General features: G+C 70.0%; 54 protein-coding genes and 3 tRNA genes (2 of these 57 running past the window's edge). 33 read left to right on the top strand and 24 right to left on the bottom strand.

Annotation, left to right across the window (positions count from 1 at the left end; all coding sequences use genetic code 11):
* The 6 genes from EV279_RS01555 to EV279_RS01530 form a co-directional block, all read right to left on the bottom strand.
* On the bottom strand, positions 1-777 hold the 5' portion of the coding sequence (locus EV279_RS01555; RefSeq protein WP_133541188.1) for a Gfo/Idh/MocA family oxidoreductase. 336 nt of this gene lie to the left of the window's left edge; 777 of the gene's 1,113 nt are visible here — the first part of the coding sequence; its start codon is at positions 775-777; the stop codon falls past the left edge of the window.
* On the bottom strand, positions 774-1,922 hold the full coding sequence (locus EV279_RS01550) for a DUF1972 domain-containing protein (protein WP_243728395.1): 1,149 nt from the start codon (positions 1,920-1,922) through the stop codon (positions 774-776). The genes EV279_RS01555 and EV279_RS01550 overlap by 4 nt, the downstream gene beginning before the upstream one ends.
* A gap of 195 nt (positions 1,923-2,117) precedes the next feature.
* Positions 2,118-3,563, bottom strand: a complete 1,446-nt coding sequence (locus EV279_RS01545) for a sugar transferase (protein ID WP_166644413.1) — start codon at positions 3,561-3,563, stop codon at positions 2,118-2,120.
* 376 nt (positions 3,564-3,939) lie between these two features.
* Positions 3,940-5,118, bottom strand: coding sequence for a polysaccharide deacetylase family protein (locus tag EV279_RS01540; protein ID WP_133541186.1), 1,179 nt, complete (start codon positions 5,116-5,118; stop codon positions 3,940-3,942).
* A 257-nt stretch (positions 5,119-5,375) separates the two neighbouring features.
* On the bottom strand, positions 5,376-5,900 hold the full coding sequence (locus tag EV279_RS01535; RefSeq protein ID WP_133541185.1) for a hypothetical protein: 525 nt from the start codon (positions 5,898-5,900) through the stop codon (positions 5,376-5,378).
* Positions 5,901-5,975: 75 nt separating this feature from the next.
* On the bottom strand, positions 5,976-6,344 hold the full coding sequence (locus EV279_RS01530; protein ID WP_133541184.1) for a hypothetical protein: 369 nt from the start codon (positions 6,342-6,344) through the stop codon (positions 5,976-5,978).
* A 110-nt stretch (positions 6,345-6,454) separates the two neighbouring features.
* Here EV279_RS01530 and EV279_RS01525 point away from each other — a divergent pair, with 110 nt between their 5' ends.
* The 3 genes from EV279_RS01525 (at position 6,455) to EV279_RS01515 (ending at position 7,920) form a co-directional block, all read left to right on the top strand.
* Positions 6,455-6,652: a hypothetical protein gene (locus EV279_RS01525; RefSeq protein WP_133541183.1), complete on the top strand. Its 198-nt coding sequence runs from the start codon at positions 6,455-6,457 to the stop codon at positions 6,650-6,652.
* Positions 6,653-6,802: 150 nt separating this feature from the next.
* On the top strand, positions 6,803-7,066 hold the full coding sequence (locus EV279_RS01520) for a hypothetical protein (protein WP_133541182.1): 264 nt from the start codon (positions 6,803-6,805) through the stop codon (positions 7,064-7,066).
* 50 nt (positions 7,067-7,116) lie between these two features.
* Positions 7,117-7,920, top strand: coding sequence for a LuxR family transcriptional regulator (locus EV279_RS01515; RefSeq protein ID WP_133541181.1), 804 nt, complete (start codon positions 7,117-7,119; stop codon positions 7,918-7,920).
* A gap of 4 nt (positions 7,921-7,924) precedes the next feature.
* Here EV279_RS01515 and EV279_RS01510 read toward each other — a convergent pair whose 3' ends face one another.
* From EV279_RS01510 to EV279_RS01500, 3 genes are read right to left on the bottom strand one after another with little or no spacing between them, the layout of a single operon-like run.
* Positions 7,925-8,818 (bottom strand): carbohydrate ABC transporter permease, encoded by an 894-nt coding sequence (locus EV279_RS01510; RefSeq protein WP_133541180.1) that lies wholly within the window; start codon positions 8,816-8,818, stop codon positions 7,925-7,927.
* A complete protein-coding gene (locus EV279_RS01505) occupies positions 8,815-9,798 on the bottom strand; it encodes a sugar ABC transporter permease (protein WP_133541179.1) in 984 nt (327 codons plus the stop codon). Before EV279_RS01505 ends, EV279_RS01510 begins: the two co-directional genes overlap by 4 nt.
* Entirely contained in the window at positions 9,791-11,095 is a 1,305-nt protein-coding gene (locus EV279_RS01500; RefSeq protein WP_133541178.1) for an ABC transporter substrate-binding protein, read from the bottom strand. The genes EV279_RS01505 and EV279_RS01500 overlap by 8 nt, the downstream gene beginning before the upstream one ends.
* 161 nt (positions 11,096-11,256) lie before the next feature.
* On the opposite strand from EV279_RS01500, the gene EV279_RS01495 reads away from it, so the two are divergent.
* The 4 genes from EV279_RS01495 (at position 11,257) to EV279_RS01480 (ending at position 15,579) form a co-directional block, all read left to right on the top strand.
* Positions 11,257-12,267 (top strand): LacI family DNA-binding transcriptional regulator, encoded by a 1,011-nt coding sequence (locus tag EV279_RS01495; protein ID WP_133541177.1) that lies wholly within the window; start codon positions 11,257-11,259, stop codon positions 12,265-12,267.
* Positions 12,268-12,304: 37 nt separating this feature from the next.
* Entirely contained in the window at positions 12,305-14,101 is a 1,797-nt protein-coding gene (locus tag EV279_RS01490) for a glycoside hydrolase family 2 TIM barrel-domain containing protein (RefSeq protein ID WP_133541176.1), read from the top strand.
* Between the two features lie 119 nt (positions 14,102-14,220).
* Positions 14,221-15,081, top strand: coding sequence for a phytanoyl-CoA dioxygenase family protein (locus EV279_RS01485; protein ID WP_133541175.1), 861 nt, complete (start codon positions 14,221-14,223; stop codon positions 15,079-15,081).
* 36 nt (positions 15,082-15,117) lie between these two features.
* Entirely contained in the window at positions 15,118-15,579 is a 462-nt protein-coding gene (locus EV279_RS01480; protein ID WP_133541174.1) for a GrpB family protein, read from the top strand.
* Positions 15,580-15,605: 26 nt separating this feature from the next.
* On the opposite strand, the gene EV279_RS01475 is transcribed toward EV279_RS01480, so the two are convergent.
* Complete coding sequence (locus tag EV279_RS01475) at positions 15,606-16,571, bottom strand: SDR family oxidoreductase (protein WP_133541173.1); 966 nt, start codon at positions 16,569-16,571, stop codon at positions 15,606-15,608.
* A gap of 148 nt (positions 16,572-16,719) precedes the next feature.
* On the opposite strand from EV279_RS01475, the gene EV279_RS01470 reads away from it, so the two are divergent.
* Complete coding sequence (locus EV279_RS01470; protein ID WP_133541172.1) at positions 16,720-17,373, top strand: histidine phosphatase family protein; 654 nt, start codon at positions 16,720-16,722, stop codon at positions 17,371-17,373.
* Positions 17,374-17,581: 208 nt separating this feature from the next.
* The gene (locus EV279_RS01465; protein WP_133541171.1) at positions 17,582-18,721 is read left to right on the top strand and encodes an endo-1,4-beta-xylanase; all 1,140 of its coding nucleotides are present in this window, start codon (positions 17,582-17,584) and stop codon (positions 18,719-18,721) included.
* A gap of 103 nt (positions 18,722-18,824) precedes the next feature.
* Here the strand turns inward: EV279_RS01465 and EV279_RS01460 are convergent, their stop codons facing one another.
* Positions 18,825-19,076: a hypothetical protein gene (locus EV279_RS01460; RefSeq protein ID WP_133541170.1), complete on the bottom strand. Its 252-nt coding sequence runs from the start codon at positions 19,074-19,076 to the stop codon at positions 18,825-18,827.
* A 184-nt stretch (positions 19,077-19,260) separates the two neighbouring features.
* Here EV279_RS01460 and EV279_RS16760 point away from each other — a divergent pair, with 184 nt between their 5' ends.
* The 3 genes from EV279_RS16760 (at position 19,261) to EV279_RS01450 (ending at position 21,947) form a co-directional block, all read left to right on the top strand.
* Positions 19,261-19,437: a hypothetical protein gene (locus EV279_RS16760; RefSeq protein ID WP_166644412.1), complete on the top strand. Its 177-nt coding sequence runs from the start codon at positions 19,261-19,263 to the stop codon at positions 19,435-19,437.
* Between the two features lie 22 nt (positions 19,438-19,459).
* Positions 19,460-20,875 (top strand): FAD-dependent oxidoreductase, encoded by a 1,416-nt coding sequence (locus tag EV279_RS01455; protein WP_133541169.1) that lies wholly within the window; start codon positions 19,460-19,462, stop codon positions 20,873-20,875.
* Between the two features lie 163 nt (positions 20,876-21,038).
* Positions 21,039-21,947 (top strand): DUF808 family protein, encoded by a 909-nt coding sequence (locus EV279_RS01450; RefSeq protein ID WP_133541168.1) that lies wholly within the window; start codon positions 21,039-21,041, stop codon positions 21,945-21,947.
* A 72-nt stretch (positions 21,948-22,019) separates the two neighbouring features.
* Here the strand turns inward: EV279_RS01450 and EV279_RS01445 are convergent, their stop codons facing one another.
* Genes EV279_RS01445 through EV279_RS01415 form a run of 7 tightly spaced genes read right to left on the bottom strand, consistent with a single transcriptional unit; the run spans position 22,020 to position 30,535 of the window.
* Complete coding sequence (locus EV279_RS01445) at positions 22,020-23,717, bottom strand: alpha-amylase family glycosyl hydrolase (RefSeq protein WP_133541167.1); 1,698 nt, start codon at positions 23,715-23,717, stop codon at positions 22,020-22,022.
* Positions 23,714-24,997 carry a glycoside hydrolase family 36 protein gene (locus tag EV279_RS01440; protein ID WP_133541166.1) on the bottom strand — a complete coding sequence of 428 codons (1,284 nt, stop codon included), beginning with the start codon at positions 24,995-24,997 and terminating at the stop codon, positions 23,714-23,716. Before EV279_RS01440 ends, EV279_RS01445 begins: the two co-directional genes overlap by 4 nt.
* Positions 24,994-26,040: a Gfo/Idh/MocA family oxidoreductase gene (locus EV279_RS01435; RefSeq protein WP_166644411.1), complete on the bottom strand. Its 1,047-nt coding sequence runs from the start codon at positions 26,038-26,040 to the stop codon at positions 24,994-24,996. Before EV279_RS01435 ends, EV279_RS01440 begins: the two co-directional genes overlap by 4 nt.
* Before the next feature lie 44 nt (positions 26,041-26,084).
* Positions 26,085-27,143 carry a zinc-binding alcohol dehydrogenase gene (locus EV279_RS01430; protein ID WP_133541164.1) on the bottom strand — a complete coding sequence of 353 codons (1,059 nt, stop codon included), beginning with the start codon at positions 27,141-27,143 and terminating at the stop codon, positions 26,085-26,087.
* Between the two features lie 55 nt (positions 27,144-27,198).
* Positions 27,199-28,110 carry a carbohydrate ABC transporter permease gene (locus EV279_RS01425; protein WP_133541163.1) on the bottom strand — a complete coding sequence of 304 codons (912 nt, stop codon included), beginning with the start codon at positions 28,108-28,110 and terminating at the stop codon, positions 27,199-27,201.
* Positions 28,107-29,144 carry a sugar ABC transporter permease gene (locus EV279_RS01420; RefSeq protein ID WP_243728394.1) on the bottom strand — a complete coding sequence of 346 codons (1,038 nt, stop codon included), beginning with the start codon at positions 29,142-29,144 and terminating at the stop codon, positions 28,107-28,109. The genes EV279_RS01425 and EV279_RS01420 overlap by 4 nt, the downstream gene beginning before the upstream one ends.
* The gene (locus tag EV279_RS01415; protein WP_133541162.1) at positions 29,141-30,535 is read right to left on the bottom strand and encodes an extracellular solute-binding protein; all 1,395 of its coding nucleotides are present in this window, start codon (positions 30,533-30,535) and stop codon (positions 29,141-29,143) included. The genes EV279_RS01420 and EV279_RS01415 overlap by 4 nt, the downstream gene beginning before the upstream one ends.
* A gap of 131 nt (positions 30,536-30,666) precedes the next feature.
* Here EV279_RS01415 and EV279_RS01410 point away from each other — a divergent pair, with 131 nt between their 5' ends.
* The 4 genes from EV279_RS01410 (at position 30,667) to EV279_RS01395 (ending at position 34,955) form a co-directional block, all read left to right on the top strand.
* Positions 30,667-31,812 carry an ROK family transcriptional regulator gene (locus EV279_RS01410; protein WP_133541161.1) on the top strand — a complete coding sequence of 382 codons (1,146 nt, stop codon included), beginning with the start codon at positions 30,667-30,669 and terminating at the stop codon, positions 31,810-31,812.
* Positions 31,813-31,815: 3 nt separating this feature from the next.
* The gene (locus EV279_RS01405) at positions 31,816-32,943 is read left to right on the top strand and encodes a glycerate kinase (RefSeq protein WP_133541160.1); all 1,128 of its coding nucleotides are present in this window, start codon (positions 31,816-31,818) and stop codon (positions 32,941-32,943) included.
* 160 nt (positions 32,944-33,103) lie between these two features.
* Positions 33,104-33,895, top strand: a complete 792-nt coding sequence (locus EV279_RS01400) for a zinc permease (protein ID WP_133541159.1) — start codon at positions 33,104-33,106, stop codon at positions 33,893-33,895.
* A 166-nt stretch (positions 33,896-34,061) separates the two neighbouring features.
* Positions 34,062-34,955, top strand: a complete 894-nt coding sequence (locus tag EV279_RS01395; RefSeq protein WP_133541158.1) for a DUF808 domain-containing protein — start codon at positions 34,062-34,064, stop codon at positions 34,953-34,955.
* 64 nt (positions 34,956-35,019) lie between these two features.
* On the opposite strand, the gene EV279_RS01390 is transcribed toward EV279_RS01395, so the two are convergent.
* From EV279_RS01390 to EV279_RS01375, 4 genes are all read right to left on the bottom strand, one after another.
* Positions 35,020-36,900: a hypothetical protein gene (locus tag EV279_RS01390; RefSeq protein WP_133541157.1), complete on the bottom strand. Its 1,881-nt coding sequence runs from the start codon at positions 36,898-36,900 to the stop codon at positions 35,020-35,022.
* 122 nt (positions 36,901-37,022) lie between these two features.
* A tRNA-Phe gene (locus tag EV279_RS01385) sits at positions 37,023-37,095 on the bottom strand.
* Positions 37,096-37,170: 75 nt separating this feature from the next.
* Positions 37,171-37,244: transfer RNA gene (locus EV279_RS01380), tRNA-Asp, on the bottom strand.
* A 27-nt stretch (positions 37,245-37,271) separates the two neighbouring features.
* Positions 37,272-37,344: transfer RNA gene (locus tag EV279_RS01375), tRNA-Glu, on the bottom strand.
* Positions 37,345-37,651: 307 nt separating this feature from the next.
* On the opposite strand from EV279_RS01375, the gene EV279_RS01370 reads away from it, so the two are divergent.
* Complete coding sequence (locus EV279_RS01370; RefSeq protein WP_133541156.1) at positions 37,652-38,950, top strand: M23 family metallopeptidase; 1,299 nt, start codon at positions 37,652-37,654, stop codon at positions 38,948-38,950.
* Between the two features lie 83 nt (positions 38,951-39,033).
* On the opposite strand, the gene ppa is transcribed toward EV279_RS01370, so the two are convergent.
* Complete coding sequence (ppa, locus tag EV279_RS01365) at positions 39,034-39,567, bottom strand: inorganic diphosphatase (protein WP_133541155.1); 534 nt, start codon at positions 39,565-39,567, stop codon at positions 39,034-39,036.
* A 172-nt stretch (positions 39,568-39,739) separates the two neighbouring features.
* Between ppa and tilS the strand changes: the two genes are divergently transcribed.
* The 12 genes from tilS (at position 39,740) to lysS (ending at position 51,039) form a co-directional block, all read left to right on the top strand.
* Positions 39,740-40,735, top strand: a complete 996-nt coding sequence (gene tilS, locus EV279_RS01360; RefSeq protein ID WP_133541154.1) for a tRNA lysidine(34) synthetase TilS — start codon at positions 39,740-39,742, stop codon at positions 40,733-40,735.
* A gap of 151 nt (positions 40,736-40,886) precedes the next feature.
* Entirely contained in the window at positions 40,887-41,438 is a 552-nt protein-coding gene (hpt, locus tag EV279_RS01355) for a hypoxanthine phosphoribosyltransferase (protein ID WP_133541153.1), read from the top strand.
* Between the two features lie 195 nt (positions 41,439-41,633).
* Positions 41,634-43,637, top strand: coding sequence for an ATP-dependent zinc metalloprotease FtsH (ftsH, locus tag EV279_RS01350; protein WP_133541152.1), 2,004 nt, complete (start codon positions 41,634-41,636; stop codon positions 43,635-43,637).
* 9 nt (positions 43,638-43,646) lie between these two features.
* Entirely contained in the window at positions 43,647-44,237 is a 591-nt protein-coding gene (folE, locus tag EV279_RS01345) for a GTP cyclohydrolase I (protein WP_133541151.1), read from the top strand.
* 13 nt (positions 44,238-44,250) lie between these two features.
* Entirely contained in the window at positions 44,251-45,072 is an 822-nt protein-coding gene (gene folP / locus EV279_RS01340; RefSeq protein WP_133541150.1) for a dihydropteroate synthase, read from the top strand.
* Positions 45,060-45,434 (top strand): dihydroneopterin aldolase, encoded by a 375-nt coding sequence (folB, locus tag EV279_RS01335; protein ID WP_133541149.1) that lies wholly within the window; start codon positions 45,060-45,062, stop codon positions 45,432-45,434. The genes folP and folB overlap by 13 nt, the downstream gene beginning before the upstream one ends.
* Complete coding sequence (gene folK, locus EV279_RS01330; protein ID WP_133541148.1) at positions 45,431-45,964, top strand: 2-amino-4-hydroxy-6-hydroxymethyldihydropteridine diphosphokinase; 534 nt, start codon at positions 45,431-45,433, stop codon at positions 45,962-45,964. The genes folB and folK overlap by 4 nt, the downstream gene beginning before the upstream one ends.
* Complete coding sequence (locus tag EV279_RS01325; protein WP_133541147.1) at positions 45,961-46,452, top strand: DUF3180 domain-containing protein; 492 nt, start codon at positions 45,961-45,963, stop codon at positions 46,450-46,452. Before folK ends, EV279_RS01325 begins: the two co-directional genes overlap by 4 nt.
* Entirely contained in the window at positions 46,400-47,038 is a 639-nt protein-coding gene (locus tag EV279_RS01320) for a PH domain-containing protein (protein WP_133541146.1), read from the top strand. Before EV279_RS01325 ends, EV279_RS01320 begins: the two co-directional genes overlap by 53 nt.
* Complete coding sequence (locus tag EV279_RS01315; protein ID WP_243728393.1) at positions 47,035-48,681, top strand: PH domain-containing protein; 1,647 nt, start codon at positions 47,035-47,037, stop codon at positions 48,679-48,681. The genes EV279_RS01320 and EV279_RS01315 overlap by 4 nt, the downstream gene beginning before the upstream one ends.
* Positions 48,678-49,391: a DUF2520 domain-containing protein gene (locus EV279_RS01310; RefSeq protein WP_133541145.1), complete on the top strand. Its 714-nt coding sequence runs from the start codon at positions 48,678-48,680 to the stop codon at positions 49,389-49,391. Before EV279_RS01315 ends, EV279_RS01310 begins: the two co-directional genes overlap by 4 nt.
* A gap of 118 nt (positions 49,392-49,509) precedes the next feature.
* Entirely contained in the window at positions 49,510-51,039 is a 1,530-nt protein-coding gene (lysS, locus tag EV279_RS01305; protein ID WP_133541144.1) for a lysine--tRNA ligase, read from the top strand.
* 19 nt (positions 51,040-51,058) lie between these two features.
* On the opposite strand, the gene EV279_RS01300 is transcribed toward lysS, so the two are convergent.
* The gene (locus tag EV279_RS01300) at positions 51,059-52,183 is read right to left on the bottom strand and encodes a DUF4192 family protein (RefSeq protein ID WP_133541143.1); all 1,125 of its coding nucleotides are present in this window, start codon (positions 52,181-52,183) and stop codon (positions 51,059-51,061) included.
* A gap of 151 nt (positions 52,184-52,334) precedes the next feature.
* Between EV279_RS01300 and EV279_RS01295 the strand changes: the two genes are divergently transcribed.
* From EV279_RS01295 to EV279_RS01280, 4 genes are all read left to right on the top strand, one after another.
* Positions 52,335-52,529, top strand: a complete 195-nt coding sequence (locus EV279_RS01295; protein ID WP_133541142.1) for a hypothetical protein — start codon at positions 52,335-52,337, stop codon at positions 52,527-52,529.
* Between the two features lie 65 nt (positions 52,530-52,594).
* A complete protein-coding gene (gene cls / locus EV279_RS01290; RefSeq protein ID WP_133541141.1) occupies positions 52,595-54,061 on the top strand; it encodes a cardiolipin synthase in 1,467 nt (488 codons plus the stop codon).
* Positions 54,062-54,191: 130 nt separating this feature from the next.
* Positions 54,192-54,926 (top strand): hypothetical protein, encoded by a 735-nt coding sequence (locus EV279_RS01285; RefSeq protein ID WP_243728392.1) that lies wholly within the window; start codon positions 54,192-54,194, stop codon positions 54,924-54,926.
* Between the two features lie 289 nt (positions 54,927-55,215).
* Positions 55,216-55,928, top strand: the 5' end (the start) of a protein-coding gene (locus EV279_RS01280) for an ATP-dependent Clp protease ATP-binding subunit (RefSeq protein WP_133541139.1). It continues 1,813 nt past the right edge of the window; only the first 713 of its 2,526 coding nucleotides appear in the window; the start codon lies at positions 55,216-55,218; its stop codon lies off the right edge, out of view.

The raw sequence follows: 55,928 nt of genomic DNA, 5'->3' as shown, positions 1-55,928 counted from the left end.
GACCTGGATCTCCTGGCGATCGGCGTGGATCCGACCCTGTGTCCCCCACAGGGTCACCTTGGTCGTCATCTTGCGCTGCGATTCGTCCGACCAGTTCGCCACGATCTGCGCCGTGCCTCCCGGATAGTGCAGCGTGCTCGCGACGGCGTCGTCGATGTGCGCCGAGAAGATGCTGGTCAGCTGACTGCCGCTCACCGATTCCGGCGCCCCGAGATACCACGTGAGCAGGTTCAGCGGATGCGCCGCGTAGTCGTAGAGGCAGCCGCCGCCCGTCGCGCGCTGGCTGCGCCAGGTGTGGCCCGCGGCCTTCAGGACGACGGGTCCGTACGCCTCGGCGAGGGCCGTGCTGACCGTGCCGATCGCGCCGACGTCGAGCAGTCGCTGCACCTCGCGGAAGGCCCCGACGAAGCGGTTGTGGTATCCGACCTGCGTCACCAGACCGCGCGCCGCCGTCGCGTCGGTCAATACCGCGCTCTGCGCCGGGTCGATCACGAGCGGCTTCTCGCAGAAGATGTGGATGCCGCGCTCCAGCGCCGCCTGGATCATGCCGGCGTGCAGGTGGGTGGGTGTGGCGACGATGAGGGCCTGCGGCCTCGCCTCGTCCAGCATCCGGTCGAGATCCTTGAAGGTGCGGACCCCGGTGTACTTCGCCAGCACGTCCAGGAGATATCCGGTCGCATCGCACACGCCGACGACGCGTACCTCGGGATGCGCCCTGATCATCGCCAGATGCGACAGACCCATCTTTCCGAGACCCACGACAGCGACGTCGATCATGCGAAGGCTCCCATCCTCTGCCGAACATGTCCGTGGCGCGCGAGCCCGTCGAGCAGCGCCTGCTCGTACTGCGCGCCGATCCTGGCCCACGTGAACTCGTCCAGGAACCGCCGGCGGCTCGAGGCGCCCATGCGCCTGCGCCGGCCGTCGTCCCCGAGCAGCACCCGGAGGATGCGCGCGAGGCTCTCCGAATCGGAGAAGTAGGCGTTGTCGGGGCCGGCGACCCACGTGTTGTACGGGTTGTCGTGCGCGACGATGGCGTTCCCCGCCGCCATCGCCTCCACGAGCGAGGGGTTCGTGCCGCCCACCGTGTGCCCGTGCAGGTACACCGCCGCGTGGAACCGCAGCGACTGCAGTCGCTCCGCGTCGAAGATCGCGCCGGGGAAGAGGACCTCGCGCGAGGCCGCCCTCATCACTTCTGCCTGGTACCGATCGTCTGCGCCGTACGGGCCCACGACGACCAGCGGCATCCCGCGCTCCTCGGCCGACCAGGCGCGGACGATCTCCAGCACCGAGTTCTCGGGTATCGGCCGGCACACGACGATGCCGTACCGCCCGGGGGTGAGCCCCAGCTCGCGCGGAGGCGCCGTCGAGGCGCCGATCACCTCGTGCGCGCCGTACGTGATCATCTGCACCCGCCGGCGGCCGAAGTGGCGCCGCAGGTAGTCGGCGATGACCGGGTGATCCGCGATGAGGACGTCGCCCACCCAGCCGGCGCAGCGCTCGTTGCCGAGCAGGATGCCCTGCTTGAGCGGCCCCCAGCGCTTGCGCGTCCACTCCATCCCGTCCATGTTGATGACGTTCGGGATGCCGCGGAGCCTGGGCAGCACGTCGTAGACGCCGGTGTTGTAGCCGAACGTGAGCCAGACGTCTCCCGGGGAGTGCACGGCCATCGCATGCCGGATCGACGTGAGGTCGAAGGCGGCCGTTCCCCGCCAGCCTTCCTTGGGCTCGTGGATGAGCGTGCGCTTGACGCCGTTCCATTCGTCGGTCTTCGTCCGCGCGACGCCGGGCAGCTGGCAGTAGACGTCGACGGCCCAGCCCTGATCGCGCAGGTGCAGCGCGATGTTCTCGGCGGCCGTCTCGAACCCGCCGTAGTTCGCCGGCACACCGTGCGTGCCGAGGATCCGCACTGTCGAGACCACGGCGCTCACCCGCCTTCCACGTGATGAAGAGCTGCGCCGCCCGCCCGCTGTTGGGGGCGACAGACCAGCGGTGTCGCATCCGAACTGGGGCTGACCGGACGGACACCGCGATGTGACGCGGGCGAGCGACGCAGGATCGGGAGGTTTCGGGGGGTCCCGTGCGGCGCACGGAGCTTCGGCGGCGCGGGGAGCATGTCAGTACGCTCCCTTCGGCGTGAGCATGACCTGCGCGGTGCGCCACATGATCATGAGGTCGGAGGTGAGCGACCAGTTCTCCACGTAGCGCAGGTCCAGGCGCACGCTCTCCTCCCACGAGAGGTCGCTGCGACCGCTCACCTGCCACAGGCCCGTGATGCCCGGCTTGATGTACAGGCGGCGGCACACGGTGCCGTCGTAGTCGAGGACCTCGCGAGGGAGCGGCGGCCGTGGCCCGACGACGCTCATCTCCCCGCGCAGCACGTTGAAGAACTGGGGCAGCTCGTCGAGCGAGTACTTGCGCAGGAAAGCGCCGACGCGGGTGACGCGCGGGTCCCGCCGCAGTTTGAACAGCGGTCCCGCGCCCTCGTTCCCCGCGCGCAGGAGCTCGAGCTGCGCCTCGGCGTCCACGCGCATCGTGCGGAACTTGAAGATCTGGAAATAGCCGCCGTCCCGCCCGACGCGGGTCTGGCGGAAGAACACCGGGCCGGGCGAGTCGAGCCTGATCGCCAGCGCGATGAACGGCGTCAGCAGCAGGATCGGGATGAGGGCCAGGCTCGAGAAGACCAGGTCGAACGCTCGCTTGAAGGCGTGCACGCCGCCCTCGAACTCGGGGATCTTCACCTGGATGAGAGGCAGCCCGTCCAGCGGCGTGAACGAGATGCGGGGTCCGGCGACCTCGGTCAGCCTGCTGCAGACCACGAGTTCGGCAGCCGCTCCCTCCAGCTGCCACGCCAGCCGGCGCAGGAAGTCGCGGTCGCCCTTCGGCGTGCTCGCGACGATGATGGCGTCGGCTCCCGAGAACCGCGCTCGGTCGGCCGTCGACTGGATGCCGCCAACGACCGGGAAGGACGTGCCGTCCACCACGATGGGGTCGTGGCCGTTCGTCGTGACGGCGATGACCCGGTAGCAGTGGTGCGGATCGCGCAGCAGGTTCCGGATGACGTATTCGACATCGGGGCGCGTTCCCGCGACGATCGCGCGTGACACGCAGTCCCCGTTCTTGCGCTCCTGGATGAGCCTCTTCCGCCACAGCCACCGGCCGACGAGCAGCGCGAGCAGCCCGACCGGCAGGGCGATCGCGAGCTGGAGGCGCAGACCGTTCAGCTGGAAGATGACGAACAGGATCGAGAGGATGCCGAAGGCGAACCCGGTGGCGTGGGCGACGCGCTTGTACTCCGCGGCCCCGGAGCCGAGGATGCCGGGCTCTCGCGTGCGGCCGAGCCACAGCAGGGCGAGCCATGCGGCCACGACGGGCACGACGACGCGTGCCGCGTCGGCGAGCGCCGTGAGGCTGAACTCCGCGAACTCCAGGCTCGCTGCGGCCACGGTGGCTCCCACCACCGTGAAGGCATCCGTCATGACGAGTCGCCGCCGATAGCGGCGCTCCCATAGATGCCTGCGCTCGAGCGAAGGCTCGCTACGCGGCGCGACAGCCGCGGGCATGATCGCTGGCCGAGGGCCGATCGCCGCCGGACGCCGAAGTGGATTTCGGGTCTCCACTTCGGCGCCCTGTGGCGACGTCGCACCCTTTACGGCCAGCTTCAGGCCGCGGTCCACCGCGCGCACGACTGTGCGTCCCCGATAGACATTCCTCTACCCCAAGTCAGACGCTGCACGTCGACGACATCGACGACGGTCACCGTCCCCAGATGCGCTCATCCGACCGGGTGTGCCGAACGATTAAGGGTTCCCAAGCCCCTTGCGCGATGCCACTGTACCTCTGGTGCATCCGGAAGGGAAGACATTCTTCGCGCGCGATTCGACTTGCGTCGACCTGCGCCGGTACGGGCCCCGTCGCGAGCCCCCGGAGAGCGGCCGCTCAGCCGATCAGGCGGGTGACGGCGTCGAGGCCCATCCCGTAGTTGATCCGCTGCACCGGGAGGGCGAGCTTGTCCGTCCCGATCGTCACATAACCCGGCTCGATGGTCCGGCCCAGCTCGAAGCCCGCGAGACGCAGCCCCTCCTTGGACGTCTCGTTGAAGTGGCCGAACGGGTACGCGATGACCTCCTTGACGCCCAGCACCTGCGCCGACTTCTCGAGGTCGGCGGCGATCTCCTCGGCGCTGAGATTCACCATCTGTCCCTCGCCGTCGGCCCCCGCCTTGTGCATGTCGTGGGTGTGGGACCGGCGCAGGACGTACGGATTCGGCGGGGCGTCCTGACGGTAGGCGGTGATCATGAACGACGTCGCGAGGAGCTTGTACTTGTCCACGACGGGGGCGGCCAGGTCGAACCAGGTCTGATCGGCATCGTCGTCGGTGATGATGACCGAGTGGTTCGGGAGCCACAGCCGCGCGTCGATGAAGGCGCTCAGCTCGTCCCAGGTCGGCAGATAGAAGCCGCCCGTGGCGATGTGGTTCATGTGCGCGTCGAAGTCGCCGATGTACGCGTAGTTCCCCCGCAGCCATCCGCTCTCGCCCTCGGGCTTCGTCGTGAACTGGTGGTACATCATGATCGGGATGCGGGCGTCCTCGGCCGCGTTCTCCTCGGGGGACTTCCACGCGCCGTGCAGCGTGACCTGCTGGTCGGTGCACGCGACGACCTCGGACCCGTTGACCCGGGCCGGGATGTTGAAGGATGCCGCGTCAGCCGGCGTGGCGTACCATCCGGCGAAGACCGCTCCGTCGCGCGAGGGGATGGGCAGCCCGCTGTACAGGGTTCCCTGCGTCTGCAGCTGCGGGGCGTCGGCGATGCCGTCCCCCTCGAAGCTGACGGCGCAGGCGTTCGGATCGTCGGTCGTGGCGAGCAGCTGCTCGGATGCGGTCAGTGTCGGCGGCGTCGGCGCGGGAGTCGGAGTCGGGGTACGGCCCGAGGCCGTGGTGGCGGTCGGCGAAGGAACGGGCGCGGCATCCGTCGTCCTCGACAGTGCGATCGCGGCGATCGCGGCCGAGGCTCCTCCGAGGATCACGAGGGCCGCGATCAGCGCGGCGAAGAAGCGGCGCCGTCGCACGAGAGCCGACGGACGGCGCGTGACGCGAGACGAGTCGCGGGAAGTCATGGTCGACCGAATCCCTCTGCTCATGGGCAGGATGACGGTCGTCCCCCGACGACCTTCTCCGCGCATTGTAGGGGAAGGAGCGCGCGCCGACCGGAAGGCCCGGCGAGCGGGGCGCCGTCGCACTCTTTCCCGGCGCTCGCGCGTGGCGCGAGTGCCGCACTTTCCTGCGAACGCCACACCGATCCGTGTCGCGTTCGCAGGAAACTGTGGCGCTCAGCCGAAGCGGGCCCCCGGACGGCTGCCCGCCCGCGCGCCGGTCAGCCGCCGTTCCAGAGCCGCAGCCTGACCGGGTCGACGACGAGCCGCAGGCGGGAGATGCGCTCGGCGCGCAGCTCGGCGGTCACGACGCCGACGATCTCGCGGGCAGTGTGCAGCGCGATGCCGGGCCGGCCGTCGACGGGGCACTCGACCGCCACCGCATCGGGGTTGGCATCCAGGAACCGCACGACGAGGTCGATGACGTGCGCCCGGCCCGCCACGAGCGTGAGGCGGTCCGGGTGCTCGGTCCCCCGGTCGATGGCCAGCGTCGCGTCCGGATGCAGCACCCGCACGAGGCGCGAGAAATCCCGCTCGTCGCACGCGTAGGCAAGGGCGCGCACGGCCATGCGATGCCGTGCGCCGGCCGATCGGGCGCCGCCGCGACCGCGCGCGGGCCACCCGAGCCCCTTGCGCCGCCTCACGCCGACGCGCCCGGGCAGCCGCCTCGCGAGGTCGGCGAACACCGCGCGGACGGACACGCGGTCGTCGTCGGCGCGCGGCGATCCGGGTTCGTCGTGCGTCATTCGGGCGATGATCGGAACGGTCGGTTCCGATCATCCCTTCTTACCAGCGCGATGGCGCGACTCGCGGCGACGTGCTCAACCGCCGAGACCGATGACCTCGACCTCGTCTGTGGCGAAGCTCGACACCCACAGCTCGTCGCCGACCTGCAGCACGTCTCCGCCACCGCCCTCGGCCACGCGGATGCGGCGCTCCACCGCGTCGCGGCGCGTGTCGACGAGCCACACCTCGCTGTCTCCGCTGCGCACCCACAGCTTCCCCGGCATCTCGGGCGCGCTGGAAGCGGCGATGCCCCAGTACTCCTGCGGCTGCTCGATGCGGCTCTCGAGCAGTCGCGCCTCGCCCGTGTCGGGGTCGATCCGCACGAGGGCGCCGTGGACCGGGTCGGTGTACCAGACGGCGTCGTCGTGCGAGATGAGGTATCCGGAGTCAGGCGGGACGGGCATCGGCACGGCGGCGACCACGGCGCCCGACGCCGGGTCGACGCGGTAGGCGATCGCCCCGTCCTACGGCGGGGGACGATCGGCTGTGGGGTACCGCCTCGGCGGGCCGCGTCGTGTCGACGGCGGTTCTTCCCGGCACCCCCGCCGCCGTCGACGTGGACGAAGGCCTGGTGTGGGTCGCGATCGCACAGCCGGCCGCCGTCCTCGCATTCGACGCCGCGACGCTCGAGCGCGTGCGGGTCATCGAACTGTCGGGGGAGCCCGCCGACCTCGCACTCGTCGACGGCAGGCTGGTGGTCGCCCTCCGCTGACTCGCGACGTGGCGTCCGATGCGGCGGCCGAGGCATCCGCTCCCGCCCTCTCGTGCGTATTTCCGCGTATGGCACGCGTGCGCGGCCGGCGCCATCCTGGTCTCGATTCCCGCCCTCCAGGGACAGGGCGGATGCCGGGGAGAAGATGGCATGAAGGAATCGCAGCGGTGTCGGAGGTCGCGTGCTCGGGGGCGCGCGACGCGGGTGACGGCGCGCGCGGCCATCCTCTCCCTGGCCCTTCTCCCCGCGGCCGCGGGCTGCTCGACGACTCCGGCGGTCGGCGCCGGCGGCAGCTCGGCGCCGACCGCCGGGGTCGTGTGCGGTCTCGCCAGAAGCGGCGGGTACGCCCTCGTGTGCGCGCGGCGTCCACCGATCGTGCTCCCGCTGCCGCTCGGCGAGGGCTCGAGCCGCTGACGGCGTCGCTTCCCGTAGTCAGGGTGTGCGCCCGGCACTACCGTGGTGCCATGTCTTCGGTCGACAGGAGACTCGCAGACTGGTTCCTCATCACCGCGGAAGTGCTGCAGCGACCGATCGTCGAGCTGCCCCTGGCCGACCTGCGCGACAGCATCCTCTCGACCTTCGACGCCCGGATGTTCACCTCCAACCTGCGCGACGGCGAAGGTCGCATCACGGTCCGCGGATACGGGTGGTCGTCGATCGACCCGGAGTCGCGTGAGGCCAATGAGGCGATCTCCGTGCTGTTCCGCGGGCTCGACCTGGCGCTGTTCGACTACCACCCGCTGCTGCGGTGGTATGCAGGCACGGGGGAGAAGGGGCCGCAGTCCGTCGGGCGCGTCCCCCGCCGGTTCCTGGATGCCTGGCAGACGCACGAGGTGTACGCGCTCCTGCGGGGGGTCCGCGCCGAGCAGCAGCTGTCGATCCCCATGCTGGTGCGCGGCGTCGAGCACCAGGCGGTCGTCGTCTGCCGGCCGGGGAGCGACTTCACGGACGACGACATGGAGCTCGCGCGCTCGCTGCAGCTCCTGTTCACGTCGCTGCAGAAGCAGGCCGAGATCCTCGCTGCGCGGCCGGTGCCGGCGGATCTGGCGAGCTCCCTCTCGGGGAGGGAGCTCGCCGTCCTGCGCTCGATCGCAGGCGGACACGGCGTCGCCGCGACGGCGGCGCGACTGGGCGTCTCGCCGCGCACCGTCGAGAAGCACCTCGAGCACGCGTACCGCAAGCTCGGAGTGCGCGACCGGGTGTCGGCGGTGCTGATCGCGTACGAGCTCGGGCTGGTCGATCCCGATCGACGGATCAGCACCGCATAGGCCGCTACCCCTTGACCGCGGCTCCGGCCACCGACTCCACGATCTGCCTCTGCGCAATGCCGAAGAGGATGAGCACGGGGACGGACGCGATGACGGCTCCGGCCATGACGATGGCGAAGTGCGTCCGGTAGGCGCCCTGGAGCATCGCGAGGCCCGGCTGCAGCGTCATGTTCTCGGGGGAGAGCAGCACGTACACGGGCCAGAGGAAGTCGTTCCAGTTGTTGAGGAACGACAGCACCGCGAGGGTCGCCAGCGCCGGCCGGGCGAGCGGCAGCACGACCTGCAGGAAGATCCGGAACTCCCCCGCGCCGTCGACCCGCGCCGCCTCCTCGATCTCGACGGGGAGGGCGACGAAGAACTGGCGCAGGAAGAAGATGCCGAAGGCGCCCGCCGCCCCGGGCACCGTGATCGCGAGCAGGGTGTCGAGCCAGCCCAGGTTCTGCACGATCAGGTAGTTCGGGATGAGGAACACGACAGGCGGCACCAGCAGCGTCGAGATGATGACGGCGAAGACGATCCTCTTCCCGGCGAACTCCATGCGCGCGAGGGCATAGGCGCCCATCGACGCCGTGACGAGGATCAGGATCGTCTGGATCGTCGCGGCGGCGAAGCTGTTCCACAGCCAGAGGAAGATCGGCTGCTCGCCGCTGGTGAGCAGCGTCGTGTATGCCTCGGTCGAGAACGGGTTCGGCCAGCCGTATGGGTTGCGCACGGCATCGGCATCCGTCTTGAAGGAGGTGATCAGCATCCAGACGAGCGGGAGGATGATGATGAGCGCGAGGATGCCGAGCACGATGTACAGCACCGTCGTGCCCGCGATGCGGCGCGGCGACTTCTGCCGGCGCTCGGGGGTCGGCGTCGTCGCCTGCCGGGTGTCCGGGATGGCCGTGGCGGTCATGCGACGGTCCTTTCGACTCGCTCCCGCTGGAGGCGGAAGTTGATCACGCTGATGATCGCGAGGAACGCGAACAGCACGTAGCTCATCGCCGCGGCGGGGGCCATGTTGTTCTGCGACAGGCCCTGGTCGGCGATGTACATGATCGCGGTGCGGGTCGCGTTGCCCGGGCCTCCCGCGGTGAGGAGGTACGACTGACCGAACATGTTGGCGCTGGCCAGCACGGTGGTCGTCGTGATGAAGAGCATCACCGGGCGCAGCCCCGGCACGGTGACGTTGAGGAAGCTGCGCCACGGGCCCGCGCCGTCGAGGGACGCCGCCTCGTAGAGATCGGCATTGATCCCCTTCAGCCCGGCGAGGAAGATCACCGTGTTGAGGCCCATCGTCCACCAGACGGTGACCCCGACGAGGGTCACCCACACCCAGGGGACGTTGACGGTCCACGGGATGTCGTCGGGAAGCCCGATCAGCCCCAGCAGGTGGTTCAGGATGCCGGACTGCGTGTCGAGGATGTAGCCCCAGATGACGCCGATCACCGCGACGCCGAGCACGTACGGCGCGAAGAACACCGTGCGGAAGGTCGTCGCCGCCCGGATCCTGCGGTTCAGCAGGAGCGCGATCCCGAGCGGGACGAGCACGAGACAGGGCACCGAGAGGACCACGAAGATCGCCGTCGCCCCCATCGACTGCCAGAAGTCGCCCGAGAAGGTGCTGTTCGGATCGAAGAGGGCGATGTAGTTCTGCAGCCCCACGAAGTTCTGGACGTCGCTGAACGGGCTGTAGTCGGTGACGCTGATCCACAGGCCGAAGATCGCCGGTGCGACCACGAAGGTCAGGAAGAGGATCAGGAAGGGGGCGAGGAAGAGGTAGGCGACGAGCGTCCGCCGGCGGCCCGTTCGCGCCCGTGATGCGGGAGTCCCGCCGGACCCCCCAGCGCCTTCGCGCTGGGGAGCCACGGCGGGGGTGGTGACGATCTCAGCCACCGTACTTCGCCTGGTTCTGCTTCAGGATCTGGTCGGCCTTCTTCGCGGCGTCGTCGAGCGCCTCCTGGGGGCTCTTCTTGCCGGTGAGGGCCTCGTTGATCGCGGTGGTGATGAGCGCGTTGGCCTCGGTGATGCCCGGCGACACCGTCTCGTAGTGCGCGTACTCGAGCTCATCCATGAAGGGCTGCAGGTTCGGGTAGTTCTGAACCAGCGTCGGGTCGTTGCGCACCTCGTTGTCGGCGGGGAGCTCACCGGTCTCGGCCCAGCCGGCCGAGTTGTCGTTCATCCACTTGACGAACGTCGCGGCCGCCGCGGTCTTGTCCGCGTCCTGTCCCTTGTTGGCGGGGAAGACCCAGTGCGTCGAGCTCGACCACACCGCCTGCTCGGTGCCGATCTGCGGAACCGGGGCCGCCTGCCAGTCGAGGTCGGCGAAGGCGCTGTTGGTGGTCTGCCAGACGCCGTTCCAGTTGAACGCGGTCTGACCGGCCAGCAGCGCCTTGATGTTCCCGTCCTGCGCGACGTTGGCCGGGCTGTACCCGTCCTTGACCAGGTCGGTCATCCACGTCAGCGCCTGCACACCCGCCTCCGAGTTGAAGGTCGCCTGCGTGACGTCCTCGTTGTAGAGGTCGCCGCCGAACTGCCACAGCAGGCTCTCGAACTCGAACGTGCCGGTGAAGACGTAGCCGTCGACCCACTCGCCCTGCACGCCCACGTTCTTGAGGGCCTCGAGCGCCGCGGTATAGGACTCCTGATCCGTCGGGATCTCGGTGATGCCGGCCTGGCCGAGCACCTCCATGTTGACGAACAGGCCGAGGGGCGTGACGCTCCACGGGATGGCGTACTGCGTGTCCTTGTAGTCGCCGGCCTCGAAGACACCCGGGGGGAAGTCGTCGGCCGTGTAGCCGAGCCCGTCGACGATGTCGTCCGCGTTGAGGAGCAGCTTCTGCGCCGCATAGGTGGCGAGGTCGTCGCCGTGCAGCACCGCGACGTCGGGGCCCTTGCCGGCCTTGATGGCCAGGGGCATCTTGGCCGCGATGTCACCCCATTCCTGGGGGACGTTCTTCACCACGATGTTGTCGTGCTCCGAGTTGAACTGCTCGATCAGCTTCGGCACGAGGGTCGGTGCAGCACCGCCCGTCCAGCCGTGCCAGAACGTGATGTCGACCTTCGGGCCGTCGTACTCGCCGTCGCCTGAGACGGCTCCGGTCGTGCCCGAGGACCCGCCGCAACCCGTGAGCGCCACTCCGAGGCCCACTGCTGCTGCGATGCCGAGCGCCCGAACGAACGCCTTCTTCATGTGATCGCTCTCCTTTGAGTCAGGGCCGGTCACGTCTGGGGGGTCAGCCGCGACCTCTCGGCCCATCGCCTTGTGGCCGTGAATCTACAGCGCTAGAAATTCTCTTGTCAACCCCGTCCATGTGGCTATGGTGGAGTCGTCGATCTGCGCAGGGAGGTGCGATGGCCGGAGTCACGCTCCAGGACGTGGCCGATCACGCGGGAGTCTCGATGAAGACCGTGTCGAACGTCGTCCGCAACTACGCGCACGTCAGCGAGAAGACGCGCGCGGCCGTCCAGAGCGCCATCGACGAGCTCGGCTACCGGCCCAACGTCATGGGGCGGCGTCTGGCCACCGGGCGGAGCGGCCTCATCGCCCTGGCCTTCGCCGACGTGGGGGTCCCGTACTTCGCCGAGCTCGCGCGCATGAGCTCGCGCACCACGCAGCGCTTCGGCTACCGGCTGCTCCTCGAAGAGACCGACGGCACGCTCGAGGGCGAGCGGGAGGTCGTCGCGAGCTCGGAGGCCGGACTGGTGGACGGCTTCCTCTTCCAGCCGAGCGTCATGTCGTCGACCGAGGTCGCGCGGCATCGCGGAGACGTGCCGATCGTCCTTCTGGGCGAGGCGGCGGCGCCCCTCACGATGGACCGCATCATGGTGGACAACGTCGCGGCCGCGGCGGAGGCGACGGCGCATCTGCTGGCGCTCGGGCGCCGGCGGGTCGGCTTCGTCGGCCACGAGGCGACCGGCCTGACGAACACGTCGCGCCTGCGGATCGCGGGCTATCAGCAGGCCATCGAGGAGGCGGGCCTGGTGCCGGAGCCTGGGCTTCTCATCCCCGCTGCCGAGGTGTCCGCTCAGGCGTCCGCTCGCTCGGTGGGCGCCGCGTTGGATGCCGGACTGCAGGTCGACGCGCTGTTCTGCCGCGACGACCTCGCCGCGATCGGCGCGCTCCGGGCCGTTCAGGAACGGGGGCGGCGCGTTCCCGACGACATCGCGATCATCGGCTGGGACAACATCGGGATCACCGAGGTGACCTATCCGAGCATCACCACCGTCGCCCCGGACATGCCGGCGCTCGTCGAGCGGGCCCTCGAGATGCTCGTCGAGCGCATCGAGGGCTTCGACGGCATGGGTCGGCACGAGCTGGCTCCTCACCGCATCGTGTTCCGTGAGAGCGCTCCCGAAAACTGAGGTTTACAGCGCTGTAGGAATCCGGCATGCTGTCGGTATGTTCGACGACGACCTGAACCCCTCCGGCCCGTGCGAGGTGCCGGCCGGATACCCTCGCCCGCAGCTCGTGCGCAGCCGCTGGTCGGACCTGTGCGGCCGATGGTCGTTCCAGCACGACGACTCCGACACGGGGCTTGACGAGCGCTGGTTCGAGCGCAACGCGCTCGACGGAACGATCGTCGTGCCGTTCCCCCCGGAGTCGCCGGCGTCCGGCGTGGGGGCCACGGCGCATCACCGCGTCGTCTGGTACCAGCGCTCCTTCGGTGCGGCGGAGCTCGAGGCAGCCGGCCGCCGGGACGGCGCGCGCATCGTGCTGCACTTCGGTGCCGTCGACTACCGCAGCCGAGTGTGGATCGACGGATCGTTCGTCGGAGCGCACGAGGGAGGTCACACTCCGTTCTCGTTCGACATCACCGACGCGCTCGGCGACTCGGACACCCACTCGGTGGTGGTCAGGGTCGAGGACGACCCCGAAGACATCGAGCAGCCGCGCGGCAAGCAGGACTGGCTCGAGCACCCGCACGTGATCTGGTACCACCGCACGAGTGGCATCTGGCAGCCGGTCTGGCTCGAAGCGGTCGCGCCCGTCGCCATCCGGTCGATCCACTGGACGACCGACGTCCACGCCGCCACCGTGTCGGCGCGTCTGGAGCTCTCCCGGGTGCCGCGCGAGCCGGTCGCCGTGCGCGTGCGGCTCGCCTTCGAGGGGCGGCCTCTCGCCGAGGCGGCCACCGTGACCGACCGCGCGTCGGTCACGGTCTCGATCCCCGTCCCCGCACTCGGGAACGGGCAGGGCTACGAGCAGCTGCTGTGGTCGCCGGAGCATCCGCGACTCCTCGACGCCGACGTGCGCGTCGGCGACGACCGGGTCCAGTCGTATCTGGGTCTGCGGACCGTCCACGTGGGTCACAGCGCCTTCTGGCTCAACGACCGCCCCTACTACCTGCGGTCGGTGCTCAACCAGGGGTACTGGCCCGAGTCCCACCTCGCCGCTCCCTCGGCCGATGCGCTCCGCATCGAGGCGCAGCTCATCAAGGACCTCGGCTTCAACGCGACGCGCGTCCACCAGAAGTTCGAGGACCCCCGGTTCCTCTACTGGGCCGATCGCCTGGGCATCCTCGTGTGGGGCGAGGCTCCGGCCACCTTCGAGTACTCCACCACCGCCGTCGAACGCACCGTCCGCGAGTGGCTCGACATCGTCCGCCGCGACTACTCGCACCCGTCGATCGTGGCGTGGGTGCCGCTCAACGAGAGCTGGGGCGTGCAGCACATCGCCTACGACGCCCGGATGCAGCACTACGCGCGCTCTCTCGTCGACCTGACCAAGGCGCTCGACCCGACGCGTCCCGTCGTGTCGAACGACGGCTGGGAGCAGGTCGACACCGACATCGTCGCGATCCACGACTACGAAGCCGATCCGGATGTGATGCGCGAGCGGTACGCCGATCGCGACGCCGTCGACCGGATGATCCGCACGTCGGGTCCGGCCGGTCGTCGGCTGATCCTCTCGGGCGACGTGGACGAGGCACCCGTCATGCTGACCGAGTTCGGCGGCATCTCGTACGACGTCGACGCGCACGAGGATGCCTGGGGGTACTCCACCGCCACGAGCGCGGACGACTTCGGGGACCGCCTCGAGGGCCTCATGGCGGCCGTGCACGGCAGCCGCGCGCTGCAGGGGTTCTGCTACACGCAGCTGACCGACACCCTGCAGGAGACGAACGGCCTGCTGACGGAGGCACGGGAGCCCAAGATCCCGATCGAGCGCATCCGCCGCGCCATGACCGGCCGCTGAGCAGCCGCAACGCTGAGCAGCCGGAACGCTGAGCGGTTGGGCAGCCTAACGACCTCCGCCGCCGAGCGTCCGAACACCCTCGTGCCACCGACGGCCCGAGACGATCCGAAGGAGTGACCATGAACGACGTGCCTCGCGCCACCCCCGCCTCGCCCGACCTCGACGGGCTCGATCCCGCCATCGCGCAGACGGTGGAGGCGCTCTACAGCGACGGGATCGACGGGCGGAAGGGCGCCTTCTCCGCCGAGTGGGCCGATGCGCTGCGGGAGGACATCGAGGCGGCGTACGCCGATGCCCTCGGCCGGGAGGGCGGCGCGGTCGGACGCGGACCCAAGCGGCACTACGTCGAGATCCACCCGGAGCAGATGCGCGGCTGGGTCGAGCTCGTCGACCACCCGTGGGTGCGCGGCGTCTGCGAGGCGGTGCTCGGGCCGGACTACCAGATCGTGGAGCTCGGCTTCGACGTCCCGAATCCCGGCGCGAAGGACCAGCCCTTCCACCGCGACTTCCCGATGCCCGAAGAGACCCGCGAGACCGGGCGACTGACGTCGCTCGCCTTCAACGTCACGGCCGTCGACACGACGGAGGACATGGGACCGTTCGAGATCGCACCCACGACGCAGTGGGACCTGCCCGAGGGCTTCGAGCACGAGATGTTCCCCGACACCTCGCTGTATCCCCGCTTCCACGAGCTCGCCGTTCGCAAGTACCCGCAGCGCGGCGACATCTCCGTCCGCTCGGCCCTCACGATCCATCGCGGCACCGCGAACACCTCCGACCGAGCGCGACCCGTGCTCGTGCTCGGCGTGGACGCTCCCGGCGCCGGGAACGCCGAGCACCACGACATGGCGGTCACCCGCGGCTTCTACGAGCGGCTCCCCGAGCGCGTCCGCCGGCATCTCGTGTGCCCGGTCGTCGATGAGCTCGAGCCGATCGTCCAGAAGCACTCCATCGAAGGACTGATGATGGGGGAGGCCTGACCCATCGACGGGCACAGCGGATCGCCGAAGCTGCTGATGACCACGGCAGCCTCGGTCGCCGCTGCCCGAGGCATCCTCGAGCGTGAGCAGGATCTCCTGGCTCGCCAGGACGTCCCCGGCACCTTGACCCTGATCGGAGGCAGCAGTCTCCCGGGGCTCGTCACCAAGGGCGACATCGACCTCCATCTGCGCGTGCGGCCCGCCGACTTCGAGGCGGCCACGAGGCGACTCCCCCCTCGCTACCGGCCGGTTCACCTCGAGATCTGGACCGAGGCGTTCGCGACGTTCGAGCGCGACGGTGCGCCGCCGATCGGCGTCGCGCTGACCGTCCTCGGGTCCGAGCACGATCGCCGGTTCGTGCGGTCGTGGCAGCGGATGGCGGTGGATGCCGCCGCCCGCGCCGCCTACAACGCCGTCAAGCGGGCGGGGGGCGACGTGGAAGACGCCAAGTCGCGCTTCTTCGACGCGCTCGTCGACGACCAGCTGTCCGAGGGCTGACGGTTCGCGTGGCCGGGACCTGGCCGTCAGCCGCTCGCGCCCGCTCTGCGACCGCCCCACGTGAGGCCCGCGAGCTTCGCCGAGACAGTCCAGACGCGCCGCGCCGCGTTCGCGTCGACGATCGAGGGGTAGGGGCGCCGCCGTCGCGGCGGACCCTGCAGCCCGAGGAAGCCGCCGGGTCCGTAGAAGCCTCCGGCGACGGCGTCGGGCGACGCCGCCGCGAAGACGGCGGGGAGGGATGCCTCGGCCGGCGTCCCGCCGACCCCGGCATCCATGATCCGGCGGGCTGTCCGCGCCACGGCACCGGGCGCGTCCCGCATCTCGGCGGGGCCGATGTTCGTGATCGCGATCCCCGGGTGGGAGACGTTCGTCGTGAGGCCCCACCCGCGCTCGGTGCTCCGGCGACCGAGTTCGAGAGCGAAGAGACTCAGGGCGACCTTGGACGAGCCGTAGGCGCGGAAGGCGGAGTAGCCGTGCTCGAGCTGCAGGTCGTCGAAGCGCACGCGGTGGAACCGTGCGGCGAGACTGCTCTGCACCGTCACTCGCGCGCCGCCCGCTCGCAGGAGGGGGAGGATGCGGTCCACGAGGGCGACGTGGCCGAGGTGGTTCGTCTGGAAGTGCAGTTCGAATCCGTCGACGCTGGTGTGGCGGACGGGATCTCGGAGCGCGATCATGCCGGCGTTCAGCACGAGGAGCTCGACGGGCCGACCCTCGGCGAGCAGTGCATCGGCGCCTGCCGCGACAGAGCTGAGGTCGGCCAGATCGAGGTCGATGAGGGTGAGCGTCGCTTCCGGTGCCGTGGCACGGATCGCGGCGATCGCACGATCGCCCTTGCCGCGGTTGCGGACCGGCAGCACGACGTCGGCTCCCGCGCCGGCGAATGCGCGCGCGATCTCGACGCCGACGCCGTCGCTCGCACCGGTCACGACGGCGCGCATTCCGGCGAGGTCGGGGAGCGGGACGCTCCAGCGCGGAGCCCGGGGGGTGGACATGGGCGGGTCCTCTCGACGGGAAGCGGCAAGGACCGGGTAGCGCTGGTGCTCACAACCTAGCGCCGCGGGTGCGCCGGTGAAAGCGGACGAGGCCCACGACGACGGCGGCGGGAGGAACCGACCTCCGCCTCGCGGATACGGTTGCCGTGTGCCCACCGACCCGCTGCCCGACCACCCCGCCCCCGACGACCCCCCGGGGAAGCTCGTGCTCCTGCGGCACGGTGAGACGGAGTGGTCGCGCTCGGGCCGGCACACCGGCCTGACGGATATCCCGCTGACCAGCCGAGGGGAGGCGCTCGCCCGCGGTGCCGGACAGCTCGTCGCCGGCTATGACTTCTCTCTCGTGCTGTCCTCGCCGCTGCAGCGTGCCCGGCGAACGGCGGAGCTCGCCGGCCTGCAGGCGCAGGTGGATCCGCTCCTGGTGGAGTGGGACTACGGCGGCTACGAGGGGCGGACGACGCGGGAGATCCGCGAGGAGCTCGGGTACAACTGGACGGCGTTCACGCACGGCGTGGTCCGCGGGCGCACGCCCGGCGAGACGGTGGAGGAGGTCGCCGCTCGCGCCTCGCGTGTGCTCACGCGTGTCCTGCCCGCGATGGTCGACGGGGACGTCGCACTGGTGGCGCACGGCCATTTCCTGCGCATCCTGACGGCGGTCTTCCTCCGGCTCGCTCCACGGTTCGGAGCTCAGATCACCCTGGACGCGGGATCGGTGTCGGTGCTGAGCTTCTACAGGGAACAGCCCGCCATCCTGTCCTGGAACTACGGACTGGAACTGCCGCTCGCGCCCTCGGAGTCCTGACGTCCCCAGCTCGGCTCGGGGAGCTCCCACGCGCGCTCGCCGCGCTCCACCCACTCGTGCCCGAGACGGTCGAAGCGAACGGTCGGCTCCGGATGCGAAGCGATATTTGTTGACAATAACGACATATTGCTTACGATGGCTGCGCGGCGGGCGCCGACCGGCCCCGCGGCATCCACGAATACCCCTCGCGCCCATGCAAAGGAGCATCATGCGGATATCGCGTGCCCTCATCGTCGGCGTCCTGGCGCTGACACCCGTCGCCGTCCTGCCCACGTCCGCCTTCGCCGCGCCGGCGCCGCCGGCGAACCCCAACGCCTCCGAGCACTCGGCCGCGATCGGGCAGAACTCGCTGCGCGCCCTTGCCGAAGAGGCCGGCATCGAGATCGGTGTGGCAGTGAACACCGATCTGCTGGAGCACAACGGCAAGTACCGCAACATCGTCAACACGCAGTTCTCGAGCGTGACGGCCGAGAACGTCATGAAGTGGGAGGCCCTCGAACCCCAGCGGGGCGTCTACGAGTGGGATGCCGCCGAGGCGCTTCTCGCCAGCGCCGAGGCGAACGGGCAGGTCGTCCGCGGGCACACGCTCGTCTGGCACAATCAGCTCCCCACCTGGCTCACGAGCGGCGACTTCACCGCCGAGGAGCTGCGTTCGATCCTCGAGGAGCACGTCACGACGGTCGCAGAGCACTTCGCGGGCCGCATCCAGCAATGGGATGTCGTCAACGAGATCTTCGACGACGACGGCACGTTCCGCGAGACGATCTTCTCCGAGGCCTACGCGGAGCTCGGCCTCTCGAACGTCGACTACATCGGCGACGTGTTCCGGTGGGCGCGTGAGGCCGACCCGGAGGCGCTGCTGTTCTACAACGACTACAACCTCGAGTTCACCGGACCGAAGAGCAACGCCGCGTACGCGTTCGTGCAGGAGCTGCTCGCCGCCGGCGTCCCGATCGACGGGGTCGGATTCCAGGGGCACCTCGACACGCAGTACGGATTCCCGGACCTCCAGAACAACCTGCAGCGCTTCGCCGACCTCGGGCTCGAGGTCGCGCTGACCGAGGTCGACATCCGCACCTTCGTCACCCAGAAGAAGAACGGGACGTACACGAACACCCCGTCCGACCCCGCCGAGGCGGCGCAGCAGGTCGAGTGGTGGGCTTGGACGCTCGAGGCATGCCTGGCGGTCGAGGCGTGCAACTCCTACACGGTCTGGGGGGTCTCGGACGCCAACTCGTGGATCCCCGGGTGGTTCACCGGTCAGGGTGCGGGCCTGTTGTTCGACGCGCACAACAACCCCAAGCCTCAGTTCGAGGCACTGCGCGAAGTGCTTCGCAACGCGGCATAGCCGATCGGTCGCCACGCCTCGGGAAGACCGGAGCCGCTCGGGCCCCGGTCTTCTCGTGTGCCCGACCGACCGGGTCCACCGTCGGTCCCCGGCGAGCCGGTGATCAGGCGGAGTCCTCCTTCGCCTCCTCTTCGATCGTCGTGAGCTCGAGGATCCGGGCTTCGAGCGCGCGCAGTAGGGGCTCGCGCCTGGCCGTCTTGAGCACCTCGCTGATATAGGACTGCGCGAGCCCTGTGGCGACGAGGCCGGAGTAGCCGCTGTCCTCGATCTCGACGACAAGGTGACTGACGGCGTCGACGTCGTCCGCGACCATCGCGCGAAGGAGTCGTGCCGCGAGAAGATCTGGTCCGTCCATGTCGGAATGCTCCTTTCGGTGCGGGATTCTAGGAACCCTCACGGATGCGCTCAAGGGCCGGAAGGGTCGACGCGTCGTCTTGCCGCAAATCTCGACCTCGCGTGGCGACGGGATCGCCCCTACTCTCGGATGATCAGCTCGGATCCGTCGACCGACGTGACGCCGAGGAACGGAGGTTGACGGGATGGCTCGTTCCTGGTGGGTCGCGCTGAAGCGGTTCTTCAGCCCCGAGACCGAGACGTACGAGACGCGGCGCGACGGGGCCACGACGGACGCTCCGCGTGCAGTTGCGGAGCAGTACGGACGGGGCGCCGACCATCGCCGTCACGGGGGGTCGGGCGCGACCGGCGCGGCCGGTTGAGCCTTCGCGACCGGAGCAGCGGGTGAGCGAGTCTCCGGCGAAGGTATTCGCCCGCCTCGGCACTCGGGAGCGACCGGATGTCGGCACCCCGCGACTGCAGCGCGCCGTCGTGCTCGGAGGCAGCGTCGCGGGCTTGCTGGCGGCACGGGTGCTTGCCGACAATGCCGACGAGGTCATCGTTCTCGAGCGGGATGAGGACATGTCGGGAGGTGAGGATGGACGCCGCGGCGTGCCGCAGCGGCTTCAGGTGCACGCGCTGCTGCCGGGCGGGCGCGCGCAGATCGAGCGGTGGTTCCCGGGATTCGGCCGGGAGGCCGTCGAGCAGGGTGCGGTCGCCTCGACGCCGCAGCAGAGCGAGCAGTGGATCGACGACGTGCGAGCGGTGTCGTCTCCCAACGTCGTGCTGCTCAACGGCAGCCGCACCTTCATCGAGGCGCTGCTGCGCCGTCGCACCCTGGCGCTGCCGAACGTGCGGCTGGTGCCGACCGCGGCCGCCGGGCTGGTCTATCGCGAGGGACGCGTCACCGGGGTGCGGCTGGCGGCGGGGGACGAGAGCGTCCTGCCGGCCGACTTCGTCGTCGATGCGATGGGCCGGTCGAGCCGGCTGGCGGCCTGGTTGGATCGCGACGGATGGGAGTCGCCGCCGATGGAGCGCATGCAGATCGACGTCAACTACGCCACCGCCTACTTCGCCCGCTCCGACGACGAGCCGCGCGTGGCCGTCGCCACCTCGCGTGTCTCGCCCGGCTACCCGAAGAAGACCCACGCAGCGCTCACCGCCGTCGAGGGCGGCCGATGGATGCTGCTGCAGATGACGTACGGCGACGACCGGCCCCCGCAGGACTGGGGTGGTTTTCTGGACCGGTGCGCCAGCCTGCCCCCGGTCTTCGCCGAGGTAGCGCGGGGCCGGCCGATCGGAGAGGTGCACGCCTTCCGGCTCAGCGAGGCGCGGCGCCGCCGCTACGACCTCCTCCAGCGCCTGCCGGGCGGCCTGATCAGCGTCGGAGACGCCGTTGCGTCGTTCAACCCGATCTACGGCCAGGGCATGTCGGCGGCCGCGCTGCACGCGTCCTGTCTCTCGGAGTACCTGCGCGGCCCGTCCGATCCGACCGGCATGGCCACGCGCTTCTTCGAACTGCAGAAGGTCGTGGTGGATGCCGCGTGGGACCTGTCCACGCAGGCGGACGCGCAGCGCCTCGAGACCGCGCGGCCACCGCTGCCGATCCGGCTGCGGCGAGCGGTGGTGGATCAGGTCCTCGCGGCCGCCGTGGTGGACGTCCCGGTCGCGACGGCGTTCAACGAGGTGGCGTTCATGAACGCGCACCCCAGCACCCTGGCCGCGCCGTCCGTCGTCCTCAGGTCGGTTGCCTCGAATCTCCGTGTCCGCGCGCGGGCGTCGCGAAGAACGATCACCGGAGCCGTCGGCGCGCCGCGGTGACCCACCCCATCGCCAGGTCTCCGCCGCCGTGGGGACCCGTGGCACCGCCATTCGGAACGACCCTCGGAGCGCAACCCCGTCGGCAGCGAGACCGGGCTGCGCTAGCGTGCGTGAAGTCGACTCGCGCGCGGGCGCGACGGAGGTCCCAGGCGGAGGTTTCAGCATGTCGGTGGGTTTGCTTGCGGTCGTGGACGACATCCTCACGGCCGCCGTCAAAGCGAGCGCGAAGACCGCTGGCGTCGTCATCGATGACGCGGCGGTCACTCCGCAGTATGTGCAGGGCGTGCTGCCGGCCCGCGAGCTGCCGATCGTCGGCAAGATCGCGCTCGGCAGTCTCGTCAACAAGTTCATCATCATCATCCCCCTCGCACTGCTGCTCACCGCCTTCGCCCCATGGGTGCTGCCGTGGCTGCTCATCGTGGGCGGCCTGTACCTGTGCTTCGAAGGCGCGGAGAAGGTCATGGAGTGGTTCGGGGCCCACCACGGCCCAGGGCAGGACGCCCCGAGGGACGAGCGAAAGCTCGTGTTCGGCGCGATACGCACGGACCTCATTCTGAGCACGGAGATCATGCTGATCTCGTTGGCCAGTCTCGACGCCGGGTTGGGGATCTGGATGACGTTCGGCGTTCTGTGCGTGATCGCTCTCGCGATGACGTTGCTCGTCTACGGAGCCGTTGCGCTGCTGGTCAAGATCGACGACATCGGACTCGGGATGGCGCAGAGCTCCGTCGGGAGGGTGCGCAGCACGGGAGAGACCATCGTGCGATCGATGCCGGCGGTGTTCCGCATCATCAGCATCGTCGGCACGATAGCCATGCTGTGGGTGGGTGGTCACCTCGTGATCGCGAATCTGGCGGAGACGATCTGGGAGGGCCCTTACGACCTGCTGCACGTCGTCACCCACTGGGTGGAGTCGCTCGGGCCGGTCGTCGTGTGGGTCGTCGACACCGTGGTGTCGGGCCTTTTCGGTCTCGTGGTCGGACTGGTCATCGTGGGCGTCGTCCTGGCGGTGACCAGACTCCGCAGGGCCCCCGCCTCCGCCCACGCATCGCACGAGCGGACGAGCGGTTGACGCCACGGCGGAGCCGGCGTCGCCATCCCCGAAGCCTGCTCGCGCCGAACCGGGCGCGATGACCCCGACGGTTCAATCGGTCGTCAGCCACACATAGTCGAACGGGCCGAGGTCGACGCCCTCGTGGCGTCGGCCGGTGAGAACGTCGCGTCCCCGGAGCGTGGGAAGCGAGACGTGCTCCTCGCTCACATTGATCGCCGCGACGACCTCATCGTCGGACGCGGCGGCGCGACGGACGGCGAACACGCGTGGGTCGAGCTGTTCGACTGTCTGGTCCGCGAACGGTGAGAAGCCGGCGAGGCTCCGGCGCACCTCGAGGAGGTGCCGCAGGCCTTCGAGCATCCCCTGCCTTCGGGGAGAGGATGCCAGTTCCGCCGTCAGACGGTCGGCGTCGAGCGTCTCGCGGTTGATCCGGCGTGCGATGTCACTTCGCTCCATGCCGTCCAGATCCTGGCCGGAGCCGAGCAGGGAGTGGTAGTAGATCGCGGGCACTCCGACGACGGACAGCAGGATCGCGTGCGCCGCGAGTCCGCGCACCACGGCCGAGGCATCCGGATCCGGGTCCTCCGGGTCGACGAGCGCGTCCAGATAGTTGGTGTTGAGCTCGTAGACCCCTTCGGAACCGTCCGGGCGGCGTGCCATGGAGACGCGGCCGCCCCGTGCCAGCGTGCGCTGGACGAGCTGCGCGCGGTCTCCGTCGGTGAGGAGTCCCTGGGTGGGACGGATGCCGATGCCGTCGTGGCTGGCGAGGAAGTTGAACCAGGTCGCGGTCTCGCTGACCGGCCCGATCGTCGACGCCCAATCCGACAGCGCGGTCGCGCGTCCGGTGACGAAGGCGTGCAGGACCAGCGGCGGCAGGGCGAACTGGTAGACCATGTGCGCCTCGTTCGACCCGTCGCCGAAGTAGGTGATGTTGTCGGCGTGGGGGACGTTCGTTTCGGTGAGGAGGAGGGTCCCCGGGGCGAGCTCGTCGACGAGCACGCGCCAGATCCGGATGATCGCGTGCGTCTGCGGCAGGTGGAGGCACGTCGTTCCGGACTGCTTCCACAGGTATCCGATGGCATCCAGCCGCACCGTCGTCGCGCCGTGCGACAGGTAGCCGAGCAGCACGTCGGTGAGATCCAGCAGCACCGCGGGGGTGCTCGGATCGACGTCGACCTGGTCGGCGCCGAAGGTCGTCCACGCTTTCGCCGTCGTCCCGTCCGGCCGCGAGTACTCGTGGATGAGCGCAGTGGTGCGCGGACGGACGACGTGGGTGGTGTCGAAGTCCGGTCCCGGTTCGAGGAAGTACCCGTCGAAGCGCGGGTCGCGGGCGAGCCATCCTCGGAACCAGGCGCTCGAGCTCGACAGATGGTTGGCGACGAAGTCCAGCGCGAGAGCGTGGTCGGCGCGCAGCTCCGCGATGTCGCTCCACGTGCCGAGCTGGGGATTGACCTGCCGGTGGTCGAGGACCCCGAACCCGTCGTCGGAGGTCCACGGATAGATCGGCAGGAGGTGGACGTCGGTCACAGCATCCCGGACATGTGTGCGGAGCACCCCGGCGAGCGTGTGGAGCGGCGCCTCGTCCTTCCGGCGGAAGGCATCGCCGTAGGTGATGAGGTAGGCCGTCGCCTCGTCGGGGCGGTCCTTGTCGGCGCGCTGCAGCGCCGGCGCCCAGCGCGCCGCGAGTTCCATGAGGCCGTCGAGCACTTCGCCGGCCCCATCGCCGTAGAGCCCGGCGACGAGGGGGTGCAGTCGGGCTCGGAGTCCTTGCAGGTCTGCGGCGGTCATCGGGCCCGCTCCGTGAGCAGCCGGCGGACGAGGGCGAGGCCGTGATCATCGAGCTCGGCGATGCGGTCGGAGAATCCGCGCAGGCCGGGTGCTCGGAGCACGACGTCGGCCCACTCGTCGCGCAGCGCGAAGGAGGGGCGTGCGACCAGGCAGTCGGGGTCGTTGGTCCACAGGCGTCCGTGCTGCCAGGCTCGTGCCTCGAGCGAGAGGCGACCGCGGAGTCCTTGCGATCCGTCTTCGCCCCCCTCGTGGAAGGTGTCCGGCGACACGCGCATGGCGTCGACCAGGCCGACGCTCGGGAGGATCGGAGCGCCGCACCCCAGCAGGTAGGCATCCGCACCCATGACCTCCCGGATGAGGGCGAGCCCCGATCGGTACGCCTCGACGGGGGTGGCTTCTTCGTGACGGACGCCGGGTACCGCGCCGGAGTACAGGAAGTCGAGCTTCAGGTAGTCCGCGCCGAGAGCACGGATGCGGCTGAAGACCTCTCCGAGATGATCCCGCACTCCGGGGTGGGTGAGGTCGAGCCCAACGAGGTCGTCGCCCCAGTTGAAGCCGGCAGGACCGGTGAGCCACTCCGGATGAGCGCGGGCGAGGTCGGATCTCGAACCGACGGAGAAGGGGGCGAGCCACACGCCGGCTCGGCGACCGCTGTCGCGGATCGCCGCAACGGCGTCGCCGAGAGAGCCGAACCGCGGATCGGGCTTCGTCCACTCGCCCGTGCCGAGACTCCAGCCGTCGTCGATCTGGACGACGTCGACGGGTAGGTCGAGTCGATCGATCTCCCGGAGGTTCTCTTCCACGTCGGCGGCGGTGACCTCTTCGAAGTACCGGTACCAGGTGCACCAGACCCGCGGCACGGCCGCCTCGACGCGCGCACCGGCCGCCGCACCGAATCTGTCGCCGAAAGACCTGAGCGCGCCGTCGGACGCGGGAGAGGCGTCGACGGTCCACTGTTCGACGAGGCCGTCCGCGCGAACGGTCACGTGGTCGCCCTGCCATTCGGCCCGGATCGATGGGACCTGGGCGGAGGCATCGAGTGTGGCGTAGACCCGGGTCGGTGCCCCGTCACCCGGGTCGACCGCGAGGAGGCCCTCGCCCTGCACCCCCTCGTCGGGGATGGCCGTTCCCGGGCGGAAGCGCATGAGATGCTGCCACTCCTCGGCGGGGCGGAAGGCGAGACTGTCGCGGTCGTACCAGGTCGTGGGACTCCAGCTCTGCCACCCCTCGGCGTAGATGCGCGCCGTCGGCGCGACCGGCAGTTCGTCGATGAGGGTCATGCCGCGGCCGCCTTCCTGAAGGAAGCAGTGCTCAGGTGGAGATCGTCGGGCCGGACGGGCGCGCCCCCGGATTCCGCGGACGCGGCGGCGGCGAGGCTGAGCCGTACCGAGGCGAGCACGTGGTCGGCGGAGTTCTCCGGCTCCCGGCCCTCGTCCACCGCCGTCAGCAGCTCGCCCATCGCACCGGCGAAGCCGTCGGGGAACCACTGACCCTCGAGAGCGAAGCGGGTGCGCTCGTCGCCGCGCTCGAGTTCAGCGAAGTCGCTGCCCAGCAGGACGCTGCCCCGGATCGTCCCCTCGGTCCCGTGTATCCAGTACGGGCAGCCCCCACTGCGGGTCCGGGCGTCGCCGACGATCCGGATGGACGCGCTCGCCCCCGTCGAGGACCCGATGAGCACGCTGGCGTGCCACGGGTTGCGGGCGTCCACGGGCTGCGCCGGGACGCGCGATTCCTGCGCGGCGACGGATGCGACCTCCGATCCCTCCAGCCAGCATCGGGTGATGTCGACCCAGTGGACGAGGTAGTCGGTGAGGAGCATGTGGGGAGTCAGATCGAAAGCGGTGCCGGCGAGCGGTGGCAGAGGCTTGTCATGCAGGTGCGTGACGCCGATCACTTCGCCGATGGCGCCGCTGCGGACGAGGAGCGTCGCGAGGCGCCAGGACGGCGCCCAGCGTGCGTTCTGGTTGACGGCGACCCGGATGCCGCGTTCCCGCGCTCGCGCGAGGAGTCCCCGCAGTCGCGGCAGTTCGTCGCTGTCGATGCTCAGCGGCTTCTGCGCGAGAACGTGCTTGTCCGCCTCGATGGCCGCCTCGATGAGAGCGAGCCGACCGTCCGGTCCTGTCGCGATGTCTACGACGTCGATTTCCGGATCGGCGAGCAGGGCCCCCACCGAGTCGTGGACCGTCCGGATGCCGAAGTCCGCCGCGAGCGCCGTGGCCGAGTCCGTGCGCCGGGACGCCACCGCCACGACCGGGATGCCCCAGGCGCTGTAAGCGGGCAGATGGGCCGTCCTCGCGATCGCGCCGGCGCCGATCAGCCCCACGCGGCAGGGCCTCTTCGGCACTCGGGGCCGGTAGTCCGGAACCCTCATCGAGAGCGCTCCGGGGCCGCATCGAATCTCAGGACCGCCTGAAGGATCCCGGGGTCGCCGGAGTCCAGGCGTGCGAAGACGTCGGCGACGTCGGAAGCGTCGACGATGTCGGTGACCAGCGCGCCGGCGTCCACGGCGCCGGCGAGGATCAGGTCCATGACGGTGCGGACCAGTCGCGGCTGATCCCACCGGCCGCCGAGTCCGACGGGGACCCCGGAGATCTGGCTGGCCACGATGCGCACCCGGTTGTGATGGAACTCCTCGCCGAGGCGCAGGTGGGCAGCGCCGCCCTGGTAGAAGCCGGATGCCGCGACGAGGCCCTCCACGACGACGGACCGTATGGCTTCGTGGAGAGCGCGGTCGGCGCCGGAGAGCTCGATGGCGCTGTCGGCGCCGCCATCCGTCAGCGTCCGGATGTACGCGCCGGCGCCGCCCTCTCTCGATGCGTCGATGGTCTCGACGGCACCGAGCTCGGCGGCCTTGGACAGGCGGCTCGCGACGGTGTCGACCGCGTACACCCGTCCGCCCGACAAGGCGGCCAGTCGTGTGGCCAGCAGCCCGATGACGCCCTGGCCGAAGATGGCGACGCGCTCTCCGAGTCGCACGTCGGCGGCGAGCACCGCGTTGAGGGCGATCGAGCCCACCCGGGCGAAGGTGCCGAGCACCGGGTCCGTCTCGGATGGGAGGGTGCGCCACTCGAGAGTGGACGCCGGGAGCACTGCGTCGCTGCGATGCCCCCAGATCCCGTGGACGATATCGCCCGGCGTGAGAGACACGACGTCGTCCGCGACCTCGACGACTCGACCCACCTCCGAGTATCCCCACCCCTGCACCGGGTAGCCGAAGCTCGGCCGTCCCGGAACGAAGAGCCGCTGTTGCGCGTCCCACGTGGCGTTGAGGTACGGGTTCGTCCCTCGATAGGCCGTCAGCTCCGTGCCGGCGGAGATGCCCGAGTACCAGGTCTCGACGCGGACCGCGCCGGGCGTCAGGAGCGCGGCATCCGTCTCGACGAGTTCGACGCGACCGGGCTCGGGGAATTGGACGATGTGAGGCACGAGACGTGCGTTCCTTTCGAGGATCGACTGCGCAGCAGAACAGGACGCGGAGCGTTCACCCCTTCTCCGCGCCGGCGGTGAGGCCGCCGACGAGCAGTCGCTCGGAGGCGAAGAAGAGGATGATGATGGGCAGGGTCAGGATGACGGAGCCGGCCATCAGCACGGTGGTGGGGACCTCGATGCTCCCCGACAGCTGCGAGAGGCCGAGCGAGACGGTCCACGAGTCGCGCTTCTCGACGAGGAAGAGCAGCGCGAAGAGGAACTCGTTCCAGGCGATCATGAAGATGAACAGCCCGTTCGAGACGAGGGCCGGCATGGCCAGGGGAAGACTGATCTTCCACATCGTCTGGAGCCGGCTGCATCCGTCGATCGCAGCGGCCTCTTCGAGGGAGACCGGAACCGTCGCGAAGTAGTTGCGGAGCGTGTAGATCGACACCGCCGCGACCTGCGACACGTACACGATGACGAGCGACACGAGCGACCCGCGCAGCCCCAGCTGCGTGAAGAACACGAAGAGCGGGACAGCGAGCAGGATCGCAGGGAAGAAGTAGACCGCGAGGAAGAGTCCCGACACCTGGCGGCGTCCGAAGAACTGCAGCCGGCTCACGGCGTAAGCGCCGGGGATCGCGACGAGCAGGGTCAGGATGACCGTGCTGATCGCGACGAGCAGCGAGTTGCGCATGAAGACGATGAACCCCTGCCCGCCGTCGGAGACAGGGGCGAGCACCTCGAGGTACGTGGACAGGTCGAGCTCGTCGATCGAGATCCACAGCGCTCCGGGGTCCTGCAACAGGGAATCCAGTGAGCGGAAGCTCAGCAGCACCATGTAGTAGAAGGGGAAGACCGCGACGACCAGCAGCAGCACGATCACCACGGGCTTGAGGATCTTGAACAGCGCGTTCTCGAAGCGGTCGCGCCCCACTCCCCGCGGCTGGGTGCGGTTGCGCTCGACGGTCGAGGCGGTCATGCCTGCTCCTCCTGCCTGCCGAAGAGCCGGAGATAGATGCCGACGAGGACGGCGAGGATGGCCGCCAGGACGAGGGCCTGCGCGGCAGCCGCGCCGATGTCGCCGCGGGCCGTCATGTAGTCGAAGACGCGGACTGCCACCACCTCGGTGCCGGCGCCGCCACCGGTGAGCAGGTAGATGTCGTCGAAGTTGTTGAACGTCCAGATGAAGCGGAGGACGCTGAGCACGGCGATCGTCGGGAGAAGCTGCGGCCAGAGGATGTGGCGGAAGCGCTGGCTCGGAGTGGCTCCGTCGATCCGCGCCGCTTCGTCGAGGACGTCGGGCACGGCCTGGAGTCGCGCCGTGAGGAAGAGGAACGCGAACGGGAACGACCGCCAGCCCTCGAAGCAGATGACGGTCAGCAGGGCGATGGGGATCTGGATCTCGACACCGAAGATCGACACGGGGAGCCAACGCTGGGAGAGGAAGGCAACGGGTTCCTCCCAGCCCAGCACCGTCTGGCCGAACCAGTTCACGAACCCGAACTGGGGATTCAGCAGCGTCGACCAGACGAAGGTCGCGGCGACGACCGGAGCGACATAAGGGAGGAGCAGAGACGCGCGGATGATGCCGCGTCCGCGGAACGGCTTGCGCAGTGCGAGGGCGGCGATGAGGCCGACTCCGATGGCGAGGGCCGTGCCGAGGACGGAGTACAGGACCGTCGTCCACAGAGCACTGAGGAAGCCCGGCGAGGTGATGACCTCGATGAAGTTGTCGAGGGTATAGGAGCCGAACAGGCCGGTCCGACGGATGTTCAGGAGGCGGACCTTCTGAAAGGCGAGCGAGACGGCCCAGATGATCGGGATGATCACCGCGACGGTGATGATGATCAGCGTCGGGGTGATGAGGAGGAGACCGGCCCGGTTCTCCTCTCGGCTGCGGCGGGACCTGCCGGGCTTGGTCGGGACGAGGTGCTCGCCGGGGCGGACATCCTCGTCGTCCCGCAGGACGGGGGGCGGACCTGAGAGGTCCGACCCCCCTGAGAGCTGCGTCACTGCAGCGACTCCTGCACGGAACGCGCCGCCTCGGCAGCTGTCTGTGCCGCCTGCTCGGCATCGCCGCCCTGCGCGACGTCGCTGACGGCCTCGGCGACGGGCTGCTCGCCCTGAAGCGCGCCGAGGAGGTCGCCCTGCCCTTGCGGGATCGCCCAGCGGGCGATGTCCTCCGGGCCGGCGGCGACCGCGTCCAGCACCTCCGCCGAGTAGAAGTCCGACAGCGGCGCCTTCGTGTCCACGCCGGCGGGAAGCGTCGCCCAGAGGTCGGAGTACTCCGTCGGGCTGTCGGTCGTGCCGAAGCGCACAGGTACTTTGCCCTCCGGGGCGATCGCGATCCAGTCCTGGTAACCGTCGCTCATCATGTACTCGATGAACTGCTGCGACGCCTCCGCGTTCGCGCCATCGGTGATGGTCCACGAGGTGATCTCGCCGAACTGGGCGGGACCGTCGTTGTCGGGGCCGGCGATCGACGTCACCACGCCGCTGTTCTGAGCGAGGAACGCGGGGTCGGCAGCGCACTCCGGGCACGTCGGCTTGGCGTCTTCGCGCAGGCCGGCCATCTCGTCGAGGACGAAGCTCGACCAGATGAACATCGCCGCCTCTCCGGCGAAGTACGTCGCGCGCGTCGTGTCGACGTCCTGCGCACCCGGCACGGAGTAGTTGGTGGTCAGATCGCCGTAGAACTGCAGCGCGCCCACGCAGGCTTCGGAGTCGAGCTCGATGTCGCCGTCCGAGTTGACGAGCTGGCAGTCGTTGCCGAGAGCGACCTGCTCGAACGTCTGCTCGGTGAAGGCGTCCCCGGGCGCGGTCGCACCGACGAATCCGGCCACCTCCGGCGAGTTCAGGGCTTCCGCCGCCTCGAGCATCTTGTCGTACGTGTCGGGTGCCTCGAGGCCCGCGGCTTCGAAGAGGTCGGTGCGATAGAACAGCATCTGCAGCCAGGACTCGCTCGGGACGGCCAGCTGCGTGTCGCCGTCGGCGGTGAGCTCGAGGGCCTTCTCCGAGAAGGTCGAGGCGTCGAGTGAGTCGATGACGGCGCCCACGGCATCCGTGTCGATCAGCTCGTTCGCCGAGAGCGTCCGCACCTGCGGCAGCGAGATGCCTCCGATGACGTCGGGCAGGTCGCCGGCGGCCGCCGACGATGTGATCAGCTGAGAGAACTGGTCCTCCGCGACCGACACCACCTCGACATCGACCCCGGACTCCTGCTCGAACGAGGCCACGATCGCCTCGGTCGCGGCGACCCGGTCGGGGAGGTCCTCTTGAACCCAGAAGGTGATGCTCTCCGCGTCGCCGCTTTCGCTGCTGTCGCCGCCGGATGTGCACCCCGACAGGACGAGCGCGGTCGCGCCGACCGCCGTCAGGACGATTGCTGTGGAACGGATCTTCACCGTGCGCCTCCTCGCGCTTCGCTGTGGATTCCCCGCCGCGCGCTCGAGCCTGCGTGGCGATATGTAAAGAAAGTAGAGCCGTTATGTATAACTGTCAAGCATAAGTAGGATGACGGCGACAGGAGGAGCTCATGCCCGGACCCGGCGACGTGCTGGAGCTGATCCGCGAGCGCGGACCGCTCACGAGGGGTGATGTGCTCGACATCACCGGCCTGTCGCGGATGACGGTGTCGTCGCGCATCGATGCGCTTCTGGAGTCCGGGCTCATCGCCGAGCGGGGCACCGAGCGCGTGACCGGCGGTCGGCCATCCAAGCGTCTCGAGTTCAACACGTCGCATGCAACGGTGATCACAGCGTCCGTGGACACCACGCACACGACCGTCGCGCTCACCGATCTGCGGGGACGTGTCGTGGCCGAGGATCGCATCGACGTGGCCGTGGCGCATGGGCCGAGTGAGACCCTCGACGCGATCGCGGGCCGCGCCGAGCATCTCCTCGCCGTGGCTGCGGAGCGCAGCCCGGTCGCCGCGATCGGCATCAGCGTGCCGGGACCGGTGGATCCGGACAGCGGGCGTCCCAGTCAGCCGCCCATCATGCCGGGATGGGATGCGTACCCCATCGCCGATCATCTCCACGATCGGCTGGGCGTCCCCGTGCTCGTCGCCAACGACGCCGACGCCGCCGCGCTCGGCGAGCAGCGCACCGCCCATCCCGACTCGCGCTCACTGTGCTTCATCAAGGTCTCGTCGGGCATCGGCACCGGCATCGTGCTCGGCGGACAGGTGTACCGCGGAACCGACGGCGGCGCCGGCGACATCGGACACGTCAAGATCGCCGGCTACGAGGATCTGCTCTGCCAGTGCGGATCGCACGGATGCCTCGCCGCCGGCGCGTCCGGTCGAGCCGTCGCCAGATCGCTCACCGCGCTGGGCAAGCCGGCCTCCTCGGGCTCGGACGTCGGCGCCTACCTCGCCGCGGGAGACACGGACGCCGCGCGACTGACCCAGGAGGCCGGGCGCGCGATCGGCGAGGTCGTCTCGATGGTCGTATCGCTCCTCAATCCCGGCGAAGTCGTCCTCGGCGGGATGCTCGCCTCCGCGCCACTGCTGACCGGCGTGCGGGAGACGCTCTACTCCCGCTCGCTGCCCCGTGCGACCCGTCACCTCACCGTCAGTCTGTCCACACTCGGCCAGCAGGCGGCGACCGTGGGCCTTGCCGCTCTCGTCGTCGATCGGGAGTTCTCCGCCGCTGTCGTGAACGAGTCGCTGGCCCGCTGAACCATGTCGTCCGATCCGGCCCTCGTCGTCATCGCGATGGATTCGTTCAAGGGATCCATCACCGCCGCGGACGCCGTCACCGCCGTCCGCGAGGGCTGGCTCGCGATCCGCCGTGCCGACGACGTCCGGCTCCTCCCCATGGCGGACGGCGGTGAGGGAACGCTCGACGCGTTCGAGGCGTCCGTTCCCGGTGCCGTCCGGCAGTACCTGACGGTCACGGGTCCCGACGACCGGCCGGTCGAGTCCTCCTGGCTTCTGCTTCCACCCACGACGGACGCACCCGCCGGGGTCGCGGTCGTCGAACTCGCCAGCACATCCGGGATCGAGATGCTCGGCTCCCCGCCGACTCTGCGCCCACTCGATGCGCACACGCGCGGGTTCGGCGAGGCGATCGCCGACGCACTCGGCCGCGGTGTGTCGCGTCTCGTTCTCGGCATCGGAAGCAGCGCTTCCACGGACGGCGGAGCCGGCATGCTGTCGGCACTCGGCGCTCGGCTCCGCGATCGGGACGGCCGGCCCGTGCCGCCTGGCAACCGCGGCCTCCACAGGGTGAGGTCGGCCGACCTCTCCGGGATGCCGCCGCTGCCGCCGCTCGGTGTGACCGTCCTCTCCGACGTCGGCAATCCGCTGCTCGGCTCCCGCGGCGCGGCCGCGGTGTTCGGCCCGCAGAAGGGCGCCACGGTCGCGGACATCGCGTTCCTGGAACGCGGGCTTGCTCGGCTGGCCGAGGTCCTGCCCGGCGACCCGCGTACCGCCGGCGCCGGTGCGGCGGGCGGAACCGGCTTCGCCCTTCTGGCCTGGGGTGCTCGCCTGACCTCGGGGGCGATGTCCGTGGCACGGCTGGTGGGACTTCCCGCCGCGGTGGCCGCGGCATCCGTCGTCATCACCGGCGAGGGCTCTTTCGACGGTCAGTCCGCTGAGGGCAAGGTTCCCTTGTACGTGGCCGGTCTCGCCGCCTCGGCCCGCGTGCCTGTGTCACTCATCGCCGGCCGCATCTCGACCGACGCGCCCGTCGAGGCGTTCGCGTCGTGCGTCTCACTGACCGAAGTGGCCGGGTCGAGCGCGGCCTCGATGGCGGACCCGCGGCGGTGGCTCGTCGCGGCAGGCCGACGGCTGGCCGGGGCGATCTGACCACCCGAGCCGGAGAGGAAAGCGGAGCCGCGCGAGCGGGCCTCTCGTCGGGCGACCAGCCGGTGCTGCGACGACGTCAAGCTTTACTCCGGACACGCCTGGCGTGTCAGTCTGTGCCCAACAGCGGTACAGGTCGCCACAATGCGAAGGAGCGGTCGGAATGTGGGGCACACTCCTGTTCGGTGCAGTCGCATCGAGCGCTCTCGTCATCGGCGCCGTGATCGGCGTGCGATTCGAGCTTCCCAAACGAATCCTCGCCATGCTGCTCGCCTTCGCCGCCGGTGCGCTCATCACGGCGCTGACTTTCGAGCTGTTCGAGGACTCGTACGAGCGGGGCGGCATCTGGCTGGCTGCCATCGGCCTCTTCGTCGGGGCGATCGTCTTCACGGTGTTGAGCGCGCTGCTGGACCGCTGGGCGCAGCCCGCGGCAAGGACGAAGCCCGCTGACGAATATCAGGGGAGCGCGAAGCTCGATACGGATGCTGCGGCAGAACGGCGCGCTCCCTCGGCAGCCACGACGCGAGGGGCGGCCGGTTTAGCGCTGCTGGCCGCGGTCACACTGGACGGCGTGCCGGAGAACCTCGCGCTGGGCATCTCGTTGACGGAGGGAACGGGAGGGGTCGCGCTGCTCGCCGCGATCTTCGTCTCCAACTTCCCGGAGGCGCTGGTGGGTTCCGCTTCCATGCGCGAGCAGGGTCGGTCGAGGGCCCAGATCATCGGCCTGTGGACGGTCTGCGCGGTACTCCTTACGCTCGCCGTCCTCGCGGGTGCGGCGTGGCTGGCCGACACGGATCCGGCAGTGGTCTCACTGCCGCTGGCCTTCGCAGCCGGCGCCGTCATCGCCTCCCTGGCGGACACCCTGATGCCGGAGGCCTTCGAGCACGGAGGGCCCGCGGTGGCTCTCAGCACTGCGGCCGGCTTCCTCCTCTCCTTCGTGCTGTCGCTCGCGTAACACCGTGAAGGAGTGGCATCACGCCCGGCACAGGGGTTCGGCGTCATCCCTTGCGGGACGACCGGCTGAGCGCAACCCGTTTGGCGGCGAGCCGCGCCTGAACTAGCGTGCGTGAAGTCGATCCGCGCGCGTCCGCGCGTCGGAGGTTCCGAGCGGAGGTTCCAGCATGTCGGTCGGTCTGCTCGCGGTGGTGGACGACATCCTCACCGCCGCCGTCAAGGCGAGCGCGAAGACAGCCGGTGTGGTCATCGATGACGCGGCCGTCACTCCTCAGTACGTGCAGGGAGTGACGCCCGCGCGCGAGCTGCCGATCGTCGGCGCGATCGCCCTCGGTAGCCTCGTCAACAAGTTCGTCATCATCATTCCGCTCGCCCTGCTGCTCACCGCCTTCGCACCGTGGGTGCTTCCGTGGCTGCTCATCGTGGGCGGCATGTACCTGTGCTTCGAAGGCGCGGAGAAGGTACTGGAATGGTTCGGCGTCCACCACGGGCCCGGTCAGGACGGTCCGCGGGACGAGCGAAAGCTCGTGTTCGGCGCGATCCGGACCGACCTCATCCTGAGCACGGAGATCATGCTGATCTCCTTGGCGAGCCTCGACGCCGGCTTCGGTATCTGGATGACGCTGGGTGCACTGTGCGTGATCGCTCTCGCCATGACGTTGCTCGTCTACGGAGCCGTTGCCCTGCTGGTCAAGATAGACGACGTCGGAGTCGGGATGACGCGAAGCCCGGTGGGGAGGGTGCGCAGCACCGGGGAGTCGATCGTGCGATCCATGCCTACGGTCTTCCGCATCATCAGCATCGTCGGCACGGTGGCCATGCTGTGGGTGGGTGGTCACCTCGTGATCGCGAATCTGGCGGAAACGGTCTGGGAAGGACCGTACGACCTGCTGCACACCGTCACCCACTGGGTGGAGTCGCTCGGGCCGGTCGTAGCGTGGGTCGTGGACACCGTTCTGTCGGGCGTGTTCGGTCTCGTGCTCGGACTGATCATCGCGGGCATCGTCCTGGCGGTGAGGAGAGTCCTCAGGGCCGGCGCCCCCGTCGACGCCTCGCACTGAGACGACGCACGCAGGCTGTCGCTCGGCCGTCGGACGGTGGACCCGGAGCGGAACGCGCCCGTGATCACCGAGTGCTCGTACCGGTGGCGCGTGCGCCACTCCTCGACCGGGCGACCCGAGACACAGCCGCCCCCGCGATCACGGTGAGCATTCCCAGGACCAGCAGCGGCCAGCTGTCGGATCCCGTCGGCGCGAGTTCCGGCCCCGGAGTATCGGGATCGGTGCCCTCCGGGATCGGCTCGATGACGACACGTGCGAGCGCGACGGCGCTCAACTGATCAGCGCCCTCGACGTCGCCCCGAGAGCCGGTCACGACTGCGGCGTTGTCGATCTCGCCGAGACTGGCGTCCTCAGCAGTGACGACGTACTGCACGCTTCGCGAGATCGACTCGCCCGGGGGCAGGGGCAGGAGGTCGGGATCATCGTCGATCACCACTCCGAGCCGGTCATCCACCAGCTGGTCGATCAGCAGCGGCACCGTCCCGGTGTTCGTCCCCGCATACGTGTAGGTGACGACATCGCCGACCCGCGCCGAGGCCACATCCGGCGTCTTGGTGAAGGTGAAGCTCACCTGGCCGATGCATCGACCGATGGTCACATCCGCGGAGAGGGATGCCGGGGGTCTGGGCGCGGGAGCGTCGGGCGCCGCGGCGATGTCCAGCTCGAGCGTGATGACTTCGGTGTCCGCGGGGCTCGGCACGGTCTCCGTCGCTGTGGCGATGGATCCCTCGCCGATGACCTCCGGCGAGAAGGTCAGCGCGCGGTTGGAGTCGGCGATGACGGCGTCACCGGGACCGCCGTTGAAGAGGACCCATTCGATCGTGTAGGTGCTCGTCACCGGGTCGCACGTCGCGGACCCGGCCAGGGCATCCGGCGCAGGGGGATCAGGGAGAACGGAGACGCTTGCATCCGCGACCGCGCTGAGGGAGTCGGTGGCGCCGACGGGGAGCACCGTGACGACCGCCGCATTGTCGATCCGGCCGAGCGCGGCATCCTGCGCGGTCACCGTGTACGGAACCTCCCTCGTGAGCGACCCCCCGGGCGGAACGATGGTGACCTCGGGCTCCTGGATCACGATGCCCAGACGGTCGTCGACGAGCTGCGTCACTTCGAGGTCGACGGCGCCGGTGTTCGTGCCGGCGTAGGTGTACGTGATGACGTCCCCGACGCCGGCGGTCTCGACGCTCGCGCTCTTGGTGAAGGTGAAGGAGGCAACGGGCCCTTCGCACTTGCCCAGCACGACGGTGCTCGTGAGAGTCTCCGTGATCCCGGACCCGAGATCGACACCGACCGTGAGCGGGCGCGTGACGCTCCCCGAGGCCGGCGCACCGACGGTTTCCGTCGCGGAAGCCACGACATTCGGCGGGACCGGGTTCGGGGTCAGGACGAGGCCCGGGATGCTGACCGAGGTCACCGTGGATGGGCCGGTGCCGTTGTTGCGGAGCTTCCACGTGACTGTGAAGGCGCCCGTCCCGGGCACGCAGACGGCGTCGCCCTCGAGGGAGGAGCAGGCCTTGTTGTTGGCGGCCTTCGTCGCCACCGTCACGCCCTCCACGATCAATTGAGTCGTGTTCGCCGCATTCGGGTCGGCGGCGGCCGGCACCAGCACGAACGACTGTCCGGGCGGGGCGGAGTGCTGGACCGTCGCGCCGGAGTTCTGATTGCGCAGCGTGACCGTCGTCATCGCACCCGTGTTGTTCGTCACGCGGAAGCGGCGGGACTCCGGGAAGTCCTGGGACGGCGTGCAGAACGACGTCAGCCCCCAGCCGGCGGCGCGTGGAGCCGCCGATGCGGCCGGGAGCGCGCCGACGATGCCGGCACCGGCGGACGCACACATCGCGATCAGGGCCGCCACGAGAGCGAGCGCCCACGCGGATGGTCGCGAGCGGCTGCCGTGACGGGGGGACTTCTCAGCGCCGTTCTGCGGCTCACCCATGAACCTCATGCGGGAAGCATAGCGGCGAGGATCGTGTCGGCGGCCGGGCGGGGGCTTCGCGGGAAGTGCGAAACCCCCGCGATGTAGAAGCTACGCGGGGGTTCCTGGGGTGATTGTAACGATCACCCTTGTGGCTCCGACCGGCATCGATCCGGTGACCTTTCGATTTTCAGTCGAACGCTCTACCAACTGAGCTACAGAGCCGCACGGAGGTGCCGAGGCATCCTCCGCGTCCTAGACGAAAGGCCCTCTGAAACCAAAGGGCCTGTCGCTCCGGAGCGACCCTGACGGGACTTGAACCCGCGACCTCCGCCGTGACAGGGCGGCACGCTAACCAACTGCGCTACAGGGCCATGCTTGTTCAATTGTGTTCGGCTGGGTGACCCCAACGGGATTCGAACCCGTGCTACCGCCGTGAAAGGGCGGCGTCCTAGGCCGCTAAACGATGGGGCCGGATGAACCCCTGGCTCATCGCCCGGCGCTCACGCTTACCGACGCTCAAGCATACGAGATCGGAATCGAAACCGCCAATCGACGCACGTCGCACGTTCGCGCGGGGGCGAGGTCGCCGCGGATAATCCGTGCGAAACCGCCCGATCCGGGGCACCATGGAACGAGACCACCTCTTGCGCCTGTGACTGACGTTGCTAGTGTGAAAAGAGTTGTCCGAATCGGGAGGACCCGCGTGGAGCAGGATCACGCCCTTGTGGATTGCGGCTGCGCGCCCACTCCGCAGGAGCGTCGCGCCCTCTGGCCCGCGATGAACCGCCGGACCGCGCTGGGTCTCGGCGTCATCGGGATCGTCGGTCTCGCCGCGGTCGGCGGTCCGCTTCTTCCCGCCGCCTTCGCCGCGGACTACCCCTCGTGGGACGACGTGCAGGCTGCCCGCGCCAACGAGGCCGCCAAGGGACAGGAGATCCAGAGGATCCAGGGTCTCATCGCGAGCCTCACCAGCGAGGTCGCCCGGACCCAGGCCGAGGCGGAGGCCCGGGCCGCGGAGTTCTACCAGGCGCAGCAGGAGTACTTCGACGCCTCGCAGCGCGCCGACCAGCTGCAGGCGCAGGCGGACGAGCAGGCGTCGAAGGCGGTGGATGCCGCGAACAAGGCCGGCCGCGTCGCCGCCCAGCTGTACCGCAACGGCGGCGACGACACGTCGCTCCAGCTCTTCTTCGCCGGTTCGGCCGCCAGCGCCGACGACCTGCTCGCGCGGCTCGGCACGATGGACCAGCTCATCGGCCGCAACCAGGCGGTCTATGCCGACGCCATCACGGCGCGCGACGCGGCGCAGAGCCTGAGCGATCAGGCCGTCGTCGCCCGCGACGAGCGCGACCGCCTCCAGCAGGTCGCCGAGCAGAAGATGAACGAGGCCCAGGCGGCCGCCGATGCGGCGGCGGCGGCCCTCGAGGCCCAGCAGACGCACCTCGTCGAGCTGCAGGCGCAGCTGGCAGCGCTCCAGGACACGACCGCGAAGACCCTCGCCGACTACCAGGCGGGCGTCGAGGCCGAGCGCAGGGCCCGCGAGGAGGCCGAGCGCAAGGCGCGGGAGGAGGCCGAGCGCCTCGCGCGGCTGGCCGCTCAGAGCGGCGGCGGCGGCGGAGGAGGCGGCGGCGGTGGGGGCGGCAACGGCGGAGCCGTCACGGCGTCCGGCTGGTCGCGCCCGTCGTCGGGGTGGCGCACGTCCGGGTACGGGCCGCGGTCGCAGCAGTGCGGCAACGGCTACTGCTCGACGAGCTGGCACTATGGCGTCGACCTCGCCTCCGGCTGCGGCTCGGCCATCTACGCCGCCAACAGCGGCACCGTCCGGTACGCGGGCCCCAACGGCGGCTACGGCAACTACGTCAAGATCGACCACGGCGGCGGCATCGGAACGGGCTACGGCCACATCCAGAACGGCGGCATCCTCGTCCGCAGCGGGCAGTGGGTGAACTCGGGTCAGCTCATCGCCCTCGAGGGAAACACCGGTAACTCCTTCGGCTGCCACGTGCACTTCGAGGTGTACATCAACGGCAGCCCGACAAACCCCGCGCCCTTCATGGCGGACCGCGGCGTCTACATCTGAATCGGTTGGGCGCGCTCCCTCCGCCTCACGGGACGCGGGAGGGGACGGATGCCGCAGCATCCGCCCCCTCGCACGAAACCCGATCAGAGGGTGTTCGGCGCTTCGCCCTCACCCTGGGTAGCGGTCTGACCCTCGTGCTCGGTGAAGCGCTCGAAAGCCTCGGCGACGAGGCGCTCGGCCTCCGCCGCGTCCGCCCACTGGTCGACCTTGACCCACTTGCCGGGCTCGAGGTCCTTGTAGTGCTCGAAGAAGTGGGTGATCTCCTTCTGCGTGTACTCGGGGATGTCGCCCACGTCCTGGATGTGCGCCCAGCGCGGGTCCTTCGCGAGCACCGCGACGACCTTGTCGTCACCGCCGGCCTCGTCGCTCATCTTCAGCACGCCGACCGGGCGGACCTTCGCCAGGATGCCGGGGGCGAGATCGTGGTCGAGCAGCACGAGCACGTCGAGCGGGTCGCCGTCCTCACCGAGGGTGTTCTCGAAGAAGCCGTAGTTGGTCGGGTAGCCCATCGGCGTGTACAGGATGCGGTCGAGGAAGACGCGGCCCGTGCCGTGGTCGACCTCGTACTTGATCTTGCTGTTGCGCGGGATCTCGATGACGGCGTCGTACGCGCCCATGGGGGACTCCTTCAGAAGACGGTGGGGATGCCGCGACCAGCCTAGTAGGGGCCCTCCGCGCGTTTCGTCTCGCTTCGCTCGCTCAACGACCGGGCCTGTGCTCCCGGTCGTTGAGCGAGGGAGCGCAGCGACCGAGACGAAACGCGCCTGATCCGCGGACTAGCGTGGTGCCGTGCCGCATCGCCCGAGCCTCGCCCCCGCCGTCGCGGAGATCCGCCGTGCGGTGCGGGCGGCGCTCAGCGGCATCCCCGCCGGTTCGTCCGTCCTGGTCGCGCTGTCGGGTGGCGCCGACTCCCTGGCTCTCGCCGCCGCGACCGCGTTCGAGGCCCGCAACGCCGGGCTCGAAGCGGTGACCGTCACCGTCGACCACGGGCTTCAGGACGGGTCGACGGATGCCGCGGCCACCGCCGCCGCCCAGTCGCGGTCGCTCGGGCTCGAAGCGCGCGTGGTGCGGGTCGAGGTCGGCCGCGAGGGCGGACGCGAAGCCGCCGCCCGCGCTGCGCGCTACGCAGCGCTGCGGGACGCGGCATCCACGCTCCGGGCGGCCGCCGTCCTCACCGGGCACACCCTCGACGACCAGGCCGAGACGGTGCTGCTCGGACTGTCCCGCGGATCGGGCGCCGCGAGCCTGCAGGGCATGGCCGCGGTCTCGGAGCTCGCGCACGGCATCGCGCTGCTGCGGCCTCTGCTGGGCGTCCGGCGGGCGACGACGCGCGCCGCCTGCGCCGCCGAGGGCCTCGAGCCGTGGGACGACCCGCATAACAGCGACCCGTCCTACGCCCGGGTCCGGGTGCGGCAGCGCGTGCTGCCCGTGCTCGAGGCCGAGCTCGGGCCGGGCATGGCCGAGGCGCTCGCCCGCACGGCCGAGCAGCTCCGCGAGGACTCCGAGGCGTTCGACGAGATGATCGACGAGACGATCGAAGACCTGGTCGAGCACGCCGAGGCAGGGATCTCGGTGTCGGTGCCGGCGCTCGCCGCGAACCCGCCGGCGCTGCGCAACCGCATCATCCGGCACGTGGTCCACGCCGAGTTCGGCGAGAGCCTCACGCGCATGCAGACCCTCGAGGTCGCCCGCCTGGTCACGGCGTGGTCGGGCCAGGGGCCGATCGACCTGCCGGGATGCCGGGCCCGCCGCGTCGGCGCGCGGCTGGAGTTCGCCGCCCGGTGACCCCGAACCGCCCGCTCCCGAGACTTTCACCGCGCGAGGCTGTCACTTGGCGCATGCCGTCGCTTCGGCCGCCGTCTCACGACGGGGTGCGCCGAGCGAGCGAGGGGATGCCGCGGGGTGCCCGCGAGGGCGGGACAATAGACTCGGACGCATGCGCGCGGCGGACATCCAGACCGACATCACCGACGTCCTCGTGACGGAGGAGCAGATCCAGGAGAAGCTCCTCGAGATCGCGGCTCAGGTCGCCGACGACTACGCCGGCAAGGAGCTCATCCTCGTCGGCGTCCTGAAGGGCGCCGTCATGGTGATGGCCGACTTCTCGCGCGCGCTCCCCTTCGCCGTGCCGATGGACTGGATGGCCGTCTCCTCGTACGGAGCGGGCACGAAGTCCAGCGGTGTCGTGCAGATCCGCAAAGACCTCGACACCGACATCCACGACAAGCACGTGCTCATCGTCGAGGACATCATCGACTCGGGCCTGACCCTCAGCTGGCTGCTCGAGAACTTCGCCTCCCGGGGCGCGGCTTCGGTCGAGGTGTTCGCGCTGCTGCGCAAGCCCGAGGCCGCTAAGGTCCATGTGCCCTGCCGCTACATCGGTTTCGAGATCCCGAACGAGTTCGTGATCGGGTACGGGCTCGACTACGCCGAGAGATACCGCAACCTGCGCGACGTCGCCGTGCTCGCCCCCCACGTCTACGAATAACCGGGCGTTCGCCTCGTCCTGATACGGCCCCTACGGCTCGCCGCGCCCGCTCGACGACCCGGAGTCGCGCTGTACGCCGTGGGCGAATGCACAGCGGAGGCATAGTCGGCCCGCGATACCCTGAATCCACCGTCGCCGCAATGCCCTCTGCGTGTCGGCGGCTGGCTGACGAAGGGAACGGGCGTCGCCCGCACCATGGACCTCAAGAAGATCACCCGCAATCCGCTCTTCTACGTCTTGATGATCGGGTTCCTCCTCATCGTGGGGTTCTCGCTCATCTCGAGCCTGGGCGGAGCGAAGCAGATCTCGACGCAGGAGGGGCTCAAGCTCCTCGGCGGCACGACGGTGACCGAGGTCACGAACACCGACGGCGACCAGCGCGTCGACATGACGCTGGCCGAGCCGTACGAGGGCGCGACGGACGTGCAGTTCTACTACGTCACGGCGCGTGCCGAAGAGGTCGTGCAGGCGATCGACGCCGCCGACCCCAAGGACGGCTTCAACGACGCCGTCCCGCGTGCGACCTGGTTCGACGGGTTCATCTCGCTCTTCCTCCCGATCCTGCTGCTCGGTCTGCTCTTCTGGTTCCTCCTTTCCTCGGCGCAGGGCGGCGGCAGCAAGGTGATGCAGTTCGGGAAGTCGCGCGCGAAGCTCGTGACCAAGGAGACGCCGACGGTCACCTTCGGCGACGTCGCCGGCTCCGACGAGGCGATCGAGGAGCTGCAGGAGATCAAGGACTTCCTGAAGGACCCCGCCAAGTTCCAGGCCGTCGGCGCGCGCATCCCCAAGGGCGTGCTGCTGTACGGCCCTCCCGGAACGGGAAAGACCCTGCTCGCGCGCGCCGTCGCGGGTGAGGCGGGCGTCCCGTTCTACTCGATCTCGGGCTCGGACTTCGTCGAGATGTTCGTCGGCGTCGGCGCCTCGCGCGTGCGCGACCTGTTCAACCAGGCCAAGGAGAGCGCGCCGGCCATCATCTTCATCGACGAGATCGACGCGGTCGGCCGGCACCGCGGCGCCGGGCTCGGCGGCGGGCACGACGAGCGCGAGCAGACGCTGAACCAGATGCTCGTCGAGATGGACGGCTTCGACCCCAAGGCGAACGTCATCGTCATCGCGGCGACCAACCGCCCCGACATCCTCGATCCGGCGCTGCTGCGTCCCGGCCGCTTCGACCGGCAGATCGGCGTCGACGCACCCGACCTCAAGGGCCGCCAGAAGATCCTCGAGGTGCACGGGCGCGGCAAGCCGCTGGCCGACGGAGTGGATCTCGAAGTCGTCGCCCGCAAGACGCCCGGGTTCACCGGCGCCGACCTCGCCAACGTGCTCAACGAGGCGGCGCTGCTCACCGCCCGCTCGAACGCGCAGCTCATCGACAACCGCGCTCTCGACGAGGCGATCGACCGCGTCCTCGCCGGTCCCCAGCGCCGCACCCGCGTCATGAAGGACAAGGAGAAGCTCATCACGGCCTACCACGAGGGCGGACACGCGCTCGCGGCGGCGGCGATGAACCACACCGACCCGGTCACGAAGGTCACGATCCTGCCCCGCGGCCGTGCCCTCGGCTACACGATGGTGCTTCCCCTCGACGACAAGTACTCCGTCACGCGCAATGAGCTGCAGGACCAGCTCACCTACGCGATGGGCGGACGCGTCGCGGAGGAGATCGTCTTCCACGACCCGACGACGGGCGCATCGAACGACATCGAGAAGGCCACCGGCATCGCCCGCAAGATGGTCACCGAGTACGGCATGACGACCGACGTCGGTCCGGTCAAGCTCGGACAGGCCTCCGGCGAGATGTTCCTCGGCCGCGACATGGGCCACGGCCGCGACTTCTCGGAGCGCGTCGCGGAGCGGGTCGACCAGCAGGTGCGCGTGCTCATCGAGCAGGCGCACAACGAGGCCTACCAGGTCATCAACGACAACCGCGAGGTGCTCGACCGGCTCGCGCTGGCGCTGCTCGAGAAGGAGACCCTGGATCACCTCGAGCTCGCCGAGATCTTCAAGGACGTCAAGAAGCTGCCGCCCCGCCCCCAGTGGCTCTCGAGCAGCGATCGTCCGGTGTCGGCGCTGCCGCCCGTCGACGTGCCCCGTCGCCCCGAGCCGGTCGGTGTCGCTGCCTCGGTCGAGCAGCAGCCCGACGCCGAGAAGGCCCCGCGCCGCCGCCCGAGCGGACAGGCGCGCCCCGCGACCGCATAGGCTCGGCCCATGGCCGTCGATCGGGAGCGCGTTGCCGCGCTCGTGCGCGAGATCCTCGAGGCGATCGGGGAGGACCCCGACCGCCCGGGGCTGAAGGCGACTCCGCAGCGGGTCGCCGACGCCTACGCGGAGTTCTTCGCGGGGGTGGGGGAGGATGCCTCGGCTCCACTGCAGCACACCATCTCGATCTCGCACGGGCCGGCGCCCGAAACCTCCGCCTCGGGGGCGGTGATGCTCCGCGACATCCACTTCCGTTCGGTCTGCGAGCACCACCTGCTGCTCTTCCGCGGCAAGGCGCACATCGCCTACCTCCCGGGCGACCAGGTCGTGGGCCTCGGAGCCCTCCCGAAGGTCGTCGATGTGCTCGCGGCGCGCCCGCAGGTCCAGGAGCGACTGGGTGAGCAGATCGCCGACGCGATCTCGGACGCCCTCGACACGCGGGGCGTGCTCGTGGTGCTCGAGGCGACCCACGGCTGCGTCACGATGCGCGGCGAGCGGCAGCGCGAGGCATCCACCGTCACGATCGCGGCGCGGGGAGAGCTCGCCGAGCCCGCCGCCCGGGCCGAGCTCATCGCCCTCATCGGCGCCGGCAGGGATTGAGGCCGCGCACGCGATGACCTGCCTCGTCATGGGGATCGTGAACGTCACGCCCGACTCGTTCAGCGACGGCGGACGTTTCCTCGCCGCGGATGCCGCGATCGCGCACGGGCTGCTGCTGCGCGCGCAGGGGGCTTCGATCCTGGATGTCGGAGGAGAGTCGACGCGGCCGGGCGCCGAGCGCGTCGACCCCGCCGTCGAGCAGGAGCGGGTCCTCCCCGTCGTGTCGGCCCTCGCCGGGTCGGGTGCGACGGTCAGCATCGACACGATGAACTCCTCGACGGCGATCGCCGCTGTGGAAGCGGGCGCGCGGCTCGTCAACGACGTGTCCGGCGGCCTGTCCGACCCCGACATGCTCGCCGCGGTCGCGGGCACCGATGCCGACATCGTGCTGCAGCACTGGCGCGGGTCGTCGGCCGACATGTACGCGCGCGCGGTCTACGACGAGGTCGTCACCGACGTCGTGCTCGAGCTGTCGTCGCGCGTCGACGCCGCCATGGCTGCGGGCATCCCGCCGTCGCGCGTCATCGTCGATCCCGGTATCGGCTTCGGGAAGAAGGGCGCGCAGAACTGGGCGGTGCTCCACGGCCTCGCCCGCGTGGTGGGGATGGGTCCGCGAGTGCTCGTCGGCACGAGCCGCAAGCGTTTCCTCGCCGAGACGCTCGAACCGGCGGGGGACGAGGCATCCGTCGCCCGTCGCGACCTCGCGACCGCGGTCACGAGCGTCCTCGCCGCGCACGCGGGCGTGTGGGGCGTGCGCGTGCACGACGTCGCCGCGACCGTGGATGCGCTCAAGGTCGCCGAGGCCTGGGAGAGTGGATCGCGATGGACTTCTTAGACGAGATCACGATCACCGGCATCCGCGCATTCGGCCATCACGGCGTATACGAGGACGAGAAGCGCGATGGTCAGGAGTTCGTCGTCGACGTCGCGCTGCACCTCCCGCTGCGCGCGGCTGCGGCGACCGACGACGTGGCCGACACCGTCCACTACGGCGAACTCGCCGAGCAGATCGCGGGCATCGTCTCGGGCGAGCCCGTCGACCTCCTCGAGACGCTCGCGAGCCGCATCGCCGACGCGGTCCTCGCGAATGACCTCGTGCAGGTCGTGAAGGTCACGGTGCACAAGCCCTCGGCCCCCATCGCGGTGCCCTTCGGCGACGTCGCGGTGACGCTCCATCGGGGGCGGATCGCATCATGAACCGCCGGCTGGCTCAGGGTTTCCACGGCGACGCGGCGTCGGTCGACCGCGAGCCGGTGCGCGCCGTCGTGGCGCTCGGCGCGAATCTCGGCGACCGGGCGGCGACACTGCGCGAGGCCGTCGCGGCACTAGAGGCGCTGCCCCTCACCGATTCCGTGCGAACCGCTGACGTCGTCGAATCGGTCGCCCTCAAGATCGACGGGCCGGATGCCTCGGCCCCGACGTACTTCAACACCGTCGCCATCGTCGAGACCCGCCTCGCCCCGTCGGTGCTGCTGTCGTACCTGCACGCGATCGAGGCGCAGCACGGACGCGAGCGCCGGGAGCGCTGGGGCGACCGCACGCTCGACCTCGACCTGATCGCCTACGGCGATGTCGTCAGCGACGAGCCGAACCTCCGGCTGCCCCATCCCCGTGCCGCCGAGCGCGATTTCGTGCTCGCCCCCTGGCTCACGCTCGATCCGGACGCCGAGCTGCCCGGACGAGGCCGCGTCGCCGACCTCCTGGCGCGCATCCGGGGGGCTTCGTGAAGCGCACCGGACCCGGCGTCCTCGTCGTAGCCGTCGCCATAGGCCTCGCCGCGGGATTCCTCGTCGACCAGCTGCTGACGGCTGCGGGCAGGCCGACGTTCATCCCGAGCGTGACGCTGCCGATCCTGCTCGTGCTGCTCGGCGTGTTCGTCGTCCTCCTGGCCGTGCCGATCCGTCGCGCGACCCGAGGCACGGCCGGCACGCCGGTGAATCCGTTCCGCGCGCTGCGCATCGCGATGCTCGCAAAAGCCTCGAGCATCGTCGGAGCGGTGTTCGCGGGCTTCGGCGGCGGGCTCACGATCTTCCTCCTGACCCGCCCCGTCACGCCCTCGGTAGGCTCCTGGGGAGCGGTGCTCGCGACGATCGCCAGCGGAGCGCTGCTCGTCGCCGCGGGCCTGATCGCCGAACACCTGTGCACCATCCGGAAGGACGACGATGACGAACACCCCGGCGACCCCGGTCCCGGATTCGACGCCCAGCCGCACTGACGCCGTCCCGCACGCGGCGCCGTCCTCACCGCTCGAGCCGTCAGCGGGCCCGGCGGCCGCCCTCGACCACGGCACCTACACGCATCTGGCCGAGCCGAGATCGCCCCACCGCCTCGAGCTCGCGCAGGGCGTCTGGCACCAGATCTCGCGCAAGTATCTGTGGGTCCAGCTCATCTCGTCGGGGACGGTGCTCGTGCTCGTGGTCGTCGCGGTCGCCGTGATCACCCTCGTGCTGGGCCAGCCGTGGGCGCTCATCCCCGGAACGATCGTCGCCGTCATCATGGTCTGGACGATGGTGATCCTGCCGCGGCAGCTGAAGGCGATCGGATACCAGCTGCGCGAGGACGACCTCGTCTTCCGCCGCGGCATCCTGTGGCAGCGCATGGTGGCGGTCCCGTACGGCCGCATGCAGCTCGTCGACATCACCCACGGACCCCTCGACCGGGGCTTCGGCATCGCGCAGCTCAAGTTCGTGACCGCCGCCGCGACGACGGGCGTGACGATCCCGGGGCTCGAGCAGGCGACGGCCGAGACGCTGCGCGACCACCTGGTGGCCGTCGCCGAGAGCCGCCGGACCGGACTATGACCGACGACCCCCGGCCGGGCGGCGCGCCGCCGGATCCTCAGGCGACGGCGATGGATGCCGCGTCCCCCGCGCCCCCGCAGACCCTCGTGCGCTCCCCGCTCAGCGACGGCGACTGGCACCGCCTGCACCCCCTGACCCCGCTCCTGCGGGGCGGGCTGTTCCTCGTCGTCGTCATCGGCATCGTGATCGCGAATCTGCGCGACCGGCTGGTGTACCTCTTCCTCCCGATGTTCGCTCCCGACCTCCCGGCCGAGGAGCTCGAGGAATGGGAGGGAGCCGGGGACCCGATCGACTTCATCGTCGCGAACAACCTGTACCTCGCCGCCGGCGTCGCCGTGCTCCTGGTGCTCATCGCGCTCACGGTGATCTTCTACCTCTCCTGGCGCTTCCACACCTTCCGGATCACGGGCGACGACGTCGAAGTGCGCAGTGGCATCCTTTTCCGCACGCAGCGCCGGGCTCCGCTCGACCGCGTCCAGGGGGTCAACCTGACGCGCCCGATGCTCGCCCGCCTGCTCGGCATGGCCAAGCTCGAGGTGGTCGGCGCGGGAACCGACGCGAACGTCAAGCTCGAGTACCTCTCCACGGCCAATGCCGAGGCCGTCAGGGCGGACATCCTCCGGCTCGCATCGGGTCGTCGCCTCGGCGAGGGCGGGGCGCGAGCATCCGACGGGGCCGCCCGTTCCCGCGTCGGCGCGCTCGGCCAGTCGGTCTCGCGCGGCATCACCGGCCTCATCGAAGGCGACGAGGCGCCCGCGCCCGTTCCGGACTCCGTCGTCAGCATCCCGGTTCCCCGGCTCATCGTCTCCCACGTCATCAGTCCGTCGACGGTCTTCCTCCTCGTCGGCATCGCCGCGATCGCGACGGGCTCCGCCCTCGGGTCGCCGTGGGTGCTCTTCGCGATGGTGCCGACGATCATCGGCTTCGTGGCGTACTGGATCCGCTCGATCGTCCGGTCGCTCCGCTACTCGATCGCGCCGACGCCCGACGGTGTGCGAATCACCTTCGGCCTGCTCACCACGATCACCGAGATCGTCCCGCCGGGTCGCGTCCACGCTGTGGAGGTCACGCAGTCGATCCTGTGGCGCGCGTTCGGGTGGTGGACGATCCGCATCAACCGCCTCACCGGCCGGAGCCTCAGCGACAGCTCGACCGACCAGTTCACGACGGTGCTCCCCGTCGGCACGACAGCCGACGTCGAGCGCGTGCTGAGGCTTCTGCTTCCGGATGTGCCGCCCGACGAGTGGCCCGTCATCGTCCGCGAGGGGATGCTCGGCCCCGAGCAGGACGACACCTTCGTCACCACGCCCCGCCGCGCCTGGTTCCTGCGGCCGCTGTCGTGGCGCCGCAACGGCTTCCGGCTGACCGCAGACGCCCTGCTCCTCCGCCGTGGGGTCATCTGGCGCAAGCTCGCGGTCATCCCCCTCGCCCGCATGCAGAGCCTCGCACTGCACCAGGGGCCGGTCGACCGGCTGGCCCGCGTCGCGAGCGCCCGTGCGCACACCGTCATGGGGCCGGTGTACTCCGCGGTGAACGCGATCGATCGCGACGCCGCGCTGGAGCTGTTCACGGATGCCGCGGCCGGCGCCGTGCGCGCGGCATCCGTCGACCGTTCCCACCGGTGGGCGCAGGAGAGCGCGTGAGCAGGGCGGGGCGGCTGGGCGTCGGGATCATCGGCGCAGGAAAGGTGGGGCCCGTCATCGGCGCCGCCCTCGCGGGGGCCGGTCATGCCCTCACCGGCATCACCGCAGGCGTCGACGAGGAGCGGGTGCAGGCGATCCTCCCCGGGATCCCCGTGCTCGACGCGCTCGAGGTCGTGCGCCGCAGCGAGCTCGTGGTCGTCGCCGTGCCGCGGGACGAGCTGCCGGGGCTGGTCACCGGTCTCGCCGAGGTCGGCGCCTGGCAGCCGGGGCAGCTCGTGCTCCACACGGACGCCTCCTTCGGGACCGGCGTGCTGGCTCCCGCCGCCGCGTCCGGAGCGATCCCGCTCGCCGTGCACCCCGCGATCGCCTTCACCGGAACGTCGATGGACCTGCGGCAGCTCTCGAACGCCTACGCGGCCGTGACGGCTCCGGCCGCGGTGCTGCCCATCGCGCAGGCCCTCGCGGTCGAGCTCGGGTGCGAGCCGGTCGTCATCGCCGAGTCCGACCGGCTCGCCTACGCGGAGGCGATCGCCATCTCGACGGAGTTCTCCCGCTCGATCGTCGCGCAGGCGGCCGAGCTGCTGCGCGGGGCGGGTGTGCCGCATCCCGGCTCGTACCTGTCGGCTCTCGTGCACTCGACCGTGGATCATGCGCTCTCGCAGGCGGGTTCGGCGGGTGCCGGCCCGCCCGCGGAGGCACTGGAGGGCTGACGAGCCCGAACAGGGTCGACGCGTGGAACGTCCACGGCCGCGCCGCGGAGGCACCGACCGAGGGGCCCACAGGACGCCGCCGATAGACTGGACGGCGACTTCCGAGGAGCCCCCTGCGATGACCGATACGACCGCGCCCGCGGAGACCGCCGACGACGCGATGCCCGAGGATGACGTCTTCGAGCAGAAGGCGGTCCGCCTCGCCAAGCGCGAGCGGCTCCTCGCCGAGCGGACGGATGCCTCGGGCGGGCCCTATCCCGTCGCGCTTCCGATCACCGACACGATCCCGGCGCTGCGCGAGCGCTACGGCGAGCTGGAGGCGGGCGCCGAGACCGGTGTGACGGCCGCCGTCGCCGGTCGCATCGTCTTCAGCCGCAACACCGGCAAGCTCTGCTTCGCGACGCTGCAGGCGGGCGACGGCAGTCGCATCCAGGCGATGGTGTCGCTGGCGGCCGTCGGTGAGGAATCGCTCCAGGAGTGGAAGGAGCTCGTCGACCTCGGCGACCACGTGTACGTGAGCGGCGAGGTGATCTCGAGCCGTCGCGGCGAGCTGTCGATCATGGTGTCGGACTGGGCGATCGCGTCGAAGGCCATCCTCCCGCTCCCGAACATGTACTCCGAGCTCAGCGAGGAGAGCCGCGTCCGCAGCCGCTTCCTCGATCTCATCGTCCGCGACCGCGCCCGTGAGACCGTGATCGCCCGCGCGAAGACCAACGCGAGCCTTCGCGAGACATTCGCGGCGCACGGATTCCTCGAGGTCGAGACGCCCATGCTGCAGGTGCAGCACGGCGGGGCGAGCGCGCGTCCGTTCATCACGAAGTCCAACGCCTTCGACACCGACCTCTATCTGCGCATCGCGCCGGAGCTCTTCCTCAAGCGCGCCGTCGTCGGCGGCCTGGAGCGCGTGTTCGAGATCAACCGCAACTTCCGCAATGAGGGTGCCGACTCGACGCACAGCCCGGAGTTCGCGATGCTCGAGGCCTACCAGGCCTACTCCGACTACGACGGCATCGCCGACCTGACTCAGGAGCTCATCCAGAACGCCGCCGTCGCCGTCGCCGGCTCCACCACCGTGACGTGGGCGGACGGGACCGTCTACGACCTCGGCGGACAGTGGGACCGGATCTCGATGTACGCGTCGCTGTCCGAGGCCTCCGGTCGGCACGTCAACCCCGAGACGCCGCTCGACGACCTGCTCGCCTTCGCCGAGGCCCAGGACGTCGAGCCTCCGCCTCACGCGACGCACGGCAAGCTCGTCGAGGAGCTGTGGGAGCACTTCGTCAAGCCGGGGCTCACTCGGCCGACGTTTGTCATGGACTTCCCCGTCGACACGAGCCCGCTCGTCCGCGAGCACAGAACGACCCAGGGAGTCGTGGAGAAGTGGGACCTGTACGTCCGCGGATTCGAACTCGCGACGGGCTACTCGGAGCTGATCGATCCCGTCATCCAGCGCGAGCGCTTCGAGGAGCAGGCGCGGCTCGCGGCACGGGGCGATCTCGAGGCCATGCGCATCGACCACGAGTTCCTCCGTGCGATGGAGCACGGGATGCCGCCCATGGGCGGCATGGGGATGGGGATCGACCGGCTGCTCATGGCGCTCACCGGCCTCGGCATCCGCGAGACCATCCTCTTCCCGCTGGTCAAGTAGCGGCATCCCTCCGCCGCCCTCACCGAGGCCGGAACGCCCAGTCCGGCAGGTGGCCGGCGTGCACGAACGATCGGACGATCTCGGCCAGTCCGTGCTCCGGCTCGATTTCGCAGGCCTGCACCGCGTACCGCTCGGCATGCGTGGAGCGCCCGAGCGCCCACGACAGCCACCCGCACGTGGCGAGCGGCCCCGCGCGCAGCGGCTCGGGCGCCGCCGCTGCGGCTCGGCGCGCGAGCGCGAGCGCACGCTCGAGGCGCTCCGGATCGGGACGCTCGCCCTCACCCCACATGTGCATCGCGAGGTGCGCCGGGTACTCCTCCCCGGCCTCCCAGCGCAGCTGCGCAGCGAAGGCCTCGTCGCCCGCGTCCAGGCCGCCGCACCATTCCACGAGGGCGATGTCGCGCAGCGCCGGGCGCGCGAGGCACCACACGACGACCGCGATGTCGTACGGCGCCAGGTCGGCCGTGTCCCACGCCAGCATGCCCTCGAAGAGCGTCGGCAGGTCGTCGAGGGAGCAGACCGCCGAGAGGGCGAGGGGATCGACCCGGGGGCCGTCCTCGAGGGCCGCGGCCCCGGCATCCGTCCCGCAGAGGAGATCGACCGCGTCAGCCAGTCCGCGGAGCGCCCCGTCGACAGCCTCGGCCTCTCGGGGATCGGATGCCTCGAGCTCCGCGCCGGTGCTCTGGTCGCCGTCGGCGACCGCGAGGTGAGCGGCTCCGGGTGGCTCGTCGCCGAGCTCCTCGATCGGCCGGCCGCCCGCGGGGAGGTCGCGGTCGAGGTACGAGCCCCATGCCTCGGCGCCCACGTAGAGCGCGTCGACGAGCCTCAGGCCGCACTCGTCGGCGCGGTACCCGAGCGCCGTCGCGAGCGCCGCGCGCGGCATCCGCTCGCCGAAGGCCTCATCGGCGTACACGACCGCGGTGAGCGCTTCGGCGTCGGGAAGGCGGCAGACCATGCCGATGACCGTCGCCGCGACGGCGTCGAGGTCCGCCTCGTCGTCGGGGAGGTCGAGGCGCATCGCGCCGAGGCTGCGTGATCCGGCGAACGGGATCACGACGAGGCTCCGCGTCGGGCGGAACCCGAGCATGCGCGGAACGAGCGAGAGGAATTGCGCCGCGCTTGCGGCCTTCACGATGGTGGTCATGCCTCGAGCGTCGCTGCGCGATGCGGCCCTGAACCGGCGGCGACGTGGGCTGGGGGGAACCGGGAGCGATCCCCGGGCTGGTGAGGAGAGGGCGTGCGCCCCCCCGACGGCCGCCCCGCCGGCGCCTGGATCCCCCGGGTATCCTTGTCCCGTGGAGAACTACTGGGTCGCCGTCTTCTGGTCGCTCATCCCGACCGTCGTGGTGAGCGCCCTCTTCTTCTTCATTATCCGCGGGATCCTGCGCGCCGACCGGACCGAGCGCCGGGCGTACGCGCGCATCGAGGCCGAGCAGCGCGCCAAGCGCGGTCTTCCCCCCGTCGACCCCTCCGGCGACGCAACCCGCTGACCTCCAGCCCGGGCACTACGCTGGGCACACCGCCGCCGCACGGCGGTCGGGGAGGGGGCTTCGGGGTGATCACCGTCACGTTCGACGCGTCGTGGTGGCTCATCCTCGTGTTCCTGTTCGACCTCACAGTGCGCGTGCTCGCGATCATCTTCGTGCCGCGCAACCGGCGCCCCACGTCGGCGACGGCCTGGCTCCTGGCGATCTACTTTATCCCGCTCATCGGCGTGCTGCTGTTCCTCCTCATCGGCAATCCCCGCCTGCCCCGCAAGCGCCGTCGCAAGCAGGAGCGCATCAACGAGTACATCCACGACACCAGTGCGCACCTCGACTTCGGCACCTACCGGCCGAACGCCCCCGAGTGGTTCACATCCCTGGTGACGCTCAACCGCAACCTCGGCGCCATGCCGCTCGCGGGCGACAACGGGGCGCACCTCACGTCGGACTACCAGGTCAGCCTCGACAACATGGCCGACGCCATCCGCGAGGCCGAGCGCTACGTGCACGTGGAGTTCTACATCCTGCAGGCGGATGCCTCGACCGACAACTTCTTCCGGGCGCTCGAAGAGGTCGCGGCGCGGGGAGTGACGGTGCGGGTGCTGCTGGACCACTGGGCCAATCGCGGCAAGCCGTTCTACAAGAAGACCCTCCGCCGTCTCGACGCGATGGGCGCCCAATGGCACCTGATGCTCCCGGTGCAGCCGTTCAAGGGGAAGTATCAGCGGCCCGATCTGCGCAACCACCGCAAGCTCCTCGTCGTGGACGGCCGCACGGCCTTCATGGGATCGCAGAACGTGACCGACTCGACCTACAACCTGCGCGCCAACATCCGCAGGGGGCTGCACTGGGTCGACCTCATGGTGCGCGTCGAGGGTCCGGTCGTGGCATCCATCAATGCCGTCTTCCTATCGGACTGGTACAGCGAGACCGACGAGGTGCTCACCGACGAGATCGACCTGTTCGACGTGACCACCGGGCCGGGCGACCTCGACTGCCAGATCATCCCCTCCGGGCCGGGCTTCGAGTTCGAGAACAACCTGCGCCTGTTCCTCGGGCTCATGTACTACGCGCAGCGCAGGGTGATCGTCGTGAGCCCGTACTTCGTGCCCGACGAGGCGCTCCTCAACGCCATCACCACCGCGTGCCACCGCGGGCTCCAGGTCGAGCTGTTCGTGTCGGAGGAGGGCGATCAGGCCGTCGTCTACCACGCGCAGCGCAGCTACTACGAGGTGCTGCTTCGTGCGGGCGTCAAGATCTGGATGTACCGGAAGCCGTTCATCCTGCACTCGAAGTCGATGACGATCGATGACGAGGTCGCCATCATCGGCTCGAGCAACATGGACATGCGCTCATTCGGTCTCAACATGGAGATCTCGATGCTCGTCCGCGGCGAGGAGTTCATCCGCGAGATGCGGCAGGTCGAGCAGCACTACCGCGACCTCAGTCGCGAACTCACCCTCGAAGAGTGGGAGAAGCAGCCGCTGAGGTCGACCGTGCTCGACAATCTTGCCAGGCTCACTTCCGCACTCCAGTGATGGATCGGCGGATTCGTGATCAGCACGTTACCGGTCTCTCCGTGTTCCGTCAGGGTCGCAGGGCCATGATTGACCTGCCGAGCGAGGGTGTTCCTGCCACGCGAAGCACCCCTCGTCGAAAGGCATGCTGATGACACCTCGTTCCGTTCTCGCCGGCGCCGGGGCAGTCGCCCTCGCCGCCCTCCTGCTCACCGGATGCGCCTCGACCTCCGGGGGGGCCGCGACGCCGTCGCCGACGGGCTCCTCGACGCAGGCGATCGAGCCCGACCCCGATCTGGGCGCGGCATGGCTCGACAACGGTCGCATGATCGGGCTCGTCACGCTGGGGAGCTCCACCTGCGTGCCCGTCGCGGAAGAGCCGCAGCTCGACGACGACGGCGTGCTCCAGGTGACCTTCGTGGCGCCCGAGGCGACTCAGCCGTGCACGAGCGATCTCGTTCCCCGGGTCACCCTCGTGGGCGTGCCCGAGGAGGTCGACCCCGAGCTCGACCTCACGATCGAGGTGACGGGCGAGGACTACTTCGGCCAGGTCGACCTCGCCGGGGTGCCGGGGCTCGCGCCGGGCGGGGAGACCGACTACCTTCCGAGCGCCGGCTGGGCTTCGGTGGCCGGCCAGTTCGTCATCCTCACGTGGGGCTCGTCGGGCTGCCCGCCCGTGATCGAGAGCGTCGAGGCGACGGGCGAGACCGAGGTGACCGTGACCTACCAGACCCCGCCTGCGGATCAGGCCTGCACCATGGACATGGCGCCCCGCGCGGCGGTCGCGGCGGTCAACGACATGGCCGTGTCGTCCGACATCGAGGCGATCCTCACGGGCGCTGAGTTCGACAACGTCCGGGTCCCGATCTACGGCACCAACAGCTGACGCGGAATCGTCTGGATTTCAGGATGCCTCGCGTCGAGGCATCCTGAATCTGCCTCGTCCGCTCGTGCCGGACAGCGGAGATGTGCAGGATCACGGATGATGCGGGCTCGCCGGCTCCGTCATTCTGCACATCTCCGGCTTCCTGCGCGCGCTGTTTCGCCGAATGACAAGCGGCCGGGCCGCGCTATGCCCACGGCGAACAGCGGCATGCGGCATCCGCTCGCTCGTTACCCTCGTTTACAAGACGCCCGGAGTGCATCCGCGCGCAGTGCGTCCCGGAGGAAAAGCGATGTTCGAGAGATTCACCGACCGTGCCCGTCGTGTGGTCGTCCTCGCCCAAGAAGAGGCGAAGATGCTGAACCACAACTACATCGGCACCGAGCACATCCTGCTCGGCCTCATCCATGAGGGCGAGGGCGTCGCCGCGAAGGCGCTCGAGTCGCTCGGCATCTCGCTCGACGCGGTGCGCGAGCAGGTGCAGGACATCATCGGCCAGGGCCAGCAGCAGCCGACGGGACACATCCCCTTCACGCCGCGCGCCAAGAAGGTGCTCGAGCTGTCGCTGCGCGAGGCGCTGCAGCTCGGGCACAACTACATCGGCACGGAGCACATCCTCCTCGGCCTCATCCGCGAGGGCGAGGGCGTCGCCGCGCAGGTGCTCGTGAAGCTCGGCGCCGACCTCAACAAGGTGCGCCAGCAGGTCATCCAGCTGCTCTCCGGCTATCAGGGCAAGGAGCCGGCGGCCGTCTCGGGCGCCGCGCACGACAACCCGCAGGCCGCCCAGGGCGGCTCGCAGGTGCTCGACCAGTTCGGCCGCAACCTCACGCAGGCCGCGCGCGAGAACAAGCTCGACCCCGTCATCGGGCGCGAGAAGGAGATCGAGCGTGTCATGCAGATCCTGTCGCGCCGCTCCAAGAACAACCCCGTCCTCATCGGCGAGCCCGGCGTCGGCAAGACCGCCGTGGTCGAGGGCCTCGCGCAGGCGATCGTCAAGGGCGACGT

It is taken from the genome of Microbacterium sp. BK668 (assembly GCF_004362195.1).
GTDB lineage: Bacteria > Actinomycetota > Actinomycetes > Actinomycetales > Microbacteriaceae > Microbacterium.
Note: the sequence above shows the minus strand (reverse complement) of the source record. Positions and strands in the feature narration are given on the sequence as shown.

What these genes read in the sequence shown, in the direction of transcription:
- EV279_RS01440 (WP_133541166.1), bottom strand. Translation starts at nt 24,997, where the DNA reads ATGACCCTCATCGACGAACTGCCGGTCGCGCCGACGGCGCGCATCTAC.
- EV279_RS01450 (WP_133541168.1), top strand. Translation starts at nt 21,039, where the DNA reads ATGTCGGTGGGTTTGCTTGCGGTCGTGGACGACATCCTCACGGCCGCC.
- EV279_RS01535 (WP_133541185.1), bottom strand. Translation starts at nt 5,900, where the DNA reads ATGACGCACGACGAACCCGGATCGCCGCGCGCCGACGACGACCGCGTG.
- EV279_RS01300 (WP_133541143.1), bottom strand. Translation starts at nt 52,183, where the DNA reads ATGACCACCATCGTGAAGGCCGCAAGCGCGGCGCAATTCCTCTCGCTC.
- EV279_RS01425 (WP_133541163.1), bottom strand. Translation starts at nt 28,110, where the DNA reads ATGACCGCCTCGACCGTCGAGCGCAACCGCACCCAGCCGCGGGGAGTG.
- folE (WP_133541151.1), top strand. Translation starts at nt 43,647, where the DNA reads ATGGCCGTCGATCGGGAGCGCGTTGCCGCGCTCGTGCGCGAGATCCTC.
- EV279_RS01480 (WP_133541174.1), top strand. Translation starts at nt 15,118, where the DNA reads ATGACCACGGCAGCCTCGGTCGCCGCTGCCCGAGGCATCCTCGAGCGT.
- EV279_RS16760 (WP_166644412.1), top strand. Translation starts at nt 19,261, where the DNA reads ATGGCTCGTTCCTGGTGGGTCGCGCTGAAGCGGTTCTTCAGCCCCGAG.
- EV279_RS01465 (WP_133541171.1), top strand. Translation starts at nt 17,582, where the DNA reads ATGCGGATATCGCGTGCCCTCATCGTCGGCGTCCTGGCGCTGACACCC.
- EV279_RS01515 (WP_133541181.1), top strand. Translation starts at nt 7,117, where the DNA reads ATGTCTTCGGTCGACAGGAGACTCGCAGACTGGTTCCTCATCACCGCG.
- EV279_RS01520 (WP_133541182.1), top strand. Translation starts at nt 6,803, where the DNA reads ATGAAGGAATCGCAGCGGTGTCGGAGGTCGCGTGCTCGGGGGCGCGCG.
- EV279_RS01495 (WP_133541177.1), top strand. Translation starts at nt 11,257, where the DNA reads ATGGCCGGAGTCACGCTCCAGGACGTGGCCGATCACGCGGGAGTCTCG.
- EV279_RS01460 (WP_133541170.1), bottom strand. Translation starts at nt 19,076, where the DNA reads ATGGACGGACCAGATCTTCTCGCGGCACGACTCCTTCGCGCGATGGTC.
- EV279_RS01510 (WP_133541180.1), bottom strand. Translation starts at nt 8,818, where the DNA reads ATGACCGCCACGGCCATCCCGGACACCCGGCAGGCGACGACGCCGACC.
- EV279_RS01410 (WP_133541161.1), top strand. Translation starts at nt 30,667, where the DNA reads ATGCCCGGACCCGGCGACGTGCTGGAGCTGATCCGCGAGCGCGGACCG.
- EV279_RS01315 (WP_243728393.1), top strand. Translation starts at nt 47,035, where the DNA reads ATGACCGACGACCCCCGGCCGGGCGGCGCGCCGCCGGATCCTCAGGCG.
- folK (WP_133541148.1), top strand. Translation starts at nt 45,431, where the DNA reads ATGAACCGCCGGCTGGCTCAGGGTTTCCACGGCGACGCGGCGTCGGTC.
- folP (WP_133541150.1), top strand. Translation starts at nt 44,251, where the DNA reads ATGACCTGCCTCGTCATGGGGATCGTGAACGTCACGCCCGACTCGTTC.
- EV279_RS01490 (WP_133541176.1), top strand. Translation starts at nt 12,305, where the DNA reads ATGTTCGACGACGACCTGAACCCCTCCGGCCCGTGCGAGGTGCCGGCC.
- lysS (WP_133541144.1), top strand. Translation starts at nt 49,510, where the DNA reads ATGACCGATACGACCGCGCCCGCGGAGACCGCCGACGACGCGATGCCC.
- EV279_RS01320 (WP_133541146.1), top strand. Translation starts at nt 46,400, where the DNA reads ATGACGAACACCCCGGCGACCCCGGTCCCGGATTCGACGCCCAGCCGC.
- EV279_RS01370 (WP_133541156.1), top strand. Translation starts at nt 37,652, where the DNA reads ATGAACCGCCGGACCGCGCTGGGTCTCGGCGTCATCGGGATCGTCGGT.
- hpt (WP_133541153.1), top strand. Translation starts at nt 40,887, where the DNA reads ATGCGCGCGGCGGACATCCAGACCGACATCACCGACGTCCTCGTGACG.
- EV279_RS01530 (WP_133541184.1), bottom strand. Translation starts at nt 6,344, where the DNA reads ATGCCCGTCCCGCCTGACTCCGGATACCTCATCTCGCACGACGACGCC.
- ftsH (WP_133541152.1), top strand. Translation starts at nt 41,634, where the DNA reads ATGGACCTCAAGAAGATCACCCGCAATCCGCTCTTCTACGTCTTGATG.
- EV279_RS01500 (WP_133541178.1), bottom strand. Translation starts at nt 11,095, where the DNA reads ATGAAGAAGGCGTTCGTTCGGGCGCTCGGCATCGCAGCAGCAGTGGGC.
- folB (WP_133541149.1), top strand. Translation starts at nt 45,060, where the DNA reads ATGGACTTCTTAGACGAGATCACGATCACCGGCATCCGCGCATTCGGC.
- EV279_RS01545 (WP_166644413.1), bottom strand. Translation starts at nt 3,563, where the DNA reads ATGCCCGCGGCTGTCGCGCCGCGTAGCGAGCCTTCGCTCGAGCGCAGG.
- EV279_RS01405 (WP_133541160.1), top strand. Translation starts at nt 31,816, where the DNA reads ATGTCGTCCGATCCGGCCCTCGTCGTCATCGCGATGGATTCGTTCAAG.
- EV279_RS01400 (WP_133541159.1), top strand. Translation starts at nt 33,104, where the DNA reads ATGTGGGGCACACTCCTGTTCGGTGCAGTCGCATCGAGCGCTCTCGTC.
- EV279_RS01445 (WP_133541167.1), bottom strand. Translation starts at nt 23,717, where the DNA reads ATGACCGCCGCAGACCTGCAAGGACTCCGAGCCCGACTGCACCCCCTC.
- EV279_RS01485 (WP_133541175.1), top strand. Translation starts at nt 14,221, where the DNA reads ATGAACGACGTGCCTCGCGCCACCCCCGCCTCGCCCGACCTCGACGGG.
- EV279_RS01390 (WP_133541157.1), bottom strand. Translation starts at nt 36,900, where the DNA reads ATGAGGTTCATGGGTGAGCCGCAGAACGGCGCTGAGAAGTCCCCCCGT.
- EV279_RS01540 (WP_133541186.1), bottom strand. Translation starts at nt 5,118, where the DNA reads ATGACTTCCCGCGACTCGTCTCGCGTCACGCGCCGTCCGTCGGCTCTC.
- EV279_RS01475 (WP_133541173.1), bottom strand. Translation starts at nt 16,571, where the DNA reads ATGTCCACCCCCCGGGCTCCGCGCTGGAGCGTCCCGCTCCCCGACCTC.
- EV279_RS01285 (WP_243728392.1), top strand. Translation starts at nt 54,192, where the DNA reads ATGACACCTCGTTCCGTTCTCGCCGGCGCCGGGGCAGTCGCCCTCGCC.
- EV279_RS01395 (WP_133541158.1), top strand. Translation starts at nt 34,062, where the DNA reads ATGTCGGTCGGTCTGCTCGCGGTGGTGGACGACATCCTCACCGCCGCC.
- ppa (WP_133541155.1), bottom strand. Translation starts at nt 39,567, where the DNA reads ATGGGCGCGTACGACGCCGTCATCGAGATCCCGCGCAACAGCAAGATC.